At 46.1% G+C, this 57671-nt stretch carries 57 protein-coding genes and 2 pseudogenes (1 of these 59 running past the window's edge); 29 read left to right on the top strand and 30 right to left on the bottom strand.

Annotated features, from left to right (window positions below; translation table 11 throughout):
* Window positions 1-376: 376 nt before the first annotated feature.
* The 3 genes and pseudogenes from VTH8203_RS25075 to VTH8203_RS13295 all read right to left on the bottom strand — a co-directional run.
* Window positions 377-565: pseudogene (locus VTH8203_RS25075) on the bottom strand (transposase); the annotation flags it as partial.
* 131 nt (window positions 566-696) lie between these two features.
* Complete coding sequence (locus VTH8203_RS13290; RefSeq protein ID WP_096994113.1) at window positions 697-1260, bottom strand: porin family protein; 564 nt, start codon at window positions 1258-1260, stop codon at window positions 697-699.
* Window positions 1261-1320: 60 nt separating this feature from the next.
* Window positions 1321-2235, bottom strand: coding sequence for a LysR family transcriptional regulator (locus VTH8203_RS13295; protein WP_096994114.1), 915 nt, complete (start codon window positions 2233-2235; stop codon window positions 1321-1323).
* A gap of 158 nt (window positions 2236-2393) precedes the next feature.
* Here VTH8203_RS13295 and VTH8203_RS13300 point away from each other — a divergent pair, with 158 nt between their 5' ends.
* From VTH8203_RS13300 to VTH8203_RS13345, 10 genes are all read left to right on the top strand, one after another.
* Window positions 2394-3281: a LysR family transcriptional regulator gene (locus VTH8203_RS13300; RefSeq protein WP_096994115.1), complete on the top strand. Its 888-nt coding sequence runs from the start codon at window positions 2394-2396 to the stop codon at window positions 3279-3281.
* Entirely contained in the window at window positions 3271-4083 is an 813-nt protein-coding gene (locus VTH8203_RS13305) for a LysR family transcriptional regulator (RefSeq protein ID WP_158296142.1), read from the top strand. Before VTH8203_RS13300 ends, VTH8203_RS13305 begins: the two co-directional genes overlap by 11 nt.
* 96 nt (window positions 4084-4179) lie before the next feature.
* A complete protein-coding gene (locus VTH8203_RS13310; RefSeq protein WP_096994117.1) occupies window positions 4180-4554 on the top strand; it encodes a hypothetical protein in 375 nt (124 codons plus the stop codon).
* Between the two features lie 147 nt (window positions 4555-4701).
* Window positions 4702-5727 (top strand): dimethylarginine dimethylaminohydrolase family protein, encoded by a 1026-nt coding sequence (locus VTH8203_RS13315; protein WP_096994118.1) that lies wholly within the window; start codon window positions 4702-4704, stop codon window positions 5725-5727.
* A 73-nt stretch (window positions 5728-5800) separates the two neighbouring features.
* Window positions 5801-6286 carry a hypothetical protein gene (locus VTH8203_RS13320; RefSeq protein WP_096994119.1) on the top strand — a complete coding sequence of 162 codons (486 nt, stop codon included), beginning with the start codon at window positions 5801-5803 and terminating at the stop codon, window positions 6284-6286.
* Window positions 6287-6941: 655 nt separating this feature from the next.
* Window positions 6942-8657, top strand: a complete 1716-nt coding sequence (locus VTH8203_RS13325; protein ID WP_096994120.1) for a dipeptide ABC transporter ATP-binding protein — start codon at window positions 6942-6944, stop codon at window positions 8655-8657.
* A 93-nt stretch (window positions 8658-8750) separates the two neighbouring features.
* On the top strand, window positions 8751-10304 hold the full coding sequence (locus tag VTH8203_RS13330; protein ID WP_096994121.1) for an ABC transporter substrate-binding protein: 1554 nt from the start codon (window positions 8751-8753) through the stop codon (window positions 10302-10304).
* A gap of 136 nt (window positions 10305-10440) precedes the next feature.
* Complete coding sequence (locus VTH8203_RS13335) at window positions 10441-11418, top strand: ABC transporter permease (protein WP_096994122.1); 978 nt, start codon at window positions 10441-10443, stop codon at window positions 11416-11418.
* 2 nt (window positions 11419-11420) lie between these two features.
* On the top strand, window positions 11421-12365 hold the full coding sequence (locus VTH8203_RS13340; RefSeq protein ID WP_096994123.1) for an ABC transporter permease: 945 nt from the start codon (window positions 11421-11423) through the stop codon (window positions 12363-12365).
* A 115-nt stretch (window positions 12366-12480) separates the two neighbouring features.
* Complete coding sequence (locus VTH8203_RS13345) at window positions 12481-13413, top strand: SPOR domain-containing protein (protein ID WP_158296143.1); 933 nt, start codon at window positions 12481-12483, stop codon at window positions 13411-13413.
* On the opposite strand, the gene VTH8203_RS13350 is transcribed toward VTH8203_RS13345, so the two are convergent.
* From VTH8203_RS13350 to VTH8203_RS13365, 4 genes are all read right to left on the bottom strand, one after another.
* Window positions 13414-14430 carry an acyltransferase gene (locus VTH8203_RS13350; protein WP_096994125.1) on the bottom strand — a complete coding sequence of 339 codons (1017 nt, stop codon included), beginning with the start codon at window positions 14428-14430 and terminating at the stop codon, window positions 13414-13416. It lies immediately after the preceding gene.
* Between the two features lie 138 nt (window positions 14431-14568).
* Complete coding sequence (gene gorA, locus VTH8203_RS13355) at window positions 14569-15924, bottom strand: glutathione-disulfide reductase (RefSeq protein WP_096994126.1); 1356 nt, start codon at window positions 15922-15924, stop codon at window positions 14569-14571.
* Window positions 15925-16144: 220 nt separating this feature from the next.
* Window positions 16145-16843 (bottom strand): glutathione S-transferase family protein, encoded by a 699-nt coding sequence (locus VTH8203_RS13360; RefSeq protein ID WP_096994127.1) that lies wholly within the window; start codon window positions 16841-16843, stop codon window positions 16145-16147.
* A gap of 217 nt (window positions 16844-17060) precedes the next feature.
* Window positions 17061-17912: a 23S rRNA (adenine(2030)-N(6))-methyltransferase RlmJ gene (locus VTH8203_RS13365; RefSeq protein WP_096994128.1), complete on the bottom strand. Its 852-nt coding sequence runs from the start codon at window positions 17910-17912 to the stop codon at window positions 17061-17063.
* A gap of 199 nt (window positions 17913-18111) precedes the next feature.
* On the opposite strand from VTH8203_RS13365, the gene prlC reads away from it, so the two are divergent.
* Entirely contained in the window at window positions 18112-20154 is a 2043-nt protein-coding gene (gene prlC, locus VTH8203_RS13370) for an oligopeptidase A (RefSeq protein ID WP_096994129.1), read from the top strand.
* 549 nt (window positions 20155-20703) lie between these two features.
* A complete protein-coding gene (locus tag VTH8203_RS13375; RefSeq protein WP_096994130.1) occupies window positions 20704-23457 on the top strand; it encodes a cation-translocating P-type ATPase in 2754 nt (917 codons plus the stop codon).
* A 185-nt stretch (window positions 23458-23642) separates the two neighbouring features.
* Here the strand turns inward: VTH8203_RS13375 and asnC are convergent, their stop codons facing one another.
* Window positions 23643-24104, bottom strand: a complete 462-nt coding sequence (asnC, locus tag VTH8203_RS13380; RefSeq protein WP_096994131.1) for a transcriptional regulator AsnC — start codon at window positions 24102-24104, stop codon at window positions 23643-23645.
* A 148-nt stretch (window positions 24105-24252) separates the two neighbouring features.
* On the opposite strand from asnC, the gene VTH8203_RS13385 reads away from it, so the two are divergent.
* A complete protein-coding gene (locus VTH8203_RS13385) occupies window positions 24253-25032 on the top strand; it encodes a class I SAM-dependent methyltransferase (protein ID WP_096994132.1) in 780 nt (259 codons plus the stop codon).
* A 131-nt stretch (window positions 25033-25163) separates the two neighbouring features.
* Window positions 25164-25679, top strand: a complete 516-nt coding sequence (locus VTH8203_RS13390; protein ID WP_096994133.1) for a hypothetical protein — start codon at window positions 25164-25166, stop codon at window positions 25677-25679.
* A gap of 17 nt (window positions 25680-25696) precedes the next feature.
* On the opposite strand, the gene VTH8203_RS13395 is transcribed toward VTH8203_RS13390, so the two are convergent.
* Together VTH8203_RS13395 and VTH8203_RS13400 are read right to left on the bottom strand one after the other, a co-directional pair.
* Window positions 25697-26575 carry a carboxylate/amino acid/amine transporter gene (locus VTH8203_RS13395; protein ID WP_096994134.1) on the bottom strand — a complete coding sequence of 293 codons (879 nt, stop codon included), beginning with the start codon at window positions 26573-26575 and terminating at the stop codon, window positions 25697-25699.
* Window positions 26576-26680: 105 nt separating this feature from the next.
* Entirely contained in the window at window positions 26681-27106 is a 426-nt protein-coding gene (locus tag VTH8203_RS13400; protein ID WP_096994135.1) for a universal stress protein, read from the bottom strand.
* A 361-nt stretch (window positions 27107-27467) separates the two neighbouring features.
* On the opposite strand from VTH8203_RS13400, the gene ftnA reads away from it, so the two are divergent.
* Entirely contained in the window at window positions 27468-27995 is a 528-nt protein-coding gene (ftnA, locus tag VTH8203_RS13405) for a non-heme ferritin (protein ID WP_006072091.1), read from the top strand.
* Window positions 27996-28064: 69 nt separating this feature from the next.
* On the top strand, window positions 28065-28388 hold the full coding sequence (gene uspB, locus VTH8203_RS13410) for a universal stress protein UspB (RefSeq protein ID WP_096994136.1): 324 nt from the start codon (window positions 28065-28067) through the stop codon (window positions 28386-28388).
* 151 nt (window positions 28389-28539) lie between these two features.
* Here the strand turns inward: uspB and VTH8203_RS13415 are convergent.
* Window positions 28540-29643 (bottom strand): annotated as a pseudogene (locus VTH8203_RS13415) (ISAs1 family transposase).
* A gap of 364 nt (window positions 29644-30007) precedes the next feature.
* Entirely contained in the window at window positions 30008-30193 is a 186-nt protein-coding gene (locus tag VTH8203_RS13420; RefSeq protein ID WP_096994137.1) for a hypothetical protein, read from the bottom strand.
* A 264-nt stretch (window positions 30194-30457) separates the two neighbouring features.
* On the opposite strand from VTH8203_RS13420, the gene VTH8203_RS13425 reads away from it, so the two are divergent.
* Window positions 30458-31648: a BaiN/RdsA family NAD(P)/FAD-dependent oxidoreductase gene (locus VTH8203_RS13425; RefSeq protein WP_096994138.1), complete on the top strand. Its 1191-nt coding sequence runs from the start codon at window positions 30458-30460 to the stop codon at window positions 31646-31648.
* A gap of 162 nt (window positions 31649-31810) precedes the next feature.
* Here the strand turns inward: VTH8203_RS13425 and VTH8203_RS13430 are convergent, their stop codons facing one another.
* The 8 genes from VTH8203_RS13430 to flgA form a co-directional block, all read right to left on the bottom strand.
* Window positions 31811-32659 carry a hypothetical protein gene (locus VTH8203_RS13430; protein ID WP_244181213.1) on the bottom strand — a complete coding sequence of 283 codons (849 nt, stop codon included), beginning with the start codon at window positions 32657-32659 and terminating at the stop codon, window positions 31811-31813.
* Between the two features lie 20 nt (window positions 32660-32679).
* Complete coding sequence (adiA, locus tag VTH8203_RS13435) at window positions 32680-34971, bottom strand: arginine decarboxylase (RefSeq protein WP_096994139.1); 2292 nt, start codon at window positions 34969-34971, stop codon at window positions 32680-32682.
* A gap of 56 nt (window positions 34972-35027) precedes the next feature.
* Window positions 35028-36344, bottom strand: a complete 1317-nt coding sequence (gene potE / locus VTH8203_RS13440) for a putrescine-ornithine antiporter (protein WP_096994140.1) — start codon at window positions 36342-36344, stop codon at window positions 35028-35030.
* Between the two features lie 387 nt (window positions 36345-36731).
* On the bottom strand, window positions 36732-37616 hold the full coding sequence (locus VTH8203_RS13450; RefSeq protein WP_096994142.1) for a DMT family transporter: 885 nt from the start codon (window positions 37614-37616) through the stop codon (window positions 36732-36734).
* A 91-nt stretch (window positions 37617-37707) separates the two neighbouring features.
* A complete protein-coding gene (locus VTH8203_RS13455; RefSeq protein WP_096994143.1) occupies window positions 37708-38430 on the bottom strand; it encodes a lytic transglycosylase domain-containing protein in 723 nt (240 codons plus the stop codon).
* Window positions 38420-38857 (bottom strand): flagellar export chaperone FlgN, encoded by a 438-nt coding sequence (flgN, locus tag VTH8203_RS13460; RefSeq protein ID WP_096994144.1) that lies wholly within the window; start codon window positions 38855-38857, stop codon window positions 38420-38422. Before flgN ends, VTH8203_RS13455 begins: the two co-directional genes overlap by 11 nt.
* 41 nt (window positions 38858-38898) lie before the next feature.
* Window positions 38899-39183 carry a flagellar biosynthesis anti-sigma factor FlgM gene (gene flgM / locus VTH8203_RS13465; protein ID WP_096994145.1) on the bottom strand — a complete coding sequence of 95 codons (285 nt, stop codon included), beginning with the start codon at window positions 39181-39183 and terminating at the stop codon, window positions 38899-38901.
* A 160-nt stretch (window positions 39184-39343) separates the two neighbouring features.
* Window positions 39344-40066 carry a flagellar basal body P-ring formation chaperone FlgA gene (gene flgA, locus VTH8203_RS13470; protein ID WP_096994146.1) on the bottom strand — a complete coding sequence of 241 codons (723 nt, stop codon included), beginning with the start codon at window positions 40064-40066 and terminating at the stop codon, window positions 39344-39346.
* A 133-nt stretch (window positions 40067-40199) separates the two neighbouring features.
* Between flgA and flgB the strand changes: the two genes are divergently transcribed.
* Genes flgB through VTH8203_RS13530 form a run of 12 tightly spaced genes read left to right on the top strand, consistent with a single transcriptional unit; the run spans window position 40200 to window position 50236 of the window.
* A complete protein-coding gene (flgB, locus tag VTH8203_RS13475; RefSeq protein ID WP_006072109.1) occupies window positions 40200-40562 on the top strand; it encodes a flagellar basal body rod protein FlgB in 363 nt (120 codons plus the stop codon).
* A 2-nt stretch (window positions 40563-40564) separates the two neighbouring features.
* The gene (flgC, locus tag VTH8203_RS13480) at window positions 40565-40999 is read left to right on the top strand and encodes a flagellar basal body rod protein FlgC (protein WP_006072110.1); all 435 of its coding nucleotides are present in this window, start codon (window positions 40565-40567) and stop codon (window positions 40997-40999) included.
* Window positions 40999-41676 (top strand): flagellar hook assembly protein FlgD, encoded by a 678-nt coding sequence (gene flgD, locus VTH8203_RS13485; RefSeq protein WP_096994147.1) that lies wholly within the window; start codon window positions 40999-41001, stop codon window positions 41674-41676. Before flgC ends, flgD begins: the two co-directional genes overlap by 1 nt.
* A gap of 58 nt (window positions 41677-41734) precedes the next feature.
* A complete protein-coding gene (gene flgE / locus VTH8203_RS13490; RefSeq protein WP_096994148.1) occupies window positions 41735-42931 on the top strand; it encodes a flagellar hook protein FlgE in 1197 nt (398 codons plus the stop codon).
* Window positions 42932-42941: 10 nt separating this feature from the next.
* A complete protein-coding gene (locus VTH8203_RS13495; RefSeq protein ID WP_006072116.1) occupies window positions 42942-43673 on the top strand; it encodes a flagellar basal body rod protein FlgF in 732 nt (243 codons plus the stop codon).
* A gap of 23 nt (window positions 43674-43696) precedes the next feature.
* Window positions 43697-44482, top strand: coding sequence for a flagellar basal-body rod protein FlgG (flgG, locus tag VTH8203_RS13500; protein WP_096994149.1), 786 nt, complete (start codon window positions 43697-43699; stop codon window positions 44480-44482).
* Window positions 44483-44522: 40 nt separating this feature from the next.
* The gene (gene flgH, locus VTH8203_RS13505) at window positions 44523-45197 is read left to right on the top strand and encodes a flagellar basal body L-ring protein FlgH (RefSeq protein WP_096994150.1); all 675 of its coding nucleotides are present in this window, start codon (window positions 44523-44525) and stop codon (window positions 45195-45197) included.
* The gene (locus VTH8203_RS13510; protein WP_006072123.1) at window positions 45197-46318 is read left to right on the top strand and encodes a flagellar basal body P-ring protein FlgI; all 1122 of its coding nucleotides are present in this window, start codon (window positions 45197-45199) and stop codon (window positions 46316-46318) included. The genes flgH and VTH8203_RS13510 overlap by 1 nt, the downstream gene beginning before the upstream one ends.
* 9 nt (window positions 46319-46327) lie before the next feature.
* Entirely contained in the window at window positions 46328-46882 is a 555-nt protein-coding gene (locus tag VTH8203_RS13515) for a rod-binding protein (RefSeq protein WP_096994151.1), read from the top strand.
* 2 nt (window positions 46883-46884) lie between these two features.
* Window positions 46885-48258, top strand: a complete 1374-nt coding sequence (gene flgK, locus VTH8203_RS13520) for a flagellar hook-associated protein FlgK (RefSeq protein ID WP_096994152.1) — start codon at window positions 46885-46887, stop codon at window positions 48256-48258.
* A 9-nt stretch (window positions 48259-48267) separates the two neighbouring features.
* Window positions 48268-49167 (top strand): flagellar hook-associated protein FlgL, encoded by a 900-nt coding sequence (flgL, locus tag VTH8203_RS13525; RefSeq protein ID WP_096994153.1) that lies wholly within the window; start codon window positions 48268-48270, stop codon window positions 49165-49167.
* Window positions 49168-49198: 31 nt separating this feature from the next.
* Entirely contained in the window at window positions 49199-50236 is a 1038-nt protein-coding gene (locus tag VTH8203_RS13530; RefSeq protein ID WP_096994154.1) for a flagellin, read from the top strand.
* A gap of 293 nt (window positions 50237-50529) precedes the next feature.
* Here the strand turns inward: VTH8203_RS13530 and VTH8203_RS13535 are convergent, their stop codons facing one another.
* The 10 genes from VTH8203_RS13535 to lafA all read right to left on the bottom strand — a co-directional run.
* The gene (locus VTH8203_RS13535) at window positions 50530-50823 is read right to left on the bottom strand and encodes a hypothetical protein (protein ID WP_063604217.1); all 294 of its coding nucleotides are present in this window, start codon (window positions 50821-50823) and stop codon (window positions 50530-50532) included.
* A gap of 90 nt (window positions 50824-50913) precedes the next feature.
* Entirely contained in the window at window positions 50914-51903 is a 990-nt protein-coding gene (locus VTH8203_RS13540; protein ID WP_096994155.1) for a flagellar motor protein MotB, read from the bottom strand.
* Window positions 51903-52760, bottom strand: coding sequence for a flagellar motor stator protein MotA (motA, locus tag VTH8203_RS13545; protein WP_006072135.1), 858 nt, complete (start codon window positions 52758-52760; stop codon window positions 51903-51905). Before motA ends, VTH8203_RS13540 begins: the two co-directional genes overlap by 1 nt.
* 9 nt (window positions 52761-52769) lie before the next feature.
* Window positions 52770-53498 (bottom strand): FliA/WhiG family RNA polymerase sigma factor, encoded by a 729-nt coding sequence (locus VTH8203_RS13550; RefSeq protein WP_006072137.1) that lies wholly within the window; start codon window positions 53496-53498, stop codon window positions 52770-52772.
* A 9-nt stretch (window positions 53499-53507) separates the two neighbouring features.
* The gene (locus tag VTH8203_RS13555; protein ID WP_096994156.1) at window positions 53508-53996 is read right to left on the bottom strand and encodes a flagellar basal body-associated FliL family protein; all 489 of its coding nucleotides are present in this window, start codon (window positions 53994-53996) and stop codon (window positions 53508-53510) included.
* A 34-nt stretch (window positions 53997-54030) separates the two neighbouring features.
* Window positions 54031-55080 carry a flagellar hook-length control protein FliK gene (locus VTH8203_RS13560; RefSeq protein ID WP_244181214.1) on the bottom strand — a complete coding sequence of 350 codons (1050 nt, stop codon included), beginning with the start codon at window positions 55078-55080 and terminating at the stop codon, window positions 54031-54033.
* A 4-nt stretch (window positions 55081-55084) separates the two neighbouring features.
* Complete coding sequence (locus VTH8203_RS13565) at window positions 55085-55396, bottom strand: hypothetical protein (RefSeq protein ID WP_006072143.1); 312 nt, start codon at window positions 55394-55396, stop codon at window positions 55085-55087.
* The gene (fliS, locus tag VTH8203_RS13570) at window positions 55380-55766 is read right to left on the bottom strand and encodes a flagellar export chaperone FliS (RefSeq protein WP_006072145.1); all 387 of its coding nucleotides are present in this window, start codon (window positions 55764-55766) and stop codon (window positions 55380-55382) included. The genes VTH8203_RS13565 and fliS overlap by 17 nt, the downstream gene beginning before the upstream one ends.
* A gap of 18 nt (window positions 55767-55784) precedes the next feature.
* Complete coding sequence (gene fliD, locus VTH8203_RS13575) at window positions 55785-57122, bottom strand: flagellar filament capping protein FliD (protein ID WP_096994157.1); 1338 nt, start codon at window positions 57120-57122, stop codon at window positions 55785-55787.
* 457 nt (window positions 57123-57579) lie between these two features.
* On the bottom strand, window positions 57580-57671 hold the 3' end of the coding sequence (gene lafA / locus VTH8203_RS13580) for a lateral flagellin LafA (protein ID WP_063604222.1). 775 nt of this gene lie beyond the right edge of the window; only the last 92 of its 867 coding nucleotides appear in the window; its start codon lies off the right edge, out of view; it ends in the stop codon at window positions 57580-57582.

The following is a 57671-nucleotide window of genomic DNA, read 5'->3' on the forward strand; positions in this document are numbered from 1 at the left end:
ATCTTGGCTTAACGAGTTCGCCTCACTCCCCGTTGTCAGCGGGTTACATCACCTTACCAGCATCGGTAAGTCACTGCCGCCCAGACTCATAAGCAGTCACAGCCCTGCGTAGCCACAGCCTCTCGACCTCTTGTCTCGTAGTCTGTGGATTTCAGATAGACTCGTGGTTCAATTTAAGCATCCATGCTAGCCCTGAACTCCGGGCACACGTTATGCGATATCGAAGCCTTCAGACGGCAGCATAGAAACAAGAGTCCGACTACCAGCAGCACCAGAACTCATGTTAAAGAGCTGCTTAACTCGGCTGGCTAACCAAATGCGATTGGCATCCTTTAAACTCGTAGTAGTAGGAAGACGCGACATCGAACAGCTCACAAAGAACTTTAACCGTTGGCGTTTCTCCGCCACGCTCAATCTTTAGTTGGTCGACCCAGCGTCGTAAGGCTGTATCACCGATGTCTAGAGAACGTGCCGCCTCAGATATTGAGTAACCTTTGTCAAGAACCAAGCTTGCGCCATCTACTTTGAACTCAGAAGAAAATGTACGTCGTTGTCGTTTTGTCATTGAACACCTCATTTATGGTGGAGACTTTACCACCTAATTTGATGTCCGGGATCATTAAGCCACTACAAAAAGAGTGTTGATATAGAAGAGGAGGACAAGTTGCATCCCTGCAAACTTGATAGGGTAGGAGGTTAGAACTTGTAGTTTAGACCTAGGTTCACTGAATGAGCATCAAACTGCTTGTGGTTAGACAGCTTCATTAGCTCTAAGTTTGCGCCTAGTGAGTTGGTAAAGTTGTATTGAGCACCAACACCGTATGAGAAGGAATTGATGGTCTTTTTGTTGTCATTTCCTTTATAACCAGCTTGTTTTAGGCGGATATTATTTACACCGGCCAAACCGTATAGCTCAATGCTATCTGAGACGTTGAACTTAACTTTGCCGTAAAGAGCAGTTTGATGGTCAACGGCCAAACCTTGACTATTCTTTTCTATCTTGCCACTGTCGCGACTGTGACGCATTTCCGCCCCAAACATCGAGTTAAAGTCGTAACCCGCTTTAAGGCCTAGTGAGCGAAAGTTACTCTTCACTGATGTTTCAGACTTTGGATTTACTTCATTGTCAGTGTTCTTAGCTGACATCGCACCTAGATAGGTCCCCAGATAAAAACCAGAATCGCTTGTGGCTAAAGCTGGAGCTGAAACTGCGCCCATTAAAGCTAGCAAAGTAGCGGTTTTCAAAGTTGCTTTTTTCATATTTTCCTCGTTTAAAGTTTGGTCTTTTGACCTTATTGTGTGTTTCGAAGCGCATAGTAATCAGGAGCGCGTTTTTGTAAAAATCAGACTCTGTTGATGTTTATGACAGAGGCGGCGCCAGTGTGAGACGTGCTGACGAAGAACGTTATAGAGCACTTCTCTCACGCCGTTGAGACAATCAGCATCACGATACCCGAGGCCAAACTTGCTGTGCTGAATGGCTTCTCTATGGTTGATGATGACGAGTTGGTTGTCGCTTAACTCTTGTTTGATTGAGTTTTGGTCAAGGCTTATCCAGCCGATACCATCTTTGACGAGTTGTTTTGCCGTCGCTAAGTTGTTCACTGACAAGCTCTCAAATTTGTAACTGCCCCAAACCGACTCATCTTGCTGCTGAGTAATCGCAATCGCCAGGTGTTGGCTTAATTGCTCTGTCGAAACTTCGTCGAGCTGAGCAATAGGGTGCTCTGGAGCGCAAACCGAGACGAATTGGTGTTGAGTCACGTTCATAAACTCCCAATTGCCAATTCCGCTATAGGGATAGTGACTAATAATGAAGTCGTATTGCTCCGATGCCATTAAGTCATCACAGGTTGCAAACTCAATTTGGAGATCCATATTTGCGTCAATGCTGCGCAGTTGGCTCACTAGGTGTGAGATGACCTTTGGATCGATAAAAGTCGTTACTCCTAGTCGAAGGCAATTGGTTCCTGCTTTGTTAATTGTTTCGACTTGCGATTCCAGTTTTTCAGACAAACGCAGTATAGAGGAGGCTTTTTCTAGCAGAGCCTGACCTTGTTCGGTAAGTACCGGCTTGTGACCTGCGCGATCGAAGAGCTCAATGCCCCAATCAAGTTCAAGGTTGGCAATCCATTGGCTTACTTGCACTCGGCCTTTATTCATTGCCTTTGCCGCAGCAGAGATAGAGCCAAGCTCGGTGGTAACCACGAAGGCTTTGATGGCGTTGATATTCATAAGAACCTCATATAGAAACTGGTTTAATGTGCTTGTCTGTTCCCGTATTCCCTATATGAGAGTGCAAGCCGAATCAGTGCTTTCCTTAAAGCGTGTGGTTATGTTAACTATCTCTGATAAACTAATATCTAGGGTGAATGGTTTAAAAAGGTTATCACTTGGCATCGATTGAACATTTAGAAAGCTTTGTTGCTGTGGCAAAGACGGGTTCCATTGTGGCTGCTGCACAACGGCTGGGGAAAACTCATGGGCCAGTGAGCCTTGCGATCCAAAGCCTAGAGACTCAGTGGGGGAGTTTATTTTTGGATGGCCCAGGTAAGAAGCAGCTAACCGAAAAAGGAGCGGCGATACTACCTTGGGCTGAATCGGTGATTACCAGTTACTTTGAGTTAAAAAACTCGGTGAATAGTGCGGCACCACAACGTATATCTTTAGGTATTGATGTTGCTCTGCCCAATGATTGGCGCCTAGAGATCCTGTCTTCGGTTTTAGAGTTTGAAATCAAGGTTGAGGTAACGACATTACCCAGTGATGAGCTGATTTCTGCTTTCAACAAGCAGCGACTAGATTGGATGATTACTCTTGCCGACCTGCCTTGGCCTGAGACCAGTAACTTTATATCAGTCGGGCATGTTGACAGCTATTTGATTGCTAGTGCTGCCTCCGAACAAGCAAAAGATGCCATTCCATCGACGTTTGATAGCGGGTATTTGCTCACACTGCCTCAACTGTCTCTTTCTCATCACAATCGAACGAGTCCACCTATCTATAAGCGTTTTGATTTTCCTTGTCCTTGGCAAATCCGAGTTACAGACTATCAGCAGGCTTCGGCACTGCTCTCGGAAGTGGCGAGTCATACATCTGCCGTCAGTGACAATATTGTGTTGAGTGAAGAAATGACGGTTATGAAGGCATCACACCTAAAAGCAACGTGGGGTGTCTTGGCATTCTGGAGGGAGCATTTAATTGGCAGCCAAGTTTTGCAGCATTTAAATAGCTGGGCAATGAATCGGCTCACCGAAAATGAGGGATCTCATGACGATTGATCAAATAAAAACCTTAGTTGCTGTGGTTCATCATGGCAGTATGAGAAAAGCGGCGAAAGCACTTGGGAAAAGTCAGCCAGCCGTTTCTGCTACTATTCATCGATTAGAAAGCTCTCTCGGTTGTGCGTTAATTGTTAAAGGGAGCCGTCCGGTTAAGCTATCGAGCTTTGGTTCGCGCTTTTTAAAGCGCGCAAGGGAATTTGATGATGTATTAGGTCTGACAGAGACATTCTCGAAGCAGAACGGCATGAAGAAACTGTGTGTTTGCTTTGACTATGGGATTGCACTGGATGAGGTGTGCAAAGTTTCACTGCAGATTATTAGAGATAACCCGCTAAGAAGTCTCGACTTATTTCGTGTTGATACCGAGACAATTCACCAGTTATTGATTAAAAAGCGGTGCGACCTAGCGTTAACGCAGCCGATGAAATTCTTGCCTCCCCACCTGGAAACGCAAGACGTTGGGGAGCGAGAGTTTGTCGAAATTCAATCAGTCGTTGCCCCGGAAAACCAGCCTCGTAGCATGTATGTTCACAATTCTCATGGCCAACCCCTGTGGGATTTTGAGGTGATGAATCCAAGTAACGCGATTTCCTTCAATCGGCCTTCAGATATGTTGGAGGCAGTGTCCCGCTTTCATGGAAAAGGTTGGCTACCAAAGGGGGAGGTTCAGGCGGCGTTGAACTGTGGGGAGGTCAGGTTAACCGAACAACCCCGTCAGAGCTGCTCCTTTCATATAGTGTGGCAACGATCGCTCGCTGGGGAAAGCAAGCTCATCAAGCGAATTATTTGTCTTATGTAGTGCAAATTGGTACTGAACCATTATCGCATCACACTCTCGTTTTTAGGCCTGGGTTCATTTGAGTATGCTCTGATTTTTCTGAAATGGAGAAGCGTCATGCAGCGCTACATTATCAACGGGCTACTTTTCGCTTTGGGGTGCATTCCAGAACACACCTTTGGGCAATACATAGCAGAGTTAGATCTACATATACCAGGGATCTATATTGGCAAGACAGTCATAGGGTTAGAGGAAAGCAAACTGCTGGTGCAAGGTGAGCTCACCAGCGTATTCTTAGTGAGTCAGTCTTATGTCGTTGATGAAGAAGCCGATCTTAACTTCATCATCATCGAACAAAGCAACCGAGAGCCGGCAAACTACAATCAGCTTACCCTTCCAAGTATTTCAACCACTATCAATAATAAAGCAGGTGTCGAAGTCGATGGTAGTTTTTCCTATACCATCATCGTTCACCAGCAAGTGCTGCGATAACTATAACCAACACAACCTACTGACAGACTGCAGGTGTTTTGTGACATAGACTGGTTTTCACCATTTTACGCTTCACTTTAGTCTCAAATTGTTCATTCGAGAAGGGACTCTCAACTCTTATTTTTTAAAAGATTGAGGAGCGTTACCATGTCAAAAATCCAACCTATCAACCGCGTCTATATGCCAGCGATTACGAAGCAAAGCTATGGCGAGTTTAACCTGTACGGGAAGCTAAAAGAGGTAATTGTCGGTCACAATCAAAATTTACGCCTACCTAGATTAACAGAAGAGATCAGGGCGACATACCAAAGTGTAATGCAACCTGATCTTTATGACCTTTGTGAAAAAGCAGGTGGTCAGTTGTTGTCTGAGGCCGCTCCAGACTTTCTTGAAGGTCTGAATCGTGAGGCGGAAGCTCTGATTCAAGTTTACCAAGATTTTGGAGTGAAGGTTCATGTGGCTCGAGAGGTCTCTGAATCGGAGATAGCAACTTGCCAGAGTTCCAATGAGTTTACACAGGTGTTTGCTGCGGAGCCTATTTGGGTCGTTGGGCGCAATGTGCTTGAGAATGTGTGGGCGAGTGATATTGCTTGGGCAAGCATTGCACCAGTGCGAGAGCTGCACCAACCCTTTATTGATAGCGATAGTAATATTCTGCACTACACTGCGCCAAGACCGACGACAGCTCGCGATTACATTTACGAAGGAGGGGATGTACTCAACCTAGGTGATGGGCGAGTACTCGTGTCCACGGGGTCTTCTTCAACCAATACTCGAGGTTCAGAGTGGGTAAAGCGTATGCTAGAGCATGATGGCTACCAGGTATACGTTACTGAAGTTGAGGATACGGGGATACACCATTTGTTTGCTGTGATGTGTATTGCAGGGCCTAAGTTGGTGATCGCGTATAAAGATGCGTTTCCAGAAGGGCTACCTGAATTTATGAGTGATTTTGATGTGGTTTGGACTAACCGAGAAGAAGCGTTAGCGACAGGGCCTTGTGCCGTTATGCTTGATAGCCAGCATATTATCATGCCTGAAGAAACCCCCCGATTGAATCAACGCTTAGAAGCCAAAGGGCTCACAGTGGTGACGGTCCCATTTAGTCACCATGCGAAGTTGTGTGGTGGTGTGCGCTGTAAGACATCGGTAGTTCGAAGAGATATTTGCTAAAGCGAGTTAAATGAACCCGTAGTTAGCGGGGAATAGTCCAAGGAGGGACTGAGTTTACTAATGGTGTAACACTATGAAAAAAATACGCTTGTTCTTGGGTGTCTGCTTGCTTGTCATTGCGTTTGTTAGCCCGCTATTTATTCCATTTATTACGTCTTCAAACTTATGCAGTAGCCAAAAGGCCTTGCTCAGTGGGTTGATGATTTTTGGAATACCTGAATTTGCTTCGATAGGGGCGATTTTTTTGCTTGGTCGAGAGCGTTTGCAGCAAATTAAGAGCTTCCTGGTCGGGACTTTACTTAGGTTAAAACCTAGTCGTCAGTCGACGAAATTCAGCTACTACTTAGGTGTTAGCCTAATGGTTATTGTCGGGCCGATTATGAATATCGCGCTATTCTACCTATCGTCGTTTTTCCCTGACTGGGTGGTTTATCGACAACCTATTGGTTTGATTTGTGACTTTGTTTTTGTCCTATCACTGTTCATTGCAGGTGAGCAGCTATGGGGAAAAATCGAAGCTATATTTCGTTTTCACCCACCCAAGTCATCGGAAAACTAGGTGTAGTAAAGGTGGTAGCGTGAGTATGAAATTGCGCCTTGGCATGCTCATTTCTCTTGAATCTCTGTTTGGTTTAAAGGCGCTGAATAACATTTCTACGATTCTTATTTGTTAGGAAATGGCGTTTCACTCTAGCTGGAGAGAAAAAATCAGAATTTTGTTCAGAGCGTGGCTTTTCGTAATGTTGCAACTTGGCGTAGAGGAAAATGTTACTTACTTTCACACACTGAGTATTTAGCCTGTGAAGTGTGATTAAGATCTTGACTTTAGTTCTGCAAATGACATTGTTACAAAACTTGTGTTTCTATAGTGTTAAAATAATTTGGGAATAACTATTCGTAGGGCTTTAGTTATTAATGTGGCTAATATTGTGATATGTAGCAATTTATGATCGCTTCATAGTGCATTTTATTGGTGCCACGTCAAGTTTTCAAATAGGTGGTGGTATTATTATATGTAGTTATTGTGCATAAGTATTTACTTATACTGCTTTGGATTTGCTTAATTTCGAATTTTTATCCTATTTTTGTTGCTTTTCTGTGAAAGATTTGCCAAATTGATGCACTTGTAATTAGTCAGCAGAAAATGCTGTCTAAGAATGGATTCAATTTTTCAGACAGGGGCAGAAAACTGCCAAAGCAGTAGAGGTCTGGTAATGTCATTATTAGAAGTTAAAGATCTTCGTATCGAATACCCATCTCGCCATGGGGTACATGCCGCGGTTAAAAATTTGTCGTTCAATATTGAGCGCGGCGAAATTGTTGGTGTTGTGGGTGAGTCTGGTGCAGGTAAATCGACCGTAGGTAATGCGGTTATTGATTTGCTTTCACCTCCAGGGACTATCGCTGGTGGCGAAGTGTTTTTGGATGGAGAGAAAATCTCCGGTCTATCTCCTGAACAGATGCGCAAAGTTCGTGGCTCAAAAATCGGGTTTATATTCCAAGACCCAATGACCTCTCTCAACCCACTATTCACTGTTGAGCAACAATTAAAAGAAACCATCCATGCCAATATGAAGGTATCGGATGATGAAGCGTATCAACGCGCGCTCAATCTTATGAATCAAGTGGGTATCCCACAACCAGAAAACCGCTTGAAGCAATACCCTCACCAATTCTCTGGTGGTATGCGTCAGCGTGTGGTGATCGCTATCGCGCTTGCCGGCGAACCGGATCTTATCATTGCGGATGAACCTACGACGGCACTTGATGTATCGATTCAGGATCAAATTTTAGGTTTGATTCGCGACCTGTGCATCAAGAACAATGTTGGTTGTATGTTGGTGACGCACGATATGGGTGTGGTTTCTAACGTAACGGATCGCGTAGCGGTAATGTACCGTGGTGACTTAGTAGAGTTTGGGCCAACGGCAAAAGTACTGGGTGAACCTGATCACCCATACACACGTAGCCTGATTTCTGCAGTGCCGCGTTCAGACATGAAACTCGATCGTTTCCCTCTTGTGAGCTACATCGAAGAAGCACATGAGATGGAACCGTTAGATGTTAAGAACCACTGGTTGGGTCAAAGCCAAGATCACCGTGATTATACGGGTCCGCTTCTTAACGTAGAAAACGTCAACCTACGCTTCGTTACGAAAGATTCGTTATTTGAAAGCCGACGTGAGTATGTTCAAGCATCAAACAACGTTAGCTTTGAAGTACATGAAGGTGAAACGTTTGGATTAGTAGGTGAGTCGGGATCGGGTAAATCGACCATTGCACGTGTGATTGCAGGGCTATATGTTCCTAACTCTGGCAAAGTTACGTTTGAAGGTATTGACCTTACGTCGCTGAAGTCAGAGAAAGAGCGTCGCCCGATGCGTCGCCAGATGCAGATGGTGTTCCAAAACCCGTACACGTCGATGAATCCGCGTATGAAAATCTTCGATATCATCGCAGAACCTATTCGATTCCATAAACTAACCGAAAGTGAAGGCGAAACACGCACTATCGTAAATGACCTGCTCGAACATGTAGGATTGGGCAAAATGGCCGGCGTGAAATACCCGCATGAGTTCTCCGGTGGTCAGCGTCAGCGTATTTCGATAGCCCGAGCACTGGCGACTCGCCCTCGATTGCTTATTTGTGATGAGCCGACATCTGCTTTAGATGTATCGGTACAGGCACAAATCTTAAACTTGTTGAAAGATCTGCAAGCTGAGCTGAATCTAACTATGCTGTTTATCAGTCACGATTTACCTGTTATTCGTCAGATGTGTGACCGGGTAGGAGTGATGCAAATGGGTCAGCTTTTAGAAGTGGCACCGACGGAGCAGCTATTTACTGACCCGCAGCATAAATACAGTAAGCAACTGATTTCTCTAATGCCGGAATTTACAGGTTTAAGAGATGATATAAAAACGGCGTAAGTCGTTGACCTCTCCTGACACGCGAAGTGCCAGGTATTAAACAGACTCAAATACAACAACTAGGGATAGAAATCCCGCATAAGGAGTTATGCAATGAAAACCATGAAAAGCAAACTAGTGGTGGCTTTAATGGCAGCTGGCCTTAGCTTTGGCGCAGCGGCAGCAGATATTACAGTCGCTTATGATGCAGACCCAGTGTCACTAGACCCACATGAGCAATTGTCTGGTGGTACACTGCAAATGTCTCACATGGTATTTGATCCGCTGATCCGTTTTAACCAAAAAATGGAGTTTGAACCTCGCTTAGCTGAGTCTTGGGAGCGTATTGATGGCGAAACAATGCAATTTAATATTCGCCAAGGCGTTAAGTTCCATTCTGGTAATACATTAACCGCAGATGACGTAGTATGGACATTTGACCGTCTAAAAAGCTCTCCTGACTTCAAAGGTATCTTTGGTCCAATCGTTTCTATCTCAAAAACTGGCGATTACACGGTTGAAGTAAAAACGGATGGTGTTTACCCACTCGTAGAAAACGTAATGACTTACCTATTCCCAATGGATAGCAAGTTCTACTCAGGTAAGACAGAAGATGGTAAAGACAAAGCTGAGCTAGTGAAGCACGGTAACTCTTACGCATCGACTAATGTTTCTGGTACAGGTCCATTCGTGATTACTCAACGTGAGCAGGGCGTCAAAGTTACGTTTGATCGTTTCGCTGATTACTGGGATAAAGAGTCTGATGGTAACGTGGATAAGCTAACGTTAGTGCCAATCAAAGAAGATGCGACGCGTGTAGCAGCTCTTCTTTCTGGTGATGTAGATATGATTGCTCCAGTTGCACCAAATGACTACCAGCGTATTGATAAAGCCGCTAATGTTGATCTATACACCATGCCAGGAACGCGTGTCATTACGTTCCAAATGAACCAAAACAGTAACCCTGCACTGAAAGACGTGCGCGTTCGTCAGGCTATTACCTACGCGATCAACAACGAGGGTATTACTAAGAAAGTAATGAAGGGAGCGGCAACTGCCGCAGCTCAACAGAGCCCCGTTGGTTTTGTTGGGCACAACGCGGATCTTAAACCTCGTTACGACCTTAAAAAAGCAAAGGAGCTGATGAAAGAAGCGGGTTACGAGAACGGCTTTACGCTAACAATGATGGCGCCAAACAACCGTTACGTGAACGATGACAAGATTGCTCAAGCTACTGCAGCCATGCTGTCTAAGATTGGTATCAAGGTTGACCTGAAGACAATGCCTAAAGCGCAATACTGGCCTGAGTTCGATAAGTGTGCGGCAGATATGCTAATGATCGGCTGGCACCCAGACACAGAGGATTCAGGTAACTTTACAGAGTTCCTAGCGATGACTCGTAACGCGGAAACAGGTAAAGGTCAGTATAACTGTGGTCACTACTCAAACGCTGAAGTTGATAAGTTGATTGAAGAGACGAACACAATGACAGACTTGGACAAGCGTAGTGCTTCACTGAAGAAAGTAGAAGAGATTCTATACAACGAAGCTGCATTCGTTCCTCTACACTGGCAAGACCCATCATGGGCAGCGAAAAGTAACGTAGAGATTGGTCCAATCATTAACGGTATGAACTTCCCATACTTCGGTGACCTCGTGGTTAAATAATCATAAGTGAACTCGACCAAGTGCAGATTACTTTCTAAGTTGAGCACTTGGTCGATTTTTGGCACTTAACTTTGTTTCAGTTGAGTTAAGTGCTGTTTTGTAGACTGAAATATATGGAAAGTTTAAGGGGCAGGGAATGTTTTCGTTTCTGGTCAAGCGCCTGTTTCAGGCACTGATAGTGATGTTTGTGATCAGTTTGGTGGCGTTCGCCATTCAGGATAACCTGGGTGACCCGCTGCGTGAGCTTGTAGGTCAGTCGGTTTCGGAAGCAGAGCGTCAAGCACTGCGTGATGAGTTGGGCCTCAACGATCCTTTCATAACCAAATACACTCGTTTTGTTGGTGCAGCGCTGCAAGGCGATCTTGGCACTTCATACTTTTTCAAACGTCCTGCCGTTGAGGTTATTCTCGATAAACTGGTGGCAACACTAGAGCTGGTATTCGGCGCGACGCTTATTATTATTTGTTTATCGATACCACTCGGTGTGTACTCCGCTATTCATCCAAAGAGTTTCTTTACCAAATTGGTGATGGCCGGCAGTAGTATTGGTATCTCGATTCCGGTTTTCCTGACAGCGATCATGCTGATGTATGTTTTCTCAATTGAGTTAGGCTGGCTACCGTCCTTTGGGCGTGGTGAAACAGCCAACGTCCTAGGTTGGGAATCTGGGTTCTTTACGATTGATGGTATTAAGCACCTGATCTTGCCATGTATCGCGTTGGCATCGATTATGTTGCCACTTTTCATCCGTTTAGTTCGTTCTGAAATGCTCGAAGTCTTGAGCTCGGAATACATCAAGTTTGCGAAAGCAAAAGGGCTACCTCTTAAAAAAATCTATTATCAACACGCCCTTAAAAACACGATGTTACCTGTTTTGACCGTCGGTGGGGTCCAGATCGGTACTATGGTGGCGTATACCATCCTGACTGAAACGGTTTTCCAGTGGCCTGGCACCGGCTTCCTTTTCTTAGAAGCGATTAACCGCGTTGATACACCGCTGATTACCGCTTACGTCATTTTCGTTGGTCTTATTTTTGTGGTGACGAATACGATTGTTGACTTGTTGTACGGCTTGATTAACCCAACCGTAAACCTAACTGGAAAAGGAGCTTAATCATGAGCCAAGCAAATGTAGCCGAGGCTCCTTCAGTGTGGGAGCGTTTTAAAAACTCGGACTTCTTGTATTACTTCAAGCGCGACAAAGTCGCCATGACAAGTTTTACTGTTTTTATGATGTTCTTGGTAGTGGCGCTAACCGCTCCTATCATCGCACCGACGGACCCTTATGATTTATCGTCTATCGATATTATGGACTCTGAGCTACCACCATCGTGGATGGAAGGTGGCGAAGAAAAATTCATCCTAGGTACTGATGACCAAGGGCGTGATATTTTATCGACCATTCTTTATGGCTCACGTCTGTCTCTGACCATTGGTTTCCTAGCGGTAGGTTTACAGCTATTCCTAGGTATTGTAATTGGCCTATCGGCGGGTTACTTCGGTGGTCGTATCGATAGCTTTTTGATGCGTTTTGCCGATGTGCAGTTGTCATTCTCTACCATGATGGTTGCGATTATTGTTTCTGCGATTTTTAAGGCCAGCTTTGGTTCTGAATTTTATAGCCAATATGCTGTCACCATGCTGGTGGTCATCATTGGTGTGGCAGAATGGCCTCAATATGCGCGTACTATTCGTGCCTCGGTTCTAGCTGAGAAGAAGAAAGAGTATGTAGAAGCTGCGCGAGTGATGGGTTTTAGAGCGCCGCGTATCATGTTCCGTCATATTCTGCCTAACTGCTTATCACCCATCTTGGTTATCTCAACGGTTCAGGTCGCGAACGCGATTATGTCAGAAGCGGCGCTGTCGTTTTTAGGTCTTGGTCTGCCTGTAGACCAACCATCGTTGGGCTCACTGATCAGCATCGGCTTTAACTATATCTTCTCTGGTTCATGGTGGATCACTGTGTTCCCAGGCATTGTTCTGATTACTTTGGTATTGGTGATTAACCTACTGGGTGACTGGTTACGTGATGTCTTCAACCCGAAAATCTATAAAGGGTGATCCAGAGTGATTGATTTTTAATCCCAATCGTAACTACACTAAGAGTCGCAGATAATTGCGGCTCTTTTTATTTGTGCCGCTTATAACAATAGCCAAGAGTGTTCAGAGGATGTTTATGAGCTCTTTAAATGGTGTAAAGGGATTAGGTTGTTTTTCGTTTCGTGCCTTGTTGGGCGCCTTGTTGTTGACCAGTAGTGTGGTTCCTTTACCAGTCTATGCTGACGACGTGTTATGTGACGCCTCTCAGCCCTCCACTAGTGCGCTACCTGTGCTCGATAAATCTTGTCCCATTGGTAATGGGATTTGGAGTAGTGAGGTTCCGGTTAGTTCCACATCCCTCTACTGGATTCAGTGTGGAATTCTCGATGCACCGATGCCGCTTTCCCAAGCCAAAACCTTATACGCCAATATTACGACTGATGTTTGGATGTTACCGCAATCAAACAGCTATCGCTGCTTGATCGGACCGTATAGCGATACAGACCTCGCCAAGCAAGAACTTACTCAAGTTAAAGCCCTGCCTCGATATCGTGATGCTTTTATTCGTCAAGTAGAAAGGCGACCGTCTGCCACTACACCGCCACAACGTACAGCGAAGGTGATGCCGCCAGTATCCGCAAATGCTGTTGCACCTAAGTCGATAGAAGACACGACAGAGCAGCCCGTAAAGAAAGCAGAAAAAATAACCCCTCTTGCAACCAGCGCTCAAGCTACTTTGAGTGTCAGGTTAGAAACCACCGTCAATGGACTACATTATCGCGTGCCTTATATTGCGAACAGCAGCCATCAGTTTTACATAGAACATGATAAGGCGTGGAATCGCTTGAGCTATCAAGCCGCCATTAAGGTTTGTAGTGACCTTAATATGCATTTGGCGAGCTACGATGAATGGCAAGCCTTGATAAAGTCACAGCTGATGCAGAAAAATCGTTGGCCGTTACAAATGCCCTATTGGGGAGACGGTCAAAAAGGCCTGTTTACTAATGGCAAAGTATCACCGTTGAAAGGCAATACGTTGCTTAATGTTGTGTGCGTGGGTAAGCTGTGATTAAGGCAGTAACCAGCGAGTTTTACTGCTGAGTGACAACAGCCAACTGGTTGCCAATGCTAAGCTCCCACTGACAATAACCCAAAATGGAATCATATAGATAGGGTGTCCTTGATGGAGTCCGAGTTCGTTCATTGGCCACAGGAATAGCGGGTGTAGAATATAAATACCTAAGCTGTACTTACTGATAACGCTGACCACTTTCTTCGCGGTCGGCCAAAGCTTATCCGCGTAGGCTTTGCAGACAATAAAAATCATACTAGCGGCCAGAACGGTATTGAGAGTCTTGTATGAGAACCAGCGTCCAACGTAATAACGACCTTCCTCAATACTGCCTTGAACCACCATGTAACTGCTCAGCGCCATTGCACCTACTCCGAGAATAATGGCTGTAATAACCACGCCTCGGCTCGTCGGCAGCTTCTGATATAAAATATAACCCAGTGGTAATAATCCCATATAGAGCCAGAATTGTTCACTCCAAGGACCATCAATTCGCAGTAAAAACAGTAGCGTGGTGAGTAACCACAGTCCGGTAAACGCGTATAGCGCGCTGTCATCAAACTTACGAACGAACACTTGCAGGAAAGGGATCGCAACATACAGCGGAATAAAGTAGTAAAAGAACCCTAAATGATAATAGGTCTGATGGTGGTAGCTTTCAGCCAAGACTTCCTTCACCGTGTTGCTATTAAAGCCTTCCATTGTCCATCCGGATAAGTAGGCGTAGAACAGGGACCACACAAGAAATGGAATCAGCACTTTACCGAGACGACGAGACAGATAATATTTCATATCAAACGGTCGTTTGTCGTTAAGCATTAAGGCACCAGTAATCAAAATAAATACGGGTACCGCCCAGCGACTAAAACCGTTAAAGGTGATTGCCGTTACCCATTCGGTCATGGGTATTTGCCCCAACTCCTGACGGTAAGGACCCAGCGCATGAATCGTGATGACGGCGAGAGCCGCCACGCAGCGCATGGCATCGAAGAAAAATATGTGCTTTTTATCCATTGATAACTCCTAACAGTCTTTAGAAACTATAAGAAATATCAATAGAAGCAGGAAGAGAACTTAGATAAAAGTTGTGTAAAAATTGCTCCAAAAAAACCCAGCACTTAGTGGCTGGGCTTTGATAACATTGATTGCGTATTAGCGCATTGTCACGAATTCCTCAGAACCCGTTGGGTGAATTGCCACAACAGAGTCGAAGTCTGCTTTGGTTGCACCCATCTTCATCGCAACGCCAAAACCTTGAATCATTTCATCAACAGTAAAGCCGATACCGTGCAAGCCAACAACCGTCTCTTCTGGGCCAGCACAAACCAGTTTCATCTTACATGGCTGGCGGTGTTTCGTTACTGCAGTGTACATAGCAGTGAAGCCAGAGGTGTAGACTTTGATGTTATCTTTGCCGTACTTCTCTTCCGCTTGTTGTGTGGTTAGGCCGATGGTGCCGATAGGCGGGTGACTGAATACCACAGTTGGTACTAGGTCGTAATCCATCTTCGCATCTGGTTTATTGTTGAATAGGCGCTCAGAAAGCTGGCGACCTGCTTTAACGGCAACTGGAGTGAGCTCAATACCGCCTTCCATAATGTCACCAACACAGTAAATGCCTGCTACATTGGTGGCCTGGAATTCATCAACTTTGATATAGCCGCGATCGTTAGTTGCTATGCCAGTAGCACCAAGATTAATCGCATCTGTCGCTGGGTGACGACCGATCGCCCAAATTAAGGTATCCACATTTTGGCTCTCACCGTTTTCTAGGTGCAGCGTTAGGCTACCGTCTGCCTCTTTTACCACTTCTTTAGGCACGGAGTGAGTATGCAGTGTTGGACCTTCCGTGTTCATCACTTCAACTAATGTCTCAATGATCATTGGGTCAAAGCTACGGAGAGGGGATTCTTTACGGCAGAATAGGTGAGTTTCAGTCCCTAGTGCGTGTAGTACACCTGCTATTTCTACTGCAATGTAGCCTGCGCCGATAACCGCAACGCGTTTTGGCTGCTCGTTTAGCTCGAAGAAACCATTGGAATCGATACCGTATTCTGCGCCTGGAATATTTGGAATGGTTGGACGACCACCAACAGCAATAAGAATGTGATCAGCAGTGTAGTGCTCACCATTCACTTCGACAGTTTTTGCATCAACAAACTTAGCAAAGCCACGAATGACATGAACTTTGTTGTTGCCAAGCACGCGATCGTAAGATTGGTGAATACGACCAATGTAGGCTTGGCGACTCTCGACCAGTTTGCTCCAATCGAAGCCTTTAACGTCGACATCAAAACCATAGTCTTCAGCGTATAGGTTCATCGCTTCAGCAACTTGCGCACCGTGCCACATGACTTTCTTTGGCACACAGCCAACGTTTACACAGGTACCGCCAAGATCTTGAGCTTCAATCAGCGCGACCTTCGCGCCGTACATTGCCGCACGGTTTGCAGATGCGATACCGCCGCTGCCACCACCAATACAGATATAGTCAAAATGCGTTGCCATTACGTTCTCCGAGAGCTTATTAATTTTATGATTGCTAGTAACAGTTACATTGGGGTGAAGAGTAGGGAACTCAATATCATCGCAATGTTTTGTTAAGAATCGCTATCCATACTATAAATCGAGTCTAGCAACTTTCTCCAATGGGAAAAAGCAGAGTTAATTATGAGTAATAACGATTAATGACGAGGTAAGAGGGCATTACGCCCTCTATAAAAGTCGCTTAGCCACAACAGCTCGATATTGAGCAATTTTGTTGAGCCTGTAGGTCTTTTCCAGTAGCAAGGTAAGTATTGGTGAGGTAGAAATCAGCAAACCGCGTTTCAAAGTCGCTAGAGACGGTCTTCTCGACCAATCCTGATGCCATGATGTTGCGTTGCCACGCTTGCATTTTTGGCAGTCCGCAGAAAAAATCATAGCCAGAGTGCGCTTTTACAATTGCAGCGCGATGTAAGAGTGGTAACCACGCCATATCCACATTACTGAAGGTGTCCGACTTGAAGAACTTGGTGTTACCAGATAGCTGATTCTCTGCCTTTTGGAATGCCTTAGTTAGTTTTTCCGCACGTTCTTCAAAGGTCGCTTTATCTTTGCTGCTCATGGTGCCGCATTGAGCAAGGTAGTGTTTAGAGCCTAAATAACTCCATGCACGATCGAGTGCGCGCTGCTCGTTACTTACGCCTTGCTCAATCGGGCCGTATTCATCTTCGATGTATTCAATGATGGCGTCTGATTCAAACAAAGCAGTCCCTGATTCCGTGATCATCACGGGTACCTGACCATTGGGTGAGATATCTAGGAACCATTGTGGTTTGTCTTTTAAACTGATGTATTCAATCTCATACGGTATCTGCTTTGCTTCCAGTGCCGCCGTGACACGTTGAACAAAAGGACAAATCTTAAAGCTAACTATCTTAATCATCTGAGTTTTCCTCACTAGGCTATTAGGGTGTACACATTGCACTTGGCTTCGGTACTTTCACTAGTAAGACGCGGGAGGAGAGAGAAAGACGAAAATAATTTCAAAAAAGTCGAAATATTTTCTGGAGAGCTAAAATAAGCGCAATTAAAAAAGGCGCAATATTGCTTTAAAACAATTGATTACGCCTTTTCTTGAGATTGAATGTGTTTCCCCAAAATTATTCTGGGACAATCCATTCCACTTTAAAGTGGCCTGTTGCTGGAGCGATCTTGTCTTTAAGGTACGGCAAAATGGCATTCATTTGCTGCTCTAGCTTCCACGGTGGGTTGATAACAATCATGCCCGATGCCGTCATCCCGCGCTCGTTAGTATCTGGCGATACGCCAAGCTCGATTTGCAAAATCTTACGAATACCAAGGCCTTCTAAGCCTTCAATCATATCGTCGATATCATAGCGATTGACCACCGGGTACCAAATCGCATAAATGCCAGTCGCCCAGCGCTTATAACTTTGAGAAATCGCCGTCACAACATCACGATATTCCCGAGCTAACTCGTATGGCGGGTCGATCAGAACCAAACCACGGCGTTCTGCTGGTGGCAAACTGCCTTTTAAGCGTTTAAAGCCATCTTCTTTAAAAATCTTAACCTGACGATCGCGATGAAATTCTTGCTCAAGCAGTGGGAAATCGCTTGGGTGCAACTCTGTCAAGACCATACGGTCTTGAGGACGCAAGTGAGCACGCGCCACACGAGGAGAACCTGGATAATAACGCAGTGTGTCGCTGTTATTGAGTGTCTCTATCGATTCAATGTAGCTGGCGATCTCTTCGGCTACTTGTTGAGGAATATCGGTATTGCCCCAAATACGGCCGATGCCTTGCTTGTATTCACCAGTTTTCTCAGACCACTCGTGGGTCAGGTCGTAACGGCCTACGCCCGAATGAGTATCGTGATAAACGAATGGCTTTTCCTTGTTTTTTAGTGAATTAAGGATAAGACTTTGTACTATATGTTTAACCACATCGGCATGGTTACCCGCGTGAAAACTGTGACGATAGCTCAGCAAAATAAAGACTCTGTTTAACAATAATGGACGGATTATAACCTCTTCTGGCGCGAAGCGGCAGAGGTGTTGGTGCTTAGAATCACCGTAATTGAATCCCGAAGGATTGAAATTTCTGTTTCGAGACTACATTTATCTATTAATTACGCTCACTTGCCTTCCAATGAAGTGAGGGAATCCAATAACTAAAAAGGGACGCTGCATGGCAAATCCACTACTGACGTTTACCGACTTACCTCCTTTTTCTCAAATTAAGCCTGAGCATGTGAAGCCAGCCGTTGAACAAGCGATTGAGGCATGCCGAGCGAAAATAGACCAAGTACTTGAAGGTAACGCCAACCCGACTTGGGACAACGTTGTTGCGCCAATCGAGCAGATTGATGACAAGCTTAGCCGCTTGTGGTCACCAGTGAGCCATATGAACTCAGTGATGAACAGTGATGAATTGCGCGAAGCGTATGAAAGCTGCCTACCAATTCTTTCTGAATACGGCACTTGGGTGGGGCAACACAAGGGGCTGTATGAAGCGTACAAAGCGATCAAAGCCAGTGACGCGTTTAATGCGCTTTCCCAAGCGCAACAGAAAACCATCAAAGATTCACTGCGTGATTTTGAATTGTCTGGTATTGGTCTGCCAGCCGATGAGCAGCACCGCTATGGTGAAATCAGCAAACGTATGTCTGAGCTAGGCTCGCAATTCTCAAATAATGTCCTAGATGCCACCATGGGTTGGACTAAGCACATTACTGATGAGAAAGAACTTGCTGGTATGCCAGAATCGGCACTCGCAGCGGCAAAAGCGGCGGCTGAGGCGAAAGAATTAGAAGGCTATCTACTGACATTAGATATCCCATCTTACCTTCCTGTTCTAACCTACTGTGATAACCAAGAGCTACGTAAAGAGCTATACGAAGCCTATGTGACGCGCGCTTCTGATCGCGGTCCAAATGCGGGTAAATGGGACAACACTGAGATTATCGCAGAGCAACTTAAGCTGCGTCATGAAATCGCGCGCTTGCTGGGTTTTGGTACTTATAGTGAAAAGTCACTGGCAACCAAGATGGCAGAAAGCCCTGCTCAAGTGCTTGGCTTCCTCAATGATCTGGCGACTAAAGCTAAACCTCAAGGTGAGCGTGAAGTCGAGGAGCTACGCCAGTTTGCTGAAAAAGAGTTCGGCGTAACTGAGCTAAACCTTTGGGATATTGCTTACTACAGTGAGAAGCAGAAGCAGCACCTGTTCCAATTCTCTAATGAGGAGCTGCGCCCTTACTTCCCAGAATCAAAAGTGGTCAGCGGGTTGTTTGAAGTGTTAAACCGCGTGTTCGGGATGCAGATTAAAGAGCGTGAAGGGGTGGATACTTGGCATGAGTCAGTACGATTCTTCGATATTTTTGACAGCACTGACACACTGCGTGGTAGCTTCTATCTTGACTTGTACGCTCGTGAGCACAAACGTGGCGGTGCGTGGATGGACGAGTGTCGTGTACGACGCATCGATCTTGACGGTGAACTGCAAACACCAGTAGCGTACCTAACGTGTAACTTCAATAAACCCGTCGGCGGCAAACCAGCCATGTTCACTCATGATGAAGTCGTGACTCTGTTCCATGAAACAGGTCATGGTATCCATCATATGTTGACGAAGATTGATACGGGTGCGGTATCAGGTATTAACGGTGTGCCTTGGGATGCTGTTGAGCTACCAAGCCAGTTCCTAGAGAACTGGTGCTGGGAAGAAGACGCTCTGGCGTTTATCTCCGGCCACTATGAGACAGGCGAACCGCTACCTAAACAGATGCTCGATAAAATGCTAGCGGCGAAAAACTTCCAATCTGCGATGTTTATTTTGCGTCAGCTTGAGTTTGGTTTGTTCGATTTCACGCTGCACACAGAATACGATCCAGACATCGGTGCACGTGTGTTAGAGACCCTGGCAGAAGTGAAGTCGAAAGTAGCCGTACTTCCAAGCCTTGAATGGAACCGTTTCTCACACAGCTTTGGTCATATCTTTGCGGGAGGTTATAGCGCGGGTTACTACAGCTACTTGTGGGCCGAAGTGTTGTCTTCCGATGCCTATTCACGTTTTGAGGAAGAAGGCATCTTCAATAAAGAAACAGGACAAAGCTTCTTGAATAACATCCTTGAAATGGGTGGCAGTGAAGAACCAATGGAGCTATTTAAGCGCTTCCGTGGTCGTGAGCCTGAGATCGATGCTCTATTGCGTCATTCTGGTATCAGCGCGTAAGACAGAATAGAAATAACACGGAAAACCCTTAACCTTTGGTTGAGGGTTTTTTTTATGGTATTGAGAACGCCATTTTCATTCAGTTAACGATTATCTAAAAGGCAGAAAAACACCAAGATGACATATTTTTCTCAATTGAATAACTATTGAATAGCGGCTAATAAACGATTACTCATCATCAAAAACGCCATCCCCTTAACAATGACCGCCATGTAAACAAGTTTCAATATTCGAAAAAACAGAAGTGTTATTTCAGTGAAAATTAGGTGTCATTAAAACTCGCTTACAATGAATAATTAGTTCTATGCTCTGAATAAAAAACTAGTTTGTTTTAGGTCAAGGAATCGTCCTAGAGTGCATGCCAGTGCTCCGAAAGTTAATTACAAGCCCATTTGGTTTCAGGTAATTTATTTTTACTCATCGCTTACGCATTAATTATCAATAAACATGCAAACAGCGCTGGGATTTTAAAAATTTATATTCAGCGATTGCTTTCTATCGGTTTGTGATTCTACCGGTGTCGACTGAATTGATTCGGAGTATCCCCCTATGACTAAAAAGTGGTTCACTGAAACCGTTGAGAATACCCAGCAGATGATGGGTGTAGCGCCAGAGCAAGGTTTGTCTTCACAAGAAGCGGCGGAGCGTCAATCTCAGTACGGTAAAAACGAACTTCAAGAAAAGGCAGGAAAATCTGCACTTGAACTCTTTGCTCATCAATTTAAAAACCCACTGATCTTCATTCTAGGTGTGGGTGCCATTGTTTCCTATTTCACCGGACACTTAGTGGATGCTATCGCGATTACCGCGATCATCTTTATCAATGCGCTTATCGCATTCTGGCAAGAATTCAAAGCCCAGAAAGGGATGGAAGCGCTGCGCCAAATGGCCGCACCGTCAGCACAAGTGAAGCGTGATGGTGAATGGATTGATATTCCAGCTAGCGACATCGTGCCTGGTGATATCTTAAAAATCAGTACCGGTGACATCCTAGCGGCTGACGTTCGTATCTTAGAAGCCAATCGTCTGTCTATCGACGAAGCCGCGTTGACTGGTGAATCTGAGCCAGTCGATAAAACGGCTAAAGTGATTGACGACGAAACAGTCGGTCTTGGTGACCAGTTAAACATGGGCTTTATGACAACCATGGTAACGTCGGGCACAGGTCTAGGTTTAGTTGTAGCGACAGGAATGCAGACCGAAGTGGGTCACATTGCTGACCTAATGGCGAACACGGAAGAAACTAAAACGCCAATGCAAGAGCGCATGGACACCATCGCAAAAACCTTGATGTTCGTAGCGCTTGGTGTTGTCGCCGTGGTATGTGCAATTGGTCTTTTCTATGGCATGCCTTGGCTAGAGATCTTAAACACCGGTATCTCCCTGTCTGTTGCAGCTATTCCTGAGGGGCTTCCTACGGTTATCACCATCGTTCTGACCATGGGTTCGACTCGCATGGTGAAGAACAATGCGCTCGCTAAGCAGTTGGCAGCGATTGAGACCCTAGGCTCTACCACGGTGATTTGCTCAGACAAAACAGGAACGCTCACTCAAAACCAGATGCAGGTGATGAAGGCCTACGATGCAAGCGGTCGCTATTGGGAAGTAAGTGGTAAAGGTTTCAGCCCAGAAGGTCAATTTAAGCCGCTATCGCACAACACAGATGCAAAACAAAGCCCAGAAATGATGAAAGGGTTAGTGGTTGCAACACTATGTAATGACTCTGAATACATCATGGATGGCGACAAGTCGACGGTTCGTGGTAACCCAACTGAAGGCGCACTGATTGTCGCGGCCGCGAAGGCTGGCCTTAACCAATCAGAGATGCTGACTTCAGGTGGCTATTCAATTATAGAGAAGTTCCCATTCGATTCTTCTCGTAAGATGGCTTCGGTGATTGTTAAAGATCCAGAGGGTAACCACTTCCTTGCGATTAAAGGGGCTCCCGATGTGATTCTTCGTAATGCAGCAAGCTTTATGGTTGACGGTATGTCAGTCGACCATACATCAACAGCTACAGACGGCAACCTGGCGCTAGCGGCAAGTGCAAGCGAAGAGATTGTGGCTAATTACGAAGCAGCGATTGAGAACTTTGCTCAAGATGCACTGCGCACTTTGGCGGTTGGTTATAAGGCGCTGACGGAAGCTGATTTGGAGCGAGACTTCGAAGAGCTTGAAAAAGACATTACTGTACTTGGTCTATACGGCATCATGGATCCACCGCGTCCAGAAGTACGCGATGCCATTAAAAGCTGCTACCAAGCAGGGGTAAGAACGGTAATGATCACTGGTGACCACGCGCTAACTGCCGCAGCGATTGCTCGTGATATCGGTATCATTCGTAGCGAGAAAGACTTAGTTGTGACGGGGGCTGAGCTTGATGAAATGGACGATGACAAACTTCGTCAAATCTGCCCAGAAGTTGCGGTATTTGCCCGTGTAACGCCAGAGCACAAGTTACGTATTGTTCAAGCTCAGCAGTTCAACAACGAAGTGGCTGCGATGACGGGTGATGGTGTGAATGATGCGCCAGCACTGCGCCGCGCAGACATTGGCGTTGCCATGGGGATTACCGGTACGTCGGTTGCGAAAGACTCAGGTGACCTTATCTTACTGGATGACAACTTCAGCACTATCGTGAAAGCGGTACGTCAAGGTCGTCAAATCTTTGATAACCTTCGTAAGTTCATCCGTCAGGCTCTGACAGCGAACGTTGGTGAAGTATCGGTTATCTTGTTCGCGTTCCTTATGATGGGCCCAGAGACGATCTTGCCGTTAACACCGCTGATGATTCTATGGATAAACTTAGTCTCGGATGGTTTGCCAGCACTGGCATTAGGTGTTGAGCCAGAAGAGAAAGATCTGATGGAGCGTAAGCCTCGCAAACGTAACGAGAGCTTCTTTAGCGACCACTTGGGTACTCGTATCCTGACTCGTGGTCTGGCACTAGGTGGCATGAGCTACATGGCGTTTAACTGGGCACTAACGAACGGTTTCTCAGCGAACTACGCACAGACAATGGCATTTGCGATGTTGGTGTTTGCTCAGCTTTGGCACCTATTTGACTCACGTACCTTTACGTCGCTATACCGCAGAAACCCATTCACCAACCCGTACCTATTAGGTGCAGTAGCGGTGTCAGCGATTTTATCGCTAGGGGTTATCTATACAGGTCTAGGTCAGCTAATCTTCAATACGGAAGCCCTAGCAGCAGGTCACTTATTCGGTGTCATTATGGCAGCATCACTACCGACGCTGGTTATGTCTGCAGTGAAAGAGGCGACTAAGACTAAGTGGATGTAATTCTTTACTTTGGATAGTAAAAAGGCGCTCTAAAGAGTGCCTTTTTTGGTTTGGTGGAATCTTTTAGTAGACCCCTGCCTACGCAAGGGCGACGATATCAAAGGCTCCGTTATTTTTGAATGTTCCGTCATTCCGCTAGCCGCGCGCCTGCGCAGGCAGGAATCGACATTCGGCGCACACGAACCCTAAGGATTCACATTGCGACTGATCGGATTCTGCAACGAGATCAATGTCTCCGTCGATTGCACCTCTTCAATCGCTTGCAGCTTATTGATTAACACGTGCTGCAATTCTTCAATTGAGCGACACATCAACTTCACGAAAATGTTATACGCCCCCGTGGTGTAATAGGCTTCGACCACTTCATCTAAGGCATTCAGTTTCTCTAGTGCAGAATGGTAGTCACGCGCTGCATAAAGGTTAATACCGATGAAGCAGCAGACGTCGTAGCCGAGCTTTTTGGTGTTTACAACCACCTCGGTCCCCTCGATAATTCCAGCCGCTTTCATTTTTTCGATGCGTACATGGATAGTGGCAGGACTGACATCAAACTGCTTCGCCATCTCTGCATAAGGGCGACGGGCATCTTCCATTAGCGTTTTTAGGATCGCTTTGTCGAGATTATCAAGTCCATTCGTGGCGTGCATATCGAGTCCTAGGTTATCGTCGTATTGATGGGACTAAAGCTTATCACTATTTCTATCAGGCCGTCTTTGAGCGGATCACGGTTATTGGTCACCGTTACGACTTGAGGTAAACTGGCGCGCTATACCTTATCCTTATTCGGAGCCTATCTTGCAAATCCAACTTATCTGCGAACATGAGCCACGCCAACAACAGCTGCTGGACTTAGCCAGTCGTTGGGGCTTAACGGCGTGCCAATTGTCAGAGTTCGCTCTGGTTCTAACAGAAGACAGACTAGAACTTCGCAAACTGGATGAGCCTAAGTTAGGGGCTATTTTCGTTGATCTTGCTGGTGGTGCGGTTGCTCATCGGCGTAAGTTTGGTGGTGGCAAGGGACAGGCTATTGCCAAAGCGGCGGGTTTAAATAAAGGTGCGACTCCCACCGTTCTTGACGGCACGGCAGGTCTAGGTCGCGATGCTTTTGTATTGGCTTCTCTGGGCTGTAAAGTACAAATGGTAGAAAGACACCCAGTGGTCGCCGCTTTACTTGATGATGGCCTTACGCGCGCCAAACAAGATGAAGAAATTGGTGGGTGGGTGAGTGAGCGTATGTCTCTGCTTCATGCATCGAGTTTGGAGGCTCTGGATTCACTTGCGAATGATAGCCAGTTTGAACGTCCTGATGTGGTCTACTTGGATCCAATGTACCCACACCCAGAGAATAAGAAAAAGTCCGCTTTAGTAAAAAAAGAGATGCGCGTATTTCAGTCTCTAGTCGGCGCGGACACGGATGCTGATGGGTTACTGGAGCCAGCACTCAAACTCGCCACTAAGCGAGTGGTCGTAAAACGTCCTGATTACGCCGATTGGCTAGATGAGAAAAAACCGACAATGGCAATTGAAACCAAAAAAAATCGTTTTGATGTTTATGTCAACGCATCAATGAGTTAACACTTCTCCTCTGTTGATTTGAGTAATTTGCTCTGTCGTTACTGGAGCAAGTTACTTGAAACTGTCCGCATTAGACGTTATATCTAACTAAGAATCATTCCTGTTTTCGTTGTCTGGTGTTGGAGAGTGGTATGAGTACGCGTTTGTGTAAGTTAAATCGTCGTGATATTAGCGATAACCTCGGTGAAATACACCGCTTAGTAACCGAACCTAAATACCTATGCCGCTCCTGCTCCCGTTCTTCTGTAGATAAATCAACGCTGTGCAAGCCTGCGGCGATTCCTCCTGCCTCTTGTCAGAGTAAGCCGGTTCATGAGCAGCAGCAATGTGGTGTGCTCGCTGAAGCGCTACTTAAAGAGCGCCCTGTCAAACTCGATAAGCTTTCTGACGAAAAAGTCAGCAAAACACGCGCTGTAGAGGCGAGGTTGATTGACTCAGAGAAGATGGAGGCGAAAGATAAGAAAGCACTTAAGCGCGCCAAGAAAGCACTAAAAATGCGGAAAAAAGCTCAGAAGAAACTATTGAAAATCTTGAAGAAGAGCCACAAGCTCGCTCGAAAACAGAATAAGTTGGAGCAGAAATATCAGCTTGCGGCTAGTGTGGTTGAGAAACAGGTCATGAAAGTGCAGCCAGAACAGCTGCACTGAATTCTCTAGCAAGAAGTCTAGACGCTCTTAAACTGGGCTTCCGCTCTGGGTTTGACCCACAGCTCATTGACGACTAATGACAGCAGAATAATACCGCCCCCAATAGATAGCTTGACTAAATCCACGTCGCGATTCCAAATCACAATATTGACGATAAGCCCGGCAGGAACTAATAAGTTATTCATCACAGCCAGCGCCCCTGCGTTGACCAGACACGCCCCTCGGTTCCAAATGAAATATCCTAAGCCCGAGGCAATGATTCCTAAGTAAATCAACACGCCCCATTGCACGCTGGTGGTCGGCATTTTGTCAAAACTGCCAAACAGCGCAAAAGCAATCGTTGCTACGACCGTTGCCCCAAAGTAGAAGTAACCAAACACGCTATGTTGTGGCAGTTCAACGTCCGTTTGTTCCATCACATATTTATAACCGACCTGTCCGATGGCAAAGCAGAGATTGGCACCTTGCACCACAAGAAAGCCCGTGATGAAATTGTCATTGATGCCCGCAAACTTGATAAAAGCGGCGCCAGCTACCGCGATGGCGGCAGTGACGAAATACCAAGGAGAGAAGCGACCTTTAAGGAAGTCATAGAAAAGCGTGACGTAAATGGGAGTAAAAACAGTGAACAGCAACACTTCAGGTACGGATAACAGTAAGAAGGATTGGTAGTAGAAGCAATACATCAGACCAAGCTGAATACCACCAATGGCCATCAGTTTGGCCTTTAAGGCTCCTGGCACTTGTCTAAAGTTAGTAAAAGGTAGGAAGACTAATGCGGCTAACACTACGCGCATTAGCACTGAGAACCACGAATCCACCTGACCCGCTAGATAGACCCCGATTAGGCTAAATGAGAAAGCCCAAAGCAGAGTGACAGAATAAAGATAACCCATTGCTTAAACATGTTGTTAATGTGAACGATGGGCCTATTGTAACATCTTTGTGAATCAATACAGATCGGATCAAAAAAGGCTTCTTTCGAAGCCTTTTATCGTCAATTATTCTTTAATTGGTACCACTAACATATCGACTGGTGAGGTATTGATAAGCTGGCGAGTCGAAGACAGGATTTTGCTCCAGAAGTCTTGGTGGTGACCGCACACCACAAGGTCGACATTGTATTCGCCAATGGTATCGCGTAGCTCGTTACTCAAATCGCCACTGCCCACCAAAGAATGCTTAATTGGATAGTCGGCGTATTCTGCGAAATCTTTTAATTGCGTCATTGAGGCTTCCATCGCCTGATGTTGCGTCTCAGCCATATTCAAATCAATTAGCCCGGTGTATAACTCGGCATAATTGACATCAATATGGATAAACGAAACCTCTGCACCCAGTGGCTTCGCCAGACAGACCGCTTTGTCGATGAGCATTTTGCTTTCTTCTGACAGATCTAATGCGACCATAATATGTTTATAACCCATAACGCACTCCTCCTGACGTTAGTACTATGGAAAACATAGCATTTTCCACTCCAAAATTATGTTGATGTGATCTCAAATCGTTATCCAAAGTACAAATTACAAGTTGGCTATAGCGTTTGGTTGCTACAACGAGGTGCGCCTATCTGTCGATGTTTCTGGTAGGCGTGATAGTGATGAAGTGTTTAACGAGATAATTCTCAGCAATAAGACAATAAAATGTGAGCAAAGTCGCCAAAGTTTTCTAGAATCAAAAGTAGCGATTGAGTAACTGACAATTTGTGAGTTTGGTTTGAGAGCAGAGACACTTCAATAAGTTATGTTATAGTGGCGTTAACTTGTGAAATTAAATTAGGAGTCTAGAATGCTTTCTCCAGCAATGGTTCAGCATCTGAATGAGCAAATTAACCTCGAATTCTTCTCATCCAATCTATACTTACAAATGAGTGCTTGGTGTGAAGACAAAGGTTTTGAAGGCGCGGCGCTATTTCTTCGTAAACATGCAGACGAAGAAATGCAGCACATGCACAGACTGTTTACTTATGTTAGTGAGACAGGTGCTTTACCGATACTCGGTAGCATTGAAGCTCCAAGGCATGATTTCGAAAGTCTGGGTGATGTGTTTCGTGAAACCTATAAGCATGAGCAAATGATTACGGAAAGAATCAACAAGCTCGCACATGTGGCTTTCACCGCCCAAGATTACTCAACGTTTAATTTTCTTCAGTGGTATGTTGCGGAGCAACACGAAGAAGAAAAATTGTTTAAAGGGATCTTAGATAAGCTAGAACTCGTAGGTGAGAATGGTCAAGCGCTATTCTTTATCGACAAAGATTTAGCAGTGTTAGCAAAAGAAGGTTCTTCTTCCATTATGGACGCCCCAGCTGAGTAATCTCAGCGTTTAAAAGTCGACTGTTCGTCTTTTTCTCTTGGGTGTCTAGGAAGATGTAGGGAGGAAAAGATGATCAGTGGAGACACTATTCTATTAGCATTGATGCTCATTACCTCGGTCAATATGGCGAGGTATCTAACAGCACTACGCGCACTTATTTTCATCATGCGTGAAGCGCACCCATTGCTCTATCAGCAAGTGGATGGACGAGGCTTCTTTACCGCGCACGGCAATATGTCGAAGCAAGTGAGACTGTATCACTATCTCAAAACTAAAGAATATCTCCATCACCACGACTCCGTGTTTACCGAAAAGTGCGACAGAGTCCGAGAGTTATTTATCCTAAGCGTTGCGCTGATCGGAGTTACATTATTTGCTGCACTCTTGTTATAACTTTTTGATTATTGAAATAAGTATGTGGAGCGTTGCCTGAATCTTGTTGGCGGGGAAAAAAGGTCTGCAATGTAAGTGTATTTACAGACGTGTCATCAGCATAACAGCGGTTTAACAGTAGGTGTGCTCGTAAGGGCACGAATGTACTTTGTTAGTTTGATGTAAACAAAACCGAAGCTCTGTAATCTTTGTCCCATACCGCTTTATTCATCTTCCTGGGTACTGACAAGTTCCCTTCGGATTTTCTAAACAAGTTCTGAACAAAACGTCTGCAACAAGCCATATTTAGTGCTGAATCTCCAGCATAAATACATTGTTCATCTTCTTTGAAAATAACGTCCAACGCCCAGTGCTGCTGGTTCTCGATGTGCCAGTGTTTTCTGGTCGCTTGTGAGGCTAACTCTAACGACAAGTGATCTGTGCAAATATAATACGATGTTTCATAACTTCCTTTCCCTTTGACACTTCTATCTCTCACCACTGCAACAACACTTTTAACGACAGACCACTTTTCTCTGAGTGCTTCACTGAAGGCTGCTGGGAGAACGTAAACCTCACGAACCTCTTTTCTGCCATGCCCTTTATCTTCGGTGATGTATGACTCTTGTTTATCTTCAGGCAAAGACCAATAGTCTTGGAATTGTGCATCCACTTCTGCAAGCAAACTGGGCTGATTCAGTTTGACTTGCACTAAGAAATCGCCACCTTTATCAACCACTTTATTCAGAGTTTCAACCTGACAATGCAGGGCATCAGCCGTTAATAGACATCCTTTTATATCTAAAGTATCTAACAGGTTTCTTATCGCTGTTAGCTCCGTCCCTTTGCCTTTACAGGGTTGATGTGTGAGGGTCAAACCTTCATCAACATCGAATGCCGAGACCATATAAAGGGGGTTATCTTGTTTGTTTGCTTTAGCACCTTTTAGTACCTTCCCGTCAACACTGATGATAGGTTGAGCATGCCTCTCTCTATGCAAATTAACCCAGCCCACCATAGCTTCTAAGAGTGTTTCAGGAACAATAGTCCTCATAATTGCTGCAATATTATGACGAGTAGGAAGGCCATTTTCGTAGGGGAAATACTCACGTTACCAGTCGATATTTCCTTCACCAAAATCCTTGATATCCGTCCACTTGTTTTGACCACAAAGCATGGCTGTTATGACAACAAAAGCGACTTTTATAACAGGGTAGACTTGGTTGATATGCGAACGGGTATCTTTCACTTTTTTTAGCTGTTCAATGATAATCATGCGAGTTTCTCATATTTTTTATTTCATGATCTGATCGTGACTATCAGGAAAAGTTCCAATTGAAAATAAAGTTATTTATTTTCAATAACTAAAGTTCGATCCCGCCCTTGTGTGCTCGTAGTGTCGGTATCAATGTACTCGCTTCAATCAACAAAGCCGAGCTACAGTGGGTTGTATAACATCCTCTCTATTATGGGCGGTGCAGCTCCTTGTAATCTAGATATAAAAACAATCTAGCTAGGTATTAACTATGGGGACGTCATATAAAGATGGGCGCACAGAAAAATCGTTCACGACCAAATAATATAATTAAGTCAATTCACTTTCAGTGCCCTTTAGAGCTCCGTAAAGTGCCATCGATAACTTAGTTCGGGTTGAGGACTGTAATGGCAGTGCGTTCATGACAGTGATAATCGCCGTTCAAAACTTTTTGAATTGTTTCCGCTGAAGATTCGAACAACATGTCTATGTCTTGGCCTGTTGCAAACCCGTAAGCGCCAAATACTCCTAGTAGGACCAGTGGATATATAAGCAGTTTTTTTGCAGCCACAGTATCTTTCCTTTGCATACCTTATTGATAGAATTGTTTATTGATAGCATTATCATTAATGTCGTTCAATCACATCTCTTGCAAAAAATTTTCTTTTCTCTGTAATTGTGAGCAAGTTAGCACTTGCATGCAGCTTGGTGTTTTGAATCTGTATTTGACTCTAGTTACATCAAATAAACGGAAAAAAGAGTAAGTCGCCAGTAAACACGGTAGAATCCAGTTTTGAAATCCATTTTGAATGTACAGTGAGTGTGTAGAAAGTCTATGGTTCAGCATGATGTTATCGTGATTGGGGCAGGAGCTGCCGGTTTAATGTGTGCCTCTAGTGCAGGTCAGCGGGGGCGTTCAGTCCTTGTTCTTGATCATGGGAAACGACCAGGCAGAAAAATTCTTATTGCTGGTGGCGGACGTTGCAACTTTACTAATTATGATGTGACGGCTAAGAACTTCTTAAGTCAAAACCCTCATTTTGTTAAATCTGCATTGGCTCAGTATACCAATTGGGATTTTATATCGATGATCTACAAGCACGGGATTGAGTTTGAAGAACGCGGTCACGGTCAGTTATTCTGTGTTAATAATCATGATGCGAAAGATATCGTCAAAATGCTCGTAGATGAATGTGATGCAACCGGTAATGTTCACTACAAGTATCAATGTGAAGTGACTGATATCGAACGTATATCAGAGAGTGACTTTTTAGTAGAGACGACAAAAGGCTCCTTTAAGTGTAAGTCCTTGGTGGTAGCTACAGGTGGACTTTCAATGCCACGTTTGGGCGCGACTCCTTTTGGTTGGAAAGTCGCAGAGCAGTTTGGATTGGGAGTCATAGCCCCTAAAGCGGCTTTAGTTCCATTTACGCTAGATGGCCGAGAAAAAGGTTTAACAGAATTAACCGGAACCGCCCTTCCAGTTCGAATTAGTTGTAACAACAACGAATTTACGGAAGCTTTGTTATTCACTCATCGAGGTATTTCTGGACCGTCAGTGCTACAAATCTCTTCATACTGGAACCCAGGTGATGTCGTTCAAATTGACTGGCTTCCTAGCTCGAATGTTATTGAGTTAGTGGAAAAATCGATAGTTGATAATCCTGCTCAAGAGATTAAAACAACTCTGTCAAAAATATTACCAAAGCGTCTAGTCGAATACTTTATTGAGATGAGCGTGTTTGAAAATAAACCACTTCGCCAGTTGAATAGGCGAGAGATAGATACGATTAGTACCGCGCTTCATTCATGGGAAATTAAGCCAAACGGCACGGAAGGATATAGGACTGCCGAAGCCACTACTGGAGGGGTAGATACGAAGTATTTGTCTTCTAAAACAATGGAAGCAAGTCATGTTCCGGGGCTGTATTTTATAGGTGAGTGTGTCGATGTCACAGGTCACCTTGGCGGGTTTAACTTTCAATGGGCATGGTCATCTGGTTGGGTGGCAGGACAGAACGCTTAGGCGTTATTGATCGTCGAACTGCGAAACGTTTTATCAGCGTAGCGATGGGGTTAGCTACAGCGTTATTATGGGTAGCCTGTACATATGACTAGAAGTATCAAGCTCAATAGTTACTTTGAGCTTGATACTCAGTTCTTGTGTCGTTTGGCGGTATAGTGTCCGCTAATAGGCCTTAGAATCACATCGTTCTAGCTCTGTATTGAAACGTTGAATAAACAACCCTGTATCTTGGTACTTGGTAAACACTACAACTCCATCACTTTGACTGATAAAAAACTCTAAAGCCTCACCATCAATTTTAAGTCCAAGATTGCTGTTAAATGAAGCATCAAGCATAACGCCGTACAACACCGTTGAGGGAGTCATGTTAAGGTAATTGGCTTTTTTTTCAGGGTTCAAAGCATTCTCGTAGGCCAATTGTACCGCTTGGACATCAACACTATCGTCAAAATAGAGCACCCGCCATCCTTGATTACGCTTTAGCACAAATGACGGCTTACCAAATTGAGTTTCTATGGCAGACAGTGCTGTGGAATTATTGTCGACGGTTAACCTGATTAAACCAGAGATATCCATAACAGACTCATTATTGTAAATCCGCAAACCCGCTCGGGGTCTTGTGTTGTCTTGCTCTTGAATGAGTCGGTCCTCGTAACGCATGAGACCATAAGTAGGGAAAGGGTCGAGTTCATCGGGAAAGTTGTTAAAGTCAGCAAGAGATGTGATTCTTACCAATGGTTGGGAACAGGTCACAATACTGTCAGTTTGAAAAAGGCCTGCTGGTCCTACAAAGCCAGTATCGTAGCCTCTATCAAACCGAAACTTTCCCTGCGTCATGGACGTGGCGATGCCCTGGTCATTTTGGTCTTCCGAAAAAGCCTTCAAGCTTAGCTGAAGCCTATCTACTGATGCGCTTTCAATGGTACTACCCGTTAATTTAATCTCGTCTGCCCAAAGCAAAGTTGAGATCAAAGTGCAAGTGACACTCACACCAAAGGTTGTTCTATTCATAGCCATTTCCTTGTTAAACACTAGTCCTTCACGCACATAACATAATAGGTACCCTCTTTTACCTCGGTGCCTTCCGTTTCGTGCTCGAAACCGGGAAATTCTTTATCCCAGACTTCTAAACTGTGTAAGTAATGAATCTGAGGACTGCTGTCATCACCAAAACTCTCCCCAGACATCAACATTGGAATGCCCGGTGGGTAAGGTATAACAGCATTCGCTGCTACGCGACCTTGCAATTTATGTGATGGCACCATTTCGACGTTGTTTTCAACAATCGATTCAAAGGCTGCTCTGGGTGTAATGACGGCCTCGGGTAATGATGAGTACGCAGCATTTAGCTTGTCTGACGGAGTATGTTGCTTGAGGTAAGCAAACATCTGTTTACTCAGTTCTTTCAGGCCCATGCCGCCATATACCTCGGGGTACTGATTGACAAGATCCGGCAGTACATCTTTTAACGGAGAATTCTGATCGTGGTGATGCTTGAAATGTAATAACGTATTCACCAAGGTTGCCCATTTGCCTTTGGTGATCCCCATAGAGAATAGGAACATTATTTGGAAGTCGGTGGTACGTGTGGGCACAATGCCGTATCGAGTGAGGTATTGGGTGACCAATGCTGCGGGTACTCCATGGTCTAACAAAATGCCATCTTCGCCCATTCCCGGAGAGAGAATACTGACTTTGATAGGGTCAAGCATACACCAATCGTCTGGCATATCTTTAAAGCCGTGCCATGTATCTCCCGGCTTCATCATCCAGAAGTCTTGAGTACTCGCAAGTAACTTGGGATCAGCTTGCTCAAAGGGTAATGAGGCTCCGGTTGTTGGGTCGGTAAATGTTTCAGCATTCCAGGGCTTAAAGAACCAGTCGCCATCTTGTTCAAACTCTCGATATAAACGCCCCATTGCCTGACGATAATCGACCGCTTCAAGGATAACTTCTTGTGTTAGGGAGTAGCCTTTGTTACCGGACATTTGTGATATGGCTATGTCATTTGATGCGCTAATCGCATACAAAGGAGAGGTGGTAGCATGCATCATATATGCTTGATTAAAACGCTGAAAGTCAATCGAATCTTTCCCATTTCGAACGTGTATGTATGAAGCTTGCGATAACGCATTAAGGAGTTTATGTGTTGAGTGGGTTGCAAATACGGTTGGTCCGTTCTCAGCCTCTTCAGGTTCCCCTCGCATTGCAAAGTGATCCGTATAGATTGGGTTAAAACGCGCGTACCCATACCAGGCTTCATCAAAATGGACTCGATTACTGCTTTGCCCCAGAATCTCTTGGGCACGTTTGGCGTTATAACAAAGGCCATCATAAGTACAGTTAGTAATTACAGCGTATACGGGATCTTGGTTGGTAAAGTCTTTAGTCAATGGGCTTTCGGCTGCTCTTTTTTGTAGGGCTGCTTTTTCCATTTGCTCGGGGTAAATGGGACCGATAATCCCATAACGGTTGCGGGTAGGGAGCATATAGACGGGTCTTGCTCCAGTGAGCATGAGCCCTTGTTCGATTGACTTATGGCAATTTCGGTCACAAATGGCAAGGTTATCTTCTTTCATGCAGACTTGCATGATGGTACGGTTTGCGCCAGATGTTCCGGTGACTAGCGAATATGATTTATCCGCACCAAAGACCTTGGCTGCAAATGCCTCACTCTCGCCAAAATATCCTGTGTGGTCAAGTAATGATCCCAGTGAGCCGCGCTCTATTCCCATATCTGAACGAAACAACGCTTCACCATAATGTTGATAAAAACGTTGTCCTGCCGGTGTCTTAGTAAAACCAACGCCGCCTTGGTGACCCGGGGCGGCCCAGGAATATTCATGAACATCATCATACTTAATGATTGCTGCCATTAGAGGTGGTAAGAGTTTTTCACGGTACCGTTCCATTGCTGCCAGTGCACGACCAACAATAAAATCGGGGGTGTCCTCTATAATCCAAACAAACTCATCGACACTAGACATCAACTCACGACTGACTGACAGGGTGGTTTTTTTTCGCTCTGCCAATAAAAAGACGGGGACACCTTCTTGGCGTCGATTCAGCTTATTAATCAACTGGTAGAACTTATTGTTTTCTTCTGCTTGTTGTCCGGTCATTTGTGAGGTAAGCATAAAACAATCCACGGCGGAATTGGCGTTAAAGATCGAATAACAATCGTCAAATGATATGGCTACGCTTACCTCTACTCCTTCACTTGTGAACTCGTCAATTAAACGATTCAATGCATTTTCAATGACTCCTTCTTTGACCGAGTCATTGAAAATTAATACTTGTTTCTTTTTACCGTACTTCCTCATAATTACTTTACCTTCTTAATGGGTTAGTGATTAGAAATGTGTATCGATGCGCTGAACTATTGCGGGTCATTCGGGGAGGTGTGAGCATCTCTGCTCGCAATGAAGCCGTAAAAGAAATAACCAAATAAAGTGATAATGGTTCCGTAGAATATGGATTCCTTCCCAGTAGCATACGCACCATAGATGCTATAAAGCACCGCGATCGACCCTACAAAGATGGAGATGTTGTACTCTGATTTTCCAACATTGGCGGAACGTAAAATCACACCAAGTGCGGTAAGAGACAGGATATAAGGCACCATGTTAATAAAGACGGCTAAGTCCACGAGAACATTGAACTGCTTGAGTAGTGTCGGGGAAATGGTCATCACCGCCAGCACTATTTCTAACGCAAACATAATCAACATACCTTTCACAGGGGCATCAAAGCGGTTCACTTGGCTAAATACCTTGGGGAAAAGATTAAGCTCGGCCGCCGCTTTTGAAACTTGTGCGTTAGTGAATTGCCAGCCAAGTAACGAGCCAATACAAGCAACGATGGCTAGAGCTGTCACAATATTCCCTACTGTTGAGTCAAACATTTGTGCGAATACCAAGCCAAATGGCGCATCGGATTTTGCTAATATATCGTTTGGTACAATACCTTGTATGACGGTTGTAGACGCAATATAGGTTACGGCAGAAAAAATGGTGGCCAACATACAAGCAAGCGGCACATTGCGTTTGGGGTTCTCCACTGCACCTGAGTTGACGCCTGCGGACTCTATCCCCAAAAATGCCCATAAGGTAAGCGCAATTCCGGAGGACATGGCAGTAGAAATGGATACATCGCCTGGATTCCATGCTTGTGCAAAGATCTTGGTATCGAACCAAAACCAACCAATGATTGACACGCCAAGCACAGGAATAATCACCCCCCAAACCGTAATGGATGAAATTCGTCCGGTGATTTTCGCTCCGCGCATATTGGCGCCAAGCGTGACGACTAAAATCACAACGACACCGATAAACGTGCGTGTTGGACTTTCTTTAAGCCAGGGGATAAACGTTTCCAAATAACCCACCGATGTCACGGCGATGGCTACGGCGCTGATGACGAGGCAGACATAGTAAGTATAAGACGCGATAAAAAAACTCGACTTTCCATGTGCTCTCTTAGCGTAAGCGGACATCCCGCCATCTTCAAGGCAGTACATCCCGCATTTGGAAAACGCGTAGGCAATACATAATGCGCCTACGGCGGTGATGCCCCATGCGAGTAAGGCGATTCCTCCGGTTTGTGCTAAGCTGGAGGGCAATAAAATTATCCCAGAGCCCATCATGTTCACCGTTACGATGGTCGTTAGTCCCATCAGCCCCATTTTGTTGCTCATATCAATCCTCCTGCCTACAGTGAAGTAAACCGAAATAACAAACATCCACATTTGGCACTCGAACCTTTTGGCGCCATGTTATGTTGGCGCATGATCTTCAAAGGTAGTGGGTGTTCATTCGGATCTACAGGGAAAGCATAGTTGTAGATTAACGATTGTGATAATTTGCTGTTGAGTAAATTGTAAATAGCATTGTTTGCAAAGCTCAGTGCAACTGCATGTCTGTTACAAAGAGAGCGCATCGAAAGCGCTCTTATGGCAGCTCACTGTCCATGCAGATGCGGTTGATACCATGGTGCCTGCAAGACAGCCAAGGTCGGGATGACGATTAATAGGGCAGGCCTGTGTGAGATTGCGTGGCCTGCGGTATTTAAAACAAGAGAGAAATTATGCTTTGCGTTTGATTTGTTGAACAACCAATCCTACAACAATCAGCACCAAGCCAACCAACGTGGATGGGTGAATGTCTTCGCCGATAACATATGCTAGCAATATCAACGAAATAAACGGTGATGCAAATATAAGGTTACTAATACGAGCGGTGTTCTGTGTTAGTTTCAGCGCACTTAGCCATAAGACGAAGGTTATGCCCATCTCAAAAAGACCCACATAGGACACCGCCAGCCAACCTTTGATGCTGATGGTTGACCACGCTGCGCCTTCATAAAGTGCGACGGCAAAGGCAAACGGTAGTGCGACTAAAAAACCGAGCAACACACCAACAACAGGGTCAGCGGTATTGCGAGTATTTAAGATCCAATAACCCGCCCAAAGTAGAGTAGAAAGCAGGGCTAAACCGACGCCAGCAGGACTATCAAACTGTAATCCCAGTACATCGCCTTTGGTAGCAATAACCACAACACCTAAATAGCCCAATGCACATGCAAACCAGTCTTGAGGGCGAATTTTCTGCTTTAGAAAAAACGCGGCCATTAAGGTCAAGGTAATGGCCCAACTGTAGTTGATGGGCTGAGCTTGCGAAGCCGGTAGCAAGTCGTAAGCTTTGAACAAAATCAGGTAGTACGCTAGCGGGTTAATCAAACCAAGTAGCAGATAATAAAATGGGTTTGAGACAAAGGTGGTCTTTACTTGCGACAAGGTACCTTGAAATGCGCAGACTGCGACTAAGGCAAGGGTAGAGGCGAATGAGGCCGCTGCGACCATTTGTGCTGGTGTGAACTCAGCTAAAGTCAATTTAAATGCCGTCGCGACTGTTGACCACAGGAGGACAGCGCACAATCCGAAGATGATTGCCTTGCGTTCGTTATGCATGAAAGTGAGTCTGGGTGAATAGGTTAGAATGTCAGCATCTTACCAGTGAATAAGGTGATGGGAACAAGCAATTTTTAGATTGTTAGCTTAGTCACAGCGAAATCAAGGGGGGCAGTGGTGTTAAGTCGATAAGCGGTGCTTGTTGCCAATGGGTTTCGCTGGCAAACAGCCACATTGTCGTCACGCGATCTTGTCTTAGTGAATTCACGTCGACTAATGCCAATAGAGCATGAAACCGGTGAACGTAGTGCGTGGTCTCAGTGGGTAATCGTAAATCTGAAAATTGCCGACTACCCGCTCTTTTGATGGCTCGCTGTACACGCCCTTCGCCTGCGTTGTAGGCGGCGAGAGTCAGGTTAATATCACCGTCAAACTTGTTATACAGAAAGTCGAGATATTGCATCGCCGCATGTGTGCTCGGCGCTATCTCAAAACGTTGGTCGTGCTGCTGAGTCACTGTGAGCCCAAAACGTTTCGCAGTAGCCGGCATTAGCTGCCAAAGCCCGGCTGCTTTTGCAGGCGAAATAGCTTTAGGGTTATAGGAGGACTCAAGCATGGGAACTAAAACTAAACTGTCAGGCAGAGAACGCTTAGAGAGCTGTTTGAAGATCTCATCGACCAAAGGGTTGAATTCTTCAAACTTCTTCATGATCTGTTTTTGGTAAGGCTTTAGAGTGTCTAAATGGGGCTGGATTGCACTCTCTGGCGGCCGGCTATTCGCATGGCTGGGACGAAACCAGAGACACGCAAAGATAAGTCCCACCCATAATAGTAAGTGGTAACCGTAGATGTTGCGGTTAAGGTTACCTGACATGTTCCCCATAACAGTGTTGTTCTTGCCCTGTTAACTCCCCGAGCAATTCATGGAAGGCGGCCGAACTTTGTCCATTGTCATGATTGTACTTTTGACACTCTTTAATCAGTGCTTCTAGAATTTGCCATTGCTTGGCAATAGTATCGGACAGTTTGGCTGGCAGAGCGCGAATGAGCTTTTTAGCTCCATTTTCAGAACATGGCAATTGCAGTTGTTGCAACGTGTGGCTGCGTTTACTGGCATTGCTTCCTAATTGCTTGAGAACCGGCAGTTGGTTATGAATGTTGTTACTCAATTCCTCACCATCAAACTTTAAGTACAGTGCTTTTTGGTGCTGTAGCAGCGCCAATAGCTTGCGATAAAGCTTGATGTCTTCAGAGATTGAAAGCACAAATTGCTGGACTAGCTCTGTCCTTGTTGCTGCCATTTAGTTGTCCTCTTGCTGAGACATAGCCCATTAAATAACGGCTAAGACTCATGTCCTGTATGAAAACGCATTACTGCTTGTGATAACGCTTTGACGTCTAGTCCCAACTCACCTTTCGCCAGTGCATTACGAACTGCCTCAACCTTTGCCATATCGACATTCGGCATTGCGGTAAGTTCGGCTTGGGCCTTATCCAATGCTGCTGTATTGGCATTAAACGCCGACTCAGTAACGGTCTTGCGCGTCGGAGCTTCAGTGGTCTGTGTTTTAGATTGATTAAAGTTGGTTTGAGGGACGTGCCCACCGGCCACCTTGTCGATTTTCATTGCTATGTTGTCCTGTCGCTGTGTCATTAACAGTATAGGGCGGCAAAAGTGAAGGCAGTATTAAATCTACCTTGATGAATTTAGGTCTTTTTATTTTTTACAGCAGAAATCCGATTTGATTCGAGCACTAAAATCGAAAATTGTTATCTTGAGTCAGAAATTAGAATTGAGTGTGAACTTGGTTCAAACCTGTTACCACAGCTCGAATTACTTTCTTAGATTGGCTATTTTGCACCTCGATTTGCTCACCTGCTCCACCAGTTTCCAACGCAATGCCCTTCGTGCTGGCATTGAATTTTCCTTTTGCTGCAATGATGACGACTTCATTGCCCTTTTCGACGAGCGGGGGCTTGACCACGAAGCTGGCATCAATAATTTGCCCTGTTCGCATGCGGCGAGAGACTTGGTTGCCAATGATTTGTGATAAATCGGCAACGAAGTGAACGGCGCGACTGAGAGTGCGAGTTTCCAGTTGTACCGATGCCGCGGTGATATGAGTATCTCGATTTAATGTTTGACTGGCGACGGCGACAGGCAGCGATAAGGTCACTTTGGCGCTGGTGTTGATGCGCCAATCGTTGTGACCATCTTGGCACTGTACACTGCGTCTTAAGTTGCCTACAGGCAGTGCCTGACTATCTCGGCTGGTGATAATCAGTGGTGCTTGGCATTTCGCTAAATGTTTTGCTGACTCTGGAACGAACATCACCAGATTGGTCTCGTAGTGTTGCCAGTTTTGTCTCTGTGCGGTGCGCTCGATCTCCGCCAAGACGGACTGTTGTACTGCCATTTCCACATCTTGTGGCGTCATTTTTTGCTGAATTTCGGCTTGTGAAGGTAAAGTTAGCAGCAGAAAAAAAGCACTTCCTAGCCACTTCCTCATCCCACGTCTTGCTTCCGTAAAACGGAAGTTCCATTTCCTGATAAATATGTAAGTCATTGTTTTTGTTTTATAAAAATATTGGCACATATCTTGTAATTTCCCTTGGTACTTCGCCCATTTAAGGACAAGAGACATGGCAATCAGTTTTGATAGTGCATTGGGAGTTCACCCACAGGCACTCAACTTTCGGGTTCAGCGTACCAAGGTGCTTGCTAGTAACTTAGCAAATGTCGATACCCCTGGATACCTAGCCAAAGACTTGAGTTTTACCACCGTGATGAAGCAAGCCAATCCGAATGGTGTGCATACGCCAACACCAAAATTGGACATTGCGACGCAATACTCAGTGCCTTACCAAAACAGTAAAGACGGCAATACCGTTGAGCTCGGTGTAGAGCAAGCCAAGTTCACCCAAAACAACATGGATTTCCAAACCAGTCTGACCTTTATGAATATGAAATTCAGTGGTTTGGCTAAAGCGATAGAGGGACGCTAATCATGTCATTCACTGATATCTATTCCATCGCAGGCTCTGCGATGACAGCGCAAACTGTGCGATTGAACACGGTGGCAAGTAACTTGGCAAACGCTGATGCCGTGTCGGCTAACCCCGATGATGCTTACAAAGCCCTAAAGCCAGTATTTGCCACGGTATACAGTCAAACTCAACTTGCCGCCGGACAAAATGTGTATCCGAATGCGGAAGTGCGCATTGTTGATGTGGTGCAAAGTGATGCCAAAGCCGATCAGCGTTTTGAACCGAACAACCCGCTGGCAAATGAAGAAGGCTATGTCTACTACCCAGGTGTCGATGTGGTGGCGGAAATGGCCGATATGATGTCGGCAACTCGCAGCTTTGAAACCAACGTTGAAGTGCTGGCTAATGTGAAAAGCATGCAGCAAGGCTTGTTGAGACTAGGAGAAGGACGCTAATGAGTATCGCGCAATTTACCGCTCTGGATACGGACACGCCGGTTGCGAGTCAAAGTAATGCTGGTATCGCGGCCAACCCACAAGACATGAACAACGCAACGTCACTGCAAAATGAGTTTATCACCTTGATGGTGGCGCAGATTCAAAACCAAGACCCACTGAACCCACTAGACGGCACTGAGTATGTCAGCCAATTGGCACAGTTCTCTCAGGTACAAAGTACCGAGAACATGTCGATGCTGATGCAAAACAGCATGGTGCTGTTGGATAACATGCAGGTGCTTTCAACCGCAGGGCTAGTGGGGCAAACCGTGTATGTCAGCGGTAATGAAGTGGAGTTATCGGACGGGATACAAAACGGCCGCGTTGAGCTTGCGCATTCATCCAATCAAGTGACCTTAGTTGTAGAAGACGAGTTCGGTCAGAAAACCAAAGTACCGCTTGGCGCACACCCTGCGGGAGACGTGGATTTTTCCATCAACCCTGAAGAGTTGGGTCTTAAGCCCGGTAAGTACTCGCTATCGGTAGAGGTTCAAGAAGGTCAGGCGGACCCTAACTTATTGCTTGCCGGTGAAGTGAAGCAAGTACGAATTCCAAGTAACGGAGGCGCAGCCATGGTGAATATCGCTGGTGTTGGCAATGTGCCTTTCTATCAAATCAGTCAGTTTGGTGCCTAGCGCCTACGCTCATCGCACAACAACGTGCTGAGACACATTATCAGAATTAGAGGACATTATGAGCTTTGATATCGCATTAAGTGGCTTGGACGCTACTAACACTCAGCTTAATACCATCAGCCACAATATTGCTAACGCATCGACTTACGGTTTTAAAGAAGCGCGCACAGAATTCTCTGCGGTGTATAACGGTATGCAAGCCGGAGGGGTAGAAGTCGCATCCATCTCGCAAAACTTTGATAAGAACGGTTCGGTTTCGGGAACAGGTCGTGCTATGGACTTGGCCATCAATGGTAATGGCTTCTTCGTCACTAAAGACCATATGGGACAAACGCTGTATACCCGTGCGGGCGTATTTGGTACCGATAAAAACAACTATGTGGTTGGTAATACGGGAGCGAAACTGCAAGGTTATGGTGTTGATAGCAACAATAATCTACTGACGGGTTCAGTGGGTGATCTGAAGATCAGTACTTCATCACTAGCCGCACAAGCGACTGATAAGTTGGACTTTGTGGCTAACTTTGACGCCAGCTCAAAAATCGTCGATCAAACGGTGAATCCTTTTGACCCAGCAGATCCAGATTCTTTCAACTCATCATATACCTCCAAAGTTTATGACTCATTAGGCAACTCGCATACGGTGACTCAGTACTTCACTAAGACTGCAGACAATACTTGGGAAGTGAATGTTCAGGTTGACGGTGGCAGCACGCCAGCACAAACGGTTCCGGTTACCTTCAATCCGGATGGCACACTAGCCTCACCAACGGGCAGTTTTAACGTTGCGTTCCCTGCGGCAGGTGCGAATGCCATGAGCATCGATATTAGCCTTGAAGGCAGCACTCAGTTTGGCGCGGCATTTGGTGTGAGTACAAACAATCCCAACGGTTACACCTCAGGTGAATTAGCAGGCGTGCGCGTTGAAGATAACGGTATGGTGTTTGCGACCTACACTAATGGTCAATCTCAGTTGCAAGGACAAGTGGTGTTAGCCAACTTTGCTAATCCTCAGGGGCTTGCAAAAACCAATGGTACCGCATGGACTCAAAGCTATGGCTCAGGGGCACCTGTTATGGGTACTCCTGGCTCTGGTGTGTTAGGTGACCTGACACCGGGTGCATTGGAAGGCTCGAACGTTGACCTGACCTCTGAGCTTGTGAACTTGATGACAGCACAGCGCAACTATCAAGCTAACGCCAAAACCATCTCAACCTCTGACAAGCTCACTCAAGCTCTGTTTAACGCAGTATAAGGTGTAGAGCATGGATAGCTTGTTATTCACAGCAACCACAGGGGCGAGCCGAGTACTCAAAGCGCAACACGTTCGCTCCAACAACTTATCGAACGCGGACACTGCAGGTTTTCGCGCAGATATGGAACGCGTTAAAAGCATTCCCCTACAAGGTTCTGGTTTTGATGGCCGCACTATGGTGGTCACCAACTCGGCTGCGACACGCTTTGATGCTGGCGATGTGGTGAAAACGGGTCGAGCGCTAGACATTGCCATCATGGGCGAAGGCTATATCAGTGTACAAACCCCTACCGGCAATGAGGCATACACTCGTGCCGGTAACATCAAAGTCGATGAACTGGGGGCGATGAGCATCAATGGTTTTGCCGTGGTTGGTGATAATGGCCCGATGGTGCTGCCTGAGTTCCAAAAGGTAGAAATCAGTGAACGTGGTCGTGTTTCGGTGATTCCTCCAGGTGGTGGTGCCGAAGTGGAAGTGGGCACATTGAAGTTGGTCAAACCGGATATGAATCAACTGCAAAAGGAAAGCGATAGCTTGCTGCATAGCCTTGATGGTCAACCTTTTGCCGCTGATCCAACGGTAAACCTCGCCCCTGAACATATCGAAGGCAGTAACGTGTCAGCCATTGATGAGCTGCTTAGCGTTATGTCACTTACCAGAAACTTTGAGATGCAAATCCGCATGATGAAAACAGCGGAAACCCTTGCGCAATCCGGCAACAAATTAATGAGCGCGAGCTAATCGCTCGCGCCAAGGAGTAAACCATGCATTCAGCATTATGGGTCAGTAAAACAGGGATGGCCGCCCAAGATACAAAAATGACGGCGATTTCCAATAACCTTGCCAACGTAAATACCGTAGGTTTCAAACGCGATCGAGTGGTGTTTGAAGACTTATTTTATAGCATTCAGCGCCAGCCAGGCGCGCAAGTCGACCAAGTGAACCAACTGCCAACTGGGGTTCAGTTGGGTAGTGGTGTGCGAGTGGTGGGCACTCAAAAAGTCTTTACTCAAGGCAGCGCGCAAAACACAGGGCAAGACCTAGACCTAGCTGTGATGGGACAAGGCTTTTTCCAGATTGAAAACTCTGATGGCCAGATCATGTATACCCGAAATGGTCAGTTCCATGTCAACTCAGAAGGTCTGATGGTAAATAGCCAAGGTTTGCCATTGGAGCCTCAAATTCAGATTCCCGATAACGCTTTGACACTCTCTGTTGGTGTGGATGGCACGGTGACGGCGACCACGGCAGACGGTCCTGCGCCACAGGGTTTGGGACAAATCACCCTAGCGAAATTTGTTAACCCAGCAGGTCTAGAAGCCATTGGCGGTAACTTGTTTAAAGAGACCGAAGCCAGTGGGCAAGCGGAAGAGCTGATTGCCGGTGAAGAAGGGGCGGGCAGTATCAAGCAAGGTGCATTAGAAGGCTCAAACGTGCAAGTAGTGGAGGAGATGGTCGATATGATCACCACCCAGCGCGCGTATGAAATGAACGCCAAGGTGGTCTCAGCCGCCGATGACATGCTGAAGTTCGTCGCACAAGCAGTGTAGGTCAATAAAGTTGGGAATTAACGGAAAAGGGATAAGTGGTATGAAATGGCTTTCTCGCTGGGGAGTGGTAATTGGGCTACTCGTGCTTACTGGCTGTGCAGCTCGACCAGAGTTTGTACCGCCAGAGCCGGATGAACAAAAGTATGCGCCGCCTGAGCTCAATTACGCGCTGCCACAAGCAACGGGAGGAAGCCTCTATCGCCACCAATATAACTTAACCTTATTCCAAGACCGTCGAGCGTACCGAGTGGGTGATGTACTGACGATTTTGCTGGTGGAGGAAACGCAATCGAGCAAGAAAGCGGATACCAAATTCGGCAAGACGTCTAAAGTGGATTTTGGTGCGGCAACCGTTGGCGGAAAGACCTTTGACGAGACGGCGGTGGGTCTTAATGGCAGCCGAGCTTTTGATGGCAGTGCCGCTAGCTCCCAAGGTAATAAGTTAGAAGGCGCTATTACGGTCACGGTACATGAAGTGATGCCCAATGGCGTACTTAAAATTAGCGGTGAGAAATGGATTCGTCTTAACCAAGGCGATGAATTTATTCGCGTCACGGGCATTATTCGTGCCGACGATGTGGACCGTTACAACCAAGTGTTTTCTCATCGCATAGGGGATGCGCGCATCACCTACTCTGGACGTGGTGCTTTAGCTGACAGCAACTCTGCTGGTTGGCTCACTCAGTTCTTTACCAGCCCATGGATGCCGTTCTAATGACTCAACAACGCTATTTCTTTACTTCAATTCTACTGGCATTTGCTCTCGGTATGATGTCATCAGCCAGAGCCGAGGTAGAAATCCCAATTATGGATCTGGTGGACGTACAGGGTGTGCGCACTAACCAGCTTGTTGGTTATGGTTTGGTTGTGGGTCTCGACGGCCAAGGTGACCGAAACCAAGTGAAGTTTACCGCTCAGTCTATCACCAATATGCTGCGCCAATTTGGGGTACAAATCGGTGATGATGCGAATCCAAAATTGCGTAACGTCGCCTCGGTGAGTGTCACTGCTTCGGTGGACCCGATGGCAGGCCCTGGGCAAATGTTGGATATAGTGGTCTCGTCTATTGGTGATGCCAAAAGTTTACGTGGAGGCACGTTACTCTTAACGCCATTGCGAGGTGTGGATGGTGAAGTCTACGCAGTCGCTCAGGGCAATGTGGTGGTTGGAGGTGTGTCTGCTGAAGGACGCAGCGGTTCTAAAATCGCGGTAAATACGCCTACCGCGGGACGAGTGCCTAATGGCGCCACTTTGGAACGTGAGATCCCGTCGGACTTTAATTCGCGTTCTCAAATCACGTTGAATCTACGTAAAGCCAGCTTCACCACGGCAAAAAATATCGCTCGTGAAATCAATGGTACGTTTGGTCCAGATGTGGCCATTGCTATTAACAAAGTACGCGTCGATATGCGCGCGCCAAAAGATACTCAGCAGCGTGTGACCATGATGTCGATGCTAGAGGAAATGAGTGTCGTAGAGGGGCGCAAACCTGCTCGTATTGTCTTTAACTCGCGTACTGGCACGGTTGTCGTAGGACAAAACGTAAAAGTGACGGAAGCCGCGGTAAGCCATGGCAACCTAACGGTATCGATTACTGAGTCTCAACAAGTGAGCCAACCGAATGCTTTCGCTGACGGCGATACGGTTGTGGTCGATCAATCGAAAATTGATATCAGTGAAGACCAAGCGCAAATGGTGATTTGGCCCGAAGGGACAGAGCTCAACACCATCGTGAATGCCGTCAACAGTTTAGGGGCAACCCCAACCGATTTGATGTCCATTCTACAGGCCTTGCATGAAGCGGGTGCGCTCAATGCCGAGTTAGTAGTGATCTAGGAGAGTGTGATGAAAATAGACGCGATGAATGACAGCACGAGAATTAATAGCATGCTCTATCACGACAATGCCGCTTTGACCAACATTAAACACAGTGCCGATGAGCAAGGTGCACTAAAAGAAGTCGCAGGGCAGTTCGAAGCCATGTTCTTGCAAATGGTACTGCGCCAAATGCGCAGCAGTAGTGACGTACTGGCAGATGAAGACAGCCCTTTCTCGTCGCAGCAACATGGCGTGTTTCGAGATATGCATGATGGACAATTGGCTATCGAACTTGCCAAAAAACAGAACTCCGGCATTGCCGATATGTTGGTGAAACAACTGAGTCCGACGCAAGCCGTCGCATCGAATCTGGAAGTACAGTTCGATCCAAGCCTAACACGTACCTTAGGTTCGGCGAATGATATGGAAGCAAGTTCACAAGTTAACACCATAGCCTCACTACACAGTGATGACTTGATTAATGGCCCAGATGATTCCGTCGCCTTCACTATTCAGTCCCCAAGCGAGGCGGCCACGACCATGGCGTTTTCTCAGCCTCTTATTAGAACAACGGAGCTCTAGTTATGAACCTCGTCAATATTGCGCTTTCAGGCATGAATGCCAACCGAGTGGCATTGGATGTGACCGCTCAAAACGTCGCCAATATTAATACGCCGGGATACAGCCGTCAGCAAGCGGTGATGGCGTCGTTGGCTGGGGGGAAATACGATAAAACCAGCCCCGGAATGGGGGTGGAAGTGACCAGTATTCGCCGTGTGACCGATCAATATTTGGTGAAGCAAACGTGGTCAACGGCCAGTGCCGCTAACTATGCGTCGGGTTATACCAGCGCCATGAGCCAGTTGGAAAACATGTTAGGGGCTGATGGGTTTAGCTTGTCGGCGGGCTTAGATTCTCTGTTTGCATCTCTAAACGATGCGACGACAAAGCCTGAATCAACCCCACTGCGTCAACAGGTGATTAATGAGTCGGAGGCCTTAGCTCGCCGCTTCAATACCTTGACCGAATCGCTGCATAATCAACATAAAGATGTACATGACCAGCGTAACGCCGCCATTTCTCATGCAAATAGCTTGATGTCCAATATCGCGGAAGTGAATAAGCAAATTGTCGAAATGCAAGGCACGGGTGGTAACCCTGCGCAGTTGATGGACACGCGTGATGCGCTTGTGGGAGAACTTTCCAAAGTGATGGAAGTGAAGACCACCGACCAAGCGGATGGCAGTATTCAAGTCTCATTGGCTTCAGGGCAGCCCTTAGTAATGGGCAGCGATGCCAGTGTGATTAAAGCGATTCCTGACCCAAGCGATCCCTATCTTGCCGACATCCATATTGAGTTTGGCAATCAAACCTTTGCGGTTAAAGGTGATCTTGGCGGTAAGTTAGGCTCACTTCATGACTATCAAGTGGATGTACTCAAACCTTATCAAGATGCCATTGATGATATGGCGCGTAGTTTAGCGGATGAAATGAATGCGGTCTTGGCGGCAGGTCAGGATCTTAATGGCAATGCGGGTAAAGCCTTATTTAGCTACGATCCAGCGAACCCAGCTGCCAGCTTAACTATCACGGATATTAAGTCGGATGAGTTAGCATTTTCGAGCGATGGCAACCCAGGTAACAGTGATAATCTCAAGGACTTGATTGCCATCAGTAATAAACCAGTGAGTATCACTGGCTTTGGTTCCCTATCGCTGAATGACGCGTTTACTGCGATGGTTGGCGAAACGGCAATCAAAGCTCGCCAAGCGGAATCAGATTACCAAGCGAAACAGTCAATGTTTGAACAGTCGGTGGCAGCGCGCGATAACGTCAGTGCCGTCAATAGTGACGAAGAAGCGGCAAACCTAATGACCTTTGCCAATGCGCATAATGCCAATATGAAGGTAATCAGCACGGCTAACCAGCTGTTTGATTCCGTTTTGCAGTTATTTTAAGGAGTTAGTATGAGAGTCAGTGATACTCAATTTAGCCAGATGATGCTGCAAAGCTTGCAGACCAATAATGCTGGGCTTGGCAAAGTGCTACAACAAATGGCTACGGGTGATCGGCTAACTAAATTGTCTGACGATCCAATGGCCTCGATTCAGTTGTTGAACCTCGACCGTGAAGGCAGCGCAATCAATCAATATCAACGCAATATTGCTAATGTGAAAACCACGCTATCAAGCCAAGAGGTTTATCTCGATTCGGTTAATGAGAGCTTAAAAAGTATGCGTGAATTGGTGCTATGGGGTTCTAATGGCACGCTAACGGACGAAGATCGCGACGGCATGATCACCGAGCTGGAAAGTCTACGTGATTCCATCGAGTCTTCGTTTAATGCTCAGGATGAAGAAGGGCACTATTTGTTCTCTGGCACCAAAACTGATATACCAGCACTATCAAATTCTGGAGCAGGTTATGTCGTGGATGGTAACAGCGATAAGCGAGTGGTGACGGTTGCGAAAGGCGTCACTATGGAGTCGAACATGACGGCCAAGGATATTCTTGAGCTTGGTGGAGGAAACAACGTACTTAATCAAATCGACGCGTTGATTGTCGAATTTAAGAACCCGAGTCCAAATTTCCAAGCTGAAGTTGATGCTAGCCTAAACGCCATAGATGATACCTTGGGTAACGTGCTCGGGGCGATGACAGAGATCGGTGGTCGCCACAATAACCTTGATTTGATGGATGGCGCACACGGTGAAAACAAGTTATTCGTTGATAAAGTGACCAGTGATATCTCTGCGTTGGATTATGGTGAAGCATCCGTTCGTCTCAGCAACTACATGGCGGCATTACAAGCAACTCAAGCCAGCTATGTAAAAATTAACGATCTCTCGCTTTTCGACCGTATTTAGGTCTAAGAATTAGTTAACAAGGAAAGGTGTTATGGCAGTAAGTACGGTTGAAGTTAGACCGCATAGTATCAAGCTAACAGGGCAAGAAGCGGCCAGTATCGCGCCCTCACAAGCGTCCACTGATACCAGTACCTCACTGTCAAAGCGCCTGCTAAGACCTCAAGCTGACATTACGTCAGCTTATTCACTTTCAGGCGTGTTGCTTACACAAGGCCAGCAACACGCTACTTCAGTGCAGATTGCTACTAAGGCGCTGCAAGGAGTCGGTAAAGAGCTCACCCAAGTTAAACGCCAACTGACCCAAGCGCTTTCGAATGGTGTTAACAGTAACATGCCTGATTCGTTGGCACGCTCTAAAGCCACGATTGAAGCGACATTGAATCAAGCGCGGTTTGATGGCAAGCGAGTGGTGGATAATGAGCTTAATCTTAAACTCGATACCGCCGATGTGCGTCGTTTTTCTATTCCAGGACTCAATGTCCATCGTATGAGCGAGAGAGCCGAGCAAATTCGACTGGATTTCCCAAGTGGTGGTTCGGTTGTGTTGCAGTTTGATGGCCAATCTGATGGTGTTCGAACGGTGAAACAGCTCGATCGCAGCTTAATACCCATGGGTATGCGTGCCTCTTTATCGCAGGATGGCAGCATTTTGTTTGATGTCCACGAATCTGCTTATGCGGCCATGCAGCAACAAGTGCTGGTTACTGGGCAAGGACACCGTTTCCCTGCCGGACAAGCGAACGCATTCAATATTCAAGCTGAGCCTGATGGCATGGCGGAGTTAAAATTTGACTTAGCGTCTCGAGATGGCATCAAACAGTCCATTGCTAAGGTCAATCAACATCTACAGCAAGCACAAGTAAGCTTAAACGAAGCCAGACAATTTCAATCTCAATTGAATACCCAAATGACGCGCATTCAAAGCCAGTCTAATGTGCCATCTTCAGAACAAGTTTCCCAAAAGCTCAATGACTTCACTCAGCTCTCTCAAGACTTCACCACTACATTTAAAGCCCTCAACGCACAAGCGAATGTTCGTCGTCATACTGTAGTTGCGTTGCTTAAATAATCCCTTCGAAAACCTCGGAAACAAATCATTTTCCTCACGGATGTGAGGATTTGCAGCTGCCCGTGAAAACAGAATGGTCACGGCGGTATCCTGTCTCCTGCAATCTCAAATAGACAGTCATCTTCGTGACAACGAAGAACTTCTAAAGCACGTAGATAACTGAAAATTAAAGAGTAAACTATGTCATTTAGGTTTGCGATGCGCTGTATGAGATTCCCTTTTTCAAGGGAATGACGAACGTTTTTTTGGGGGGATGACACCGGAGGTAAATGACTTACTAAATAGAGCTCAAATCACACCAAAAAGAAAAAATACAAAAAGCAGATAAATGCCAACAACATGGCGGAAAGCGTGGGGTAGATGATATAGGCGTCGCGCTTATTGGTGCGTCGGAAGCAGAGGAAGGTCAGTAGGCCGTTGTAAACCACTAGCAGTAAGCTGATCCCCGTTCCTCCTTTTAAAGACAGCGTGGATAACTGACTTAAAAACAGAGCAAGCAACGCGTAATCAATAATGATCAGCCACAAAAATGCTTTTTGAAGCGGGTCAGATTTGCTGTCTGCAATGTGAGGATGAGTTTGACGCATAACACGCTCTACTTCGATGAAATTAATAAGAAATTATTAGCATATTTAGGTGTTCTACCTAAGCATAGAACACCTGATTAAGCGCGCAAGCTAAAGTGCTTGCGGCTCAACGGAAGAGGTGCTTTCCGACTCAAAGCGAATGGTATCGGTTCGGAACACAGGTTGATTAAACTGAGCCTTCTCACGTGCCTTTTCGACCTCGTTAGTCGGCTGTTCGCCAAATAAGGTGCTGATCACTTCGGCAGCTGGAGTGGTCAAGATAAACAGTTCAATACGGCGGTTCTCACTCGATTTAGGATCCTGTTGATTGAGCAGCGCTCGGTCAGACATTCCGGTGACTTGTAGCACCCTCTGCTCAGGCATGCCGCCAGCGACCAAGGTTTGTCGGGCGCTGTTGGCTCGAGATGAGGACAGTTCCCAGTTAGAGGAGCTACTGAACGCTTTGCGGTATTGCGTTGCGTCGGTGTGTCCGCTGATGATCATCGGGTTTTCAACGCGCTGGAATACCGGTGCTAATGCCAATAACAGGTCTTCAAAGAAAGGGGTAAGTGTTGAACCTCCTCGTCGGAACATGTTTTGTTTGTAGTCATCTTGCAGCACGATTCTTAAGCCTTGCGGTGTGACCGTGACGTCAACGTTCCCATCAGCATTAATCTGGCGCATCATTTCATTGACCACTTTCGCCAAGGCTTCTAAGCGCTCTTGGGTATCAAAGGTACCATTTATCAGAGAGTCAGACTCTGGTCCATCGCGATCACCTTGGAAAAAAGAGGTCACGGTATGCACTGAGTCATGACGGCTGGTCACCGATGAGTCGGAGGCAAGATCAATAGGGGAGATACTTTGTGAAGTATCGAAAAGGCTGCCAGTGCTCTTATCAAAAACACTGGCCATTTGTAGGTGGGCGACAATCGCTTTGCGCTCTTCTTTGTCGACCACTTGCATTACCCATAACACGAGGAACAGAGCCATTAACGCGATCATAAAGTCGGCTAAGGCGACTTTCCAAGCACCGCCATGGTACTCATGGTCATGGCGGCGTCCTGAACGCTTAAAGACGACTTGCTCTTGTTTTTGCATTATCCCTCCTGTTCAGCTAGCCACCTCTCCATTTGGTTAAAGGTTGGTTTGATGTCGAGCTGAATGTGTTTGCGGCCAGCATCAATCGCGAGCAACGTCGGCTTCTTCGCTACATAGGCGACCAGTGTCGCGCGGATGCAATCGAAGGCTGACATATCACGCTTAACGCGTTGAGCCATGGCATTACTGGCTGGGTCTAAACAGCAGTAACAACCAAAAATACCTAAAAATGTACCTACTAGAGCGGCGGCGACGTGATAGCCAATCAAGGCAATGGAACCATCAATAGCTTGCATGGTGATGATGATCCCGCCAACGGCTGCCAATATTCCAAAACCGGGTAGAGCTTCTGCCGTACGTTGCATTGAGCGAGATGGAAGCAGCAGGTCTGATTCAATCGCTTCAATCTCTTGCTCTAGTAGTCCCTCTAATTCATGAGGCGACATTTGTCCCATTGCCATTAAACGCAAATTGTCGGTAATGAAAGAAACAAGACGATAATCACGGCTAACCAGTGGGTAACGGTTGAAAATCGGGCTTTGTTCTGGGTTCTCGATGTGTTTATCGAGTGCTTTGAAGCCACCACTGCGAACGGTTTCCAACAAGACTTGTAGTAATGCCATTAATTCCATGTAGAACGCTTGCTCGTCCTTATGAGGTGACATAATAGAGCGAAGCTGGCTGCGCATTTCTTTCAAGACTTGCGGAGGGTTACCTATGATCAATGAGCCGACTGTGGCACCGATAATGATCAGAAATTCGGCTGGCTGCCAAATGGCCATCATGCTTCCCCCGGCCCAAACGTAACCGCCGAAGACACACATCAGAATAATGATCGCGCCCATAAACTTTTGCATATGTGACTCCTAAGAAGATAGTAATTGGTTGAGTTGTTTTAGCGCTTGTTTGTGGAGCTGACAGATCCGTGGTGGTGTCAGTTCGAGTACCAAGGCAATTTCATGTAGGTTGAGTTCGTGCTGATAAAATAGTGTCATCAGCAGTTGTTCTCGTTTTGGCAATTTTGCGAGAGCGACCTCTAGACTGCGGCGAATATGCTCATGGCTCATGCCTTCATAGGCACTATCTACCTGACCTTCCAGCCCTTTTTCTATCAACTGATCGAGACTTTGCATCTCGCCAGCCATTGAGGCGCTGAGCCGAGTGTGATAATCCGCTTGATCGGTGCCGAGGGCTTTAATGATCTCTTGCTCCGTCGGCATTCGTTTTAGTGCTTTGGTGAGATCGCGGGTGATATCGTTGAGCTCATGGGCTTGCTGGCGTGTTTTACGTGAACGCCAATCAAGTCGACGTAGCTCATCCAAAATAGAGCCTCGAATACGACACACAGCAAATGCTGGGAAGTTGGGATCGTCGATATTGCCATAGCGACGCCCTGCTTCCAGTAACCCTATCAAACCTATTTGCTGCATGTCTTCGATGCTGCAATGGGTAGTAGCATGGTTACGCAGTTGATTGACCACTCGTTTCACCAAAATCTGGTGTTGGCTCAGAAGACGATTTTCATCAATAGGTGTCGTTGGCGAATTCACTTCGTCAGCGACACCATAACTGTCCGTGTAATTCATATCCAACATAGGCGGCCTCTACTGCACGACGTATTTGGTAAGCAGCACATCGTCGATATCGCGTATCACCTCAGTTTTAGCAAACGCCATCATCACGGTGTTTTTTACTTCGTCTTGTAGCGATGCAAGGGCTTGCTCGCCGTGAAGGTCTTCATAAGTTTTTTGGCTGAACAAGTTGAGCATGGCATTGCGGACAATGGGCATGTAGTCATTGATGTTCTGTAGTCGATCTGGACGGCGAGTTTCTACTGCTAGCTCGATCATTACAAAGTGAGTTTGCTTCTTGCCTCTGACACTCAGTACTACCTTGTCCAATGATTGAAAGCTTGGGCCTTGGCTACTTTGGTTGTCTTGAGTCAAAAACGACAGTGGAGTGTCTTCAATCATGCTGCGGTCATCGCCCGCTTGCTTTAAATACCAGGCTGCACCAAACACAGTAGTAGCAGAGACCAAGGCACTGGTCACTATCATGGCGATGAACATGGCGAAGAGTTGCGGTTTAGTCATAATTTATTTCCTATGAGGTACTTAGCGCATAGCACTAGGCTTGCGTACTGAGCCAGTGTTCAGCAGTGGTGAATGTGGATTGAAATGAAGAGTCATCATCAAAGCGACGCGAGGCGAGAACCGTCGACTCTTCCTCCTGACTATGCTGCGGTGATTCGTGTTGGCCTTCTCCAGTACCGACCTGAACGTCAACATGCATAAAGTTCTGATTTTGCAGTTCAAATCGAAGACGTTCTGAGACCTGCATTAATGCTTCGCGTGTAGCAGCGGCATTGGCATTGATTTGCACACTTAAGCGATCGCCTTCAACACGAACCATAAGATCCAATTTGCCAAGATCGGGCGGATCTAATCTGATCCGAGCCTCTTGCAAATTTTGTTGAGCTTGTAGGGTGACTCGATCGTTGAGCACCTGCAGCATTTGCTCTCCCCATTTACCTGCTTGAGTGTCCACTCGAACCGGTGCCCATTCTGTTGTGGAAGGTGTGGTGGATACTGGCGCAGGAGTAGTCTGGTGACCTTGAGTTTGTTGGGCTGGCACTGGCTGGCTACTTAAGTTTGTTAGTGAGTTAGCTATCTCTGGATTAATGGGGCGAGAGACGGTGTTGTCTGGAGCTGCTTGTGTCACCAGCAGAGCCGAGTTGACCGAGCTACGTGGTGAGTTTTCTTTACCTATCGCTATTGATGGGTGAGCGACATGTGTCTCAACTTGAGGTGCCGCGGAATGGCGTGTATTGGCATTGACCACAAACTGACTAAGTAGCTCGGAAGCTTGTTGCTGCAGTGAGGTTGCAGGTGTTTGGCTTGTTGCAACGGCAGAACCTTTAGGCAACTCTGGCTCGGTAATCAGTGTCGCGAGTGTAGCGTGCATAGCACTTTCGTCAGCGTTATCTGCTCCGTTGGATAACAAAGGGTCATCAACCACGGATTTGTCGTGTTGTTTTGGCGCTTTAATGAGCTGGCCAAAAGGGACAGCAGCGTCCTTAGGTGATGAGGTACTTGCTGCATTAATGCTCTGGTTTGATGAACCATCACTAACACGCGCCGAACTGTCACCACTTTGAATATTGGTCATGGTTAGCATGGGGTTACTCCAATGTCATCGCAAGTTGATAAGCCACCGTTCGCTCTTTTTCCTCGCTCACACTGTGGAGGCGTTTTTTGAGTTCACTGGTTGCAACGGACAACGCTTCGTACGCCGCTAAATGAGTCTGTCTAGCGTGGCGAATTTCAGGCGCTAACCTAGGATCCTTTAAGTAAGGTCTATGGGTATCCAAAAGCTCACGAAGCTGTACGTCGTAGCGTTTTAGTGCGTGCCAATCTTCCGTTTTTGTCGCGATTTCAATAAGTTTACTTAGGTGTCGGAATCGCTCAGGGGACACCTTATGCTTGATTGCCAAAATTCAACCATCCTTCTCTGATATTGCCCATCACACGCTCTACACTGGCGAGTTTTTCCACGTCATTGTGGATACTGGCTTGATAGAGTTCGATTTGGCAGAAGTCATAAAGTTGGTGCAAGTTTTCGGCGATTTCGCCGCCATTTTCATCATCAAGTGCGCTATCGAGGCCGACAAGAATGTTCATACACTTGCTGATACCATCACCCTTTTCGGCTAAGCGCCCTGCGCCTATATGACCGCGCACACGTTCTATCTCATTAAGTAAACCGTCGATCAGCATCACCACTAGTTGATGTGGGTTTGCGGCGGCGGCTTGGGCATCTAAATCGACCTGCTGATATGAGTCGTAGCCTGAATCCATTAGCATAATTTTGTACTCCTAGCCCTAACCAAACATGCTCATGGTTTGGTTCATTTGTGTCATTAAAGTGTTCATTTGAGTGAATTGTTTGAGGTAGCGGCTGTACGCCATGTCGTACTTGCGCTCTAACGTTGCTTGTTTGTCGTCAATGCGCGAAATGTTCTGTTGTAGGGAGTCTTTACGGGTTTTGAAAAGACCGGTTGTCGACTTCAAAAATGGGTCAACCATGGTGTCGATGGAATCCAGAAGATTACCGTCGCCGTTAAACATGGCTTCTAGCGCGGCACTGTTATTTTTCTGCGCCTCTTCGAACTTGGTGGCATCCAGTGTCATCTTGCCGCTGCGATCAATCTCAATACCTACTTCACTTAGGCGCATTCCGTTGTATTCACCACGAATGATGCTGGTGAGTTGGCTTTCAATAGAGCGAAGTGTTGGGTCACTCGCTAACACGCCACGTGCTTTATCTTCCCCGCCGATACCAGTGTATTCATCCATGGTAGACATCAGAGTGTTGTAAGCGTCAATGAAGGCGTTAACTTGTTCTTTTGTCGCTTCATCATCGGCACCAATAGTCAGCGTAAGCGGTTGCTCTCCCGAGACCTGCGCCTTGCTGACCGTCAGGTCAACACCATCAATAACGCCAGTAAAGGTATTGCTACTGTTGGTCAGTTTTAGGCCGCTACCCTCAGCGCCTAGCCAAATGACGGCATCTTGCGGTGTACTGATGTTGCTGGTGTTAGTAAAGGCATCTTCAAACCAGGATGCCCCAGTGCCTGAAGCTGACACGTTTACGCTATTGGCAACACCCGTTTCAGTACTTGATAACATAAAGTGCGTCTGGCCATTGGAACGAACCAGAGTGGCATTCACCCCCGGGTTATCAGGGTCATTATTAATAGCGGAAACCAAATCGGCCATGGTTGCTTTGCCATCGCCGTCGGTATCAACTGTTGATAGATCGAGTGATAGGGTTTTACCGTCAACCGTTAAATCGAGCGTGCCTGTTGTTGGAATCTCAGTGTTGGCATCTAGGTCGGCTGGCATACCCGTTGAGAGTTGGTGTGCAGTGGCAACTTGTTCCACAAACACCTGATAGCTGCCCGCCATGGCACTGGCATTGGCCGTCGCAGAAAGGAAACCTTCTTGTGAAACTGTTGCCGTATTCTTAATGATGTTCGAGCTACTGCTGTTCATGTTGGTTACGGCAGTTCGGAATTCGCGTAATGCCGATTCCACTTTGCCTAGCGCAGTAATTTGAGCCTGATACTTATCCGCTTGCATTTGATAGCGCTGCTGAAATGGCTGCACATCATAAGTGGCAAGGTTGGTCGCCATAGTGATTGGGTCAAACGAACTCATTGGAGTGCTCCTTAGTTTTGCTGCTCGCCGTGCAATAGGGATGGACAGCACAGTATTCTTAGTGGGTTAAATCAAGATGTATGCCATGATTTAAAACATTAAAATTCAATTGGTTAGACTAGTTTTATTTCGTGGGCGGAAGCGCTGTTTCCATTGTGCTAGTTCCGCTTTTCCACCAGTAAACTGCCTATTACTCAGAGGGTTAAGGCGGCTTGATGGTGAGAGGTATTAATCGCTGGTGATAAGATAAGTGGCAATATGAGATCTGGGTTCAGAGTTGGTTCTGTTCTCATCTCTTTACATCCCATCAAGCACCACCTAGTAATGAAAAAACCTCCCGAAGGAGGCTAAAAGGACGGATGAATAGTTAACGAAGGAAAATTCATCATATCCAAAAATAACCGATGCGGTTGGCTGGTAGCGATCACCGCACCAATTATTAAGGATGCTTGCTTTATTAGCGAAGTAGTGACATCGCCATACCAGGTAGCTGGTTAGTTTGCGATAGAACTGTTGTACCCGCTTGCATTAGCATTTGGTTCTTCGTCA

The organism is Vibrio thalassae, from assembly GCF_900089835.1.
Classification (GTDB): Bacteria; Pseudomonadota; Gammaproteobacteria; order Enterobacterales; family Vibrionaceae; genus Vibrio; species Vibrio thalassae.

What these genes read in the sequence shown, in the direction of transcription:
- flgM (WP_096994145.1), bottom strand. Translation starts at nt 39,183, where the DNA reads ATGAAAATCGACAAGGTGGCCGGTGGGCACGTCCCTCAAACCAACTTT.
- VTH8203_RS13305 (WP_158296142.1), top strand. Translation starts at nt 3,271, where the DNA reads ATGACGATTGATCAAATAAAAACCTTAGTTGCTGTGGTTCATCATGGC.
- flgE (WP_096994148.1), top strand. Translation starts at nt 41,735, where the DNA reads ATGAGCTTTGATATCGCATTAAGTGGCTTGGACGCTACTAACACTCAG.
- VTH8203_RS13330 (WP_096994121.1), top strand. Translation starts at nt 8,751, where the DNA reads ATGAAAACCATGAAAAGCAAACTAGTGGTGGCTTTAATGGCAGCTGGC.
- VTH8203_RS13430 (WP_244181213.1), bottom strand. Translation starts at nt 32,659, where the DNA reads ATGAATAGAACAACCTTTGGTGTGAGTGTCACTTGCACTTTGATCTCA.
- VTH8203_RS13450 (WP_096994142.1), bottom strand. Translation starts at nt 37,616, where the DNA reads ATGCATAACGAACGCAAGGCAATCATCTTCGGATTGTGCGCTGTCCTC.
- flgK (WP_096994152.1), top strand. Translation starts at nt 46,885, where the DNA reads ATGAACCTCGTCAATATTGCGCTTTCAGGCATGAATGCCAACCGAGTG.
- fliD (WP_096994157.1), bottom strand. Translation starts at nt 57,122, where the DNA reads ATGAGTTCGTTTGACCCAATCACTATGGCGACCAACCTTGCCACTTAT.
- flgN (WP_096994144.1), bottom strand. Translation starts at nt 38,857, where the DNA reads ATGGCAGCAACAAGGACAGAGCTAGTCCAGCAATTTGTGCTTTCAATC.
- VTH8203_RS13315 (WP_096994118.1), top strand. Translation starts at nt 4,702, where the DNA reads ATGTCAAAAATCCAACCTATCAACCGCGTCTATATGCCAGCGATTACG.
- VTH8203_RS13400 (WP_096994135.1), bottom strand. Translation starts at nt 27,106, where the DNA reads ATGGGTTATAAACATATTATGGTCGCATTAGATCTGTCAGAAGAAAGC.
- VTH8203_RS13335 (WP_096994122.1), top strand. Translation starts at nt 10,441, where the DNA reads ATGTTTTCGTTTCTGGTCAAGCGCCTGTTTCAGGCACTGATAGTGATG.
- VTH8203_RS13340 (WP_096994123.1), top strand. Translation starts at nt 11,421, where the DNA reads ATGAGCCAAGCAAATGTAGCCGAGGCTCCTTCAGTGTGGGAGCGTTTT.
- flgA (WP_096994146.1), bottom strand. Translation starts at nt 40,066, where the DNA reads ATGAGGAAGTGGCTAGGAAGTGCTTTTTTTCTGCTGCTAACTTTACCT.
- VTH8203_RS13295 (WP_096994114.1), bottom strand. Translation starts at nt 2,235, where the DNA reads ATGAATATCAACGCCATCAAAGCCTTCGTGGTTACCACCGAGCTTGGC.
- VTH8203_RS13515 (WP_096994151.1), top strand. Translation starts at nt 46,328, where the DNA reads ATGAAAATAGACGCGATGAATGACAGCACGAGAATTAATAGCATGCTC.
- VTH8203_RS13455 (WP_096994143.1), bottom strand. Translation starts at nt 38,430, where the DNA reads ATGTCAGGTAACCTTAACCGCAACATCTACGGTTACCACTTACTATTA.
- VTH8203_RS13320 (WP_096994119.1), top strand. Translation starts at nt 5,801, where the DNA reads ATGAAAAAAATACGCTTGTTCTTGGGTGTCTGCTTGCTTGTCATTGCG.
- flgB (WP_006072109.1), top strand. Translation starts at nt 40,200, where the DNA reads ATGGCAATCAGTTTTGATAGTGCATTGGGAGTTCACCCACAGGCACTC.
- VTH8203_RS13360 (WP_096994127.1), bottom strand. Translation starts at nt 16,843, where the DNA reads ATGATTAAGATAGTTAGCTTTAAGATTTGTCCTTTTGTTCAACGTGTC.
- ftnA (WP_006072091.1), top strand. Translation starts at nt 27,468, where the DNA reads ATGCTTTCTCCAGCAATGGTTCAGCATCTGAATGAGCAAATTAACCTC.
- VTH8203_RS13535 (WP_063604217.1), bottom strand. Translation starts at nt 50,823, where the DNA reads ATGCGTCAAACTCATCCTCACATTGCAGACAGCAAATCTGACCCGCTT.
- VTH8203_RS13325 (WP_096994120.1), top strand. Translation starts at nt 6,942, where the DNA reads ATGTCATTATTAGAAGTTAAAGATCTTCGTATCGAATACCCATCTCGC.
- VTH8203_RS13550 (WP_006072137.1), bottom strand. Translation starts at nt 53,498, where the DNA reads ATGTTGGATATGAATTACACGGACAGTTATGGTGTCGCTGACGAAGTG.
- flgG (WP_096994149.1), top strand. Translation starts at nt 43,697, where the DNA reads ATGCATTCAGCATTATGGGTCAGTAAAACAGGGATGGCCGCCCAAGAT.
- VTH8203_RS13560 (WP_244181214.1), bottom strand. Translation starts at nt 55,080, where the DNA reads ATGCTAACCATGACCAATATTCAAAGTGGTGACAGTTCGGCGCGTGTT.
- VTH8203_RS13350 (WP_096994125.1), bottom strand. Translation starts at nt 14,430, where the DNA reads ATGGATAAAAAGCACATATTTTTCTTCGATGCCATGCGCTGCGTGGCG.
- flgC (WP_006072110.1), top strand. Translation starts at nt 40,565, where the DNA reads ATGTCATTCACTGATATCTATTCCATCGCAGGCTCTGCGATGACAGCG.
- flgD (WP_096994147.1), top strand. Translation starts at nt 40,999, where the DNA reads ATGAGTATCGCGCAATTTACCGCTCTGGATACGGACACGCCGGTTGCG.
- potE (WP_096994140.1), bottom strand. Translation starts at nt 36,344, where the DNA reads ATGAGCAACAAAATGGGGCTGATGGGACTAACGACCATCGTAACGGTG.
- VTH8203_RS13395 (WP_096994134.1), bottom strand. Translation starts at nt 26,575, where the DNA reads ATGGGTTATCTTTATTCTGTCACTCTGCTTTGGGCTTTCTCATTTAGC.
- VTH8203_RS13555 (WP_096994156.1), bottom strand. Translation starts at nt 53,996, where the DNA reads ATGACTAAACCGCAACTCTTCGCCATGTTCATCGCCATGATAGTGACC.
- uspB (WP_096994136.1), top strand. Translation starts at nt 28,065, where the DNA reads ATGATCAGTGGAGACACTATTCTATTAGCATTGATGCTCATTACCTCG.
- asnC (WP_096994131.1), bottom strand. Translation starts at nt 24,104, where the DNA reads ATGCACGCCACGAATGGACTTGATAATCTCGACAAAGCGATCCTAAAA.
- VTH8203_RS13510 (WP_006072123.1), top strand. Translation starts at nt 45,197, where the DNA reads ATGACTCAACAACGCTATTTCTTTACTTCAATTCTACTGGCATTTGCT.
- VTH8203_RS13540 (WP_096994155.1), bottom strand. Translation starts at nt 51,903, where the DNA reads ATGCAAAAACAAGAGCAAGTCGTCTTTAAGCGTTCAGGACGCCGCCAT.
- VTH8203_RS13310 (WP_096994117.1), top strand. Translation starts at nt 4,180, where the DNA reads ATGCAGCGCTACATTATCAACGGGCTACTTTTCGCTTTGGGGTGCATT.
- prlC (WP_096994129.1), top strand. Translation starts at nt 18,112, where the DNA reads ATGGCAAATCCACTACTGACGTTTACCGACTTACCTCCTTTTTCTCAA.
- adiA (WP_096994139.1), bottom strand. Translation starts at nt 34,971, where the DNA reads ATGAGGAAGTACGGTAAAAAGAAACAAGTATTAATTTTCAATGACTCG.
- flgL (WP_096994153.1), top strand. Translation starts at nt 48,268, where the DNA reads ATGAGAGTCAGTGATACTCAATTTAGCCAGATGATGCTGCAAAGCTTG.
- fliS (WP_006072145.1), bottom strand. Translation starts at nt 55,766, where the DNA reads ATGCTAATGGATTCAGGCTACGACTCATATCAGCAGGTCGATTTAGAT.
- VTH8203_RS13345 (WP_158296143.1), top strand. Translation starts at nt 12,481, where the DNA reads ATGAGCTCTTTAAATGGTGTAAAGGGATTAGGTTGTTTTTCGTTTCGT.
- VTH8203_RS13425 (WP_096994138.1), top strand. Translation starts at nt 30,458, where the DNA reads ATGGTTCAGCATGATGTTATCGTGATTGGGGCAGGAGCTGCCGGTTTA.
- VTH8203_RS13375 (WP_096994130.1), top strand. Translation starts at nt 20,704, where the DNA reads ATGACTAAAAAGTGGTTCACTGAAACCGTTGAGAATACCCAGCAGATG.
- gorA (WP_096994126.1), bottom strand. Translation starts at nt 15,924, where the DNA reads ATGGCAACGCATTTTGACTATATCTGTATTGGTGGTGGCAGCGGCGGT.
- VTH8203_RS13290 (WP_096994113.1), bottom strand. Translation starts at nt 1,260, where the DNA reads ATGAAAAAAGCAACTTTGAAAACCGCTACTTTGCTAGCTTTAATGGGC.
- flgH (WP_096994150.1), top strand. Translation starts at nt 44,523, where the DNA reads ATGAAATGGCTTTCTCGCTGGGGAGTGGTAATTGGGCTACTCGTGCTT.
- motA (WP_006072135.1), bottom strand. Translation starts at nt 52,760, where the DNA reads ATGCAAAAGTTTATGGGCGCGATCATTATTCTGATGTGTGTCTTCGGC.
- VTH8203_RS13530 (WP_096994154.1), top strand. Translation starts at nt 49,199, where the DNA reads ATGGCAGTAAGTACGGTTGAAGTTAGACCGCATAGTATCAAGCTAACA.
- VTH8203_RS13390 (WP_096994133.1), top strand. Translation starts at nt 25,164, where the DNA reads ATGAGTACGCGTTTGTGTAAGTTAAATCGTCGTGATATTAGCGATAAC.
- VTH8203_RS13495 (WP_006072116.1), top strand. Translation starts at nt 42,942, where the DNA reads ATGGATAGCTTGTTATTCACAGCAACCACAGGGGCGAGCCGAGTACTC.